The 56,665-nt window shown below is 73.4% G+C and carries 50 protein-coding genes and 1 riboswitch (2 of these 51 cut by a window edge); of the genes, 26 read left to right on the top strand and 24 right to left on the bottom strand.

All coding sequences use genetic code 11. The features are described 5' to 3' along the window. Nucleotides 1-354 carry the start of a hypothetical protein gene (locus ACFWV2_RS27160; RefSeq protein WP_384408689.1) on the bottom strand. The gene continues 1,314 nt to the left of window position 1, outside the view, so 354 of the gene's 1,668 nt are visible here — the first part of the coding sequence; its start codon is at nt 352-354; its stop codon lies off the left edge, out of view. A 1-nt stretch (nt 355) separates the two neighbouring features. After that, a complete protein-coding gene (locus ACFWV2_RS27155) occupies nt 356-6,490 on the bottom strand; it encodes a hypothetical protein (RefSeq protein ID WP_384408687.1) in 6,135 nt (2,044 codons plus the stop codon). A 200-nt stretch (nt 6,491-6,690) separates the two neighbouring features. Here ACFWV2_RS27155 and ACFWV2_RS27150 point away from each other — a divergent pair, with 200 nt between their 5' ends. From ACFWV2_RS27150 to tyrS, 3 genes are all read left to right on the top strand, one after another. Further along, complete coding sequence (locus ACFWV2_RS27150; RefSeq protein WP_384408685.1) at nt 6,691-8,214, top strand: TldD/PmbA family protein; 1,524 nt, start codon at nt 6,691-6,693, stop codon at nt 8,212-8,214. An 82-nt stretch (nt 8,215-8,296) separates the two neighbouring features. Further along, nucleotides 8,297-9,688 (top strand): metallopeptidase TldD-related protein, encoded by a 1,392-nt coding sequence (locus tag ACFWV2_RS27145; protein ID WP_384408683.1) that lies wholly within the window; start codon nt 8,297-8,299, stop codon nt 9,686-9,688. Between the two features lie 54 nt (nt 9,689-9,742). Beyond that, a complete protein-coding gene (tyrS, locus tag ACFWV2_RS27140; protein WP_384408681.1) occupies nt 9,743-11,017 on the top strand; it encodes a tyrosine--tRNA ligase in 1,275 nt (424 codons plus the stop codon). 70 nt (nt 11,018-11,087) lie between these two features. Here the strand turns inward: tyrS and ACFWV2_RS27135 are convergent, their stop codons facing one another. Beyond that, nucleotides 11,088-11,363, bottom strand: a complete 276-nt coding sequence (locus tag ACFWV2_RS27135) for a GlsB/YeaQ/YmgE family stress response membrane protein (RefSeq protein ID WP_384408679.1) — start codon at nt 11,361-11,363, stop codon at nt 11,088-11,090. Between the two features lie 171 nt (nt 11,364-11,534). On the opposite strand from ACFWV2_RS27135, the gene ACFWV2_RS27130 reads away from it, so the two are divergent. Both ACFWV2_RS27130 and ACFWV2_RS27125 read left to right on the top strand, forming a co-directional pair. Further along, on the top strand, nt 11,535-11,861 hold the full coding sequence (locus tag ACFWV2_RS27130; RefSeq protein WP_384408677.1) for a DUF3099 domain-containing protein: 327 nt from the start codon (nt 11,535-11,537) through the stop codon (nt 11,859-11,861). Nucleotides 11,862-12,010: 149 nt separating this feature from the next. Continuing rightward, the gene (locus tag ACFWV2_RS27125; protein ID WP_384408675.1) at nt 12,011-12,226 is read left to right on the top strand and encodes a hypothetical protein; all 216 of its coding nucleotides are present in this window, start codon (nt 12,011-12,013) and stop codon (nt 12,224-12,226) included. A 17-nt stretch (nt 12,227-12,243) separates the two neighbouring features. On the opposite strand, the gene moaA is transcribed toward ACFWV2_RS27125, so the two are convergent. From moaA to ACFWV2_RS27110, 3 genes are all read right to left on the bottom strand, one after another. After that, the gene (moaA, locus tag ACFWV2_RS27120) at nt 12,244-13,233 is read right to left on the bottom strand and encodes a GTP 3',8-cyclase MoaA (protein WP_384408673.1); all 990 of its coding nucleotides are present in this window, start codon (nt 13,231-13,233) and stop codon (nt 12,244-12,246) included. A 163-nt stretch (nt 13,234-13,396) separates the two neighbouring features. Continuing rightward, a complete protein-coding gene (locus ACFWV2_RS27115; protein ID WP_384408671.1) occupies nt 13,397-15,037 on the bottom strand; it encodes a cation acetate symporter in 1,641 nt (546 codons plus the stop codon). Continuing rightward, nucleotides 15,034-15,408, bottom strand: coding sequence for a DUF485 domain-containing protein (locus ACFWV2_RS27110; RefSeq protein WP_360782527.1), 375 nt, complete (start codon nt 15,406-15,408; stop codon nt 15,034-15,036). The genes ACFWV2_RS27115 and ACFWV2_RS27110 overlap by 4 nt, the downstream gene beginning before the upstream one ends. Nucleotides 15,409-15,681: 273 nt before the next feature. Here ACFWV2_RS27110 and ACFWV2_RS27105 point away from each other — a divergent pair, with 273 nt between their 5' ends. Then, nucleotides 15,682-17,220 (top strand): S8 family serine peptidase, encoded by a 1,539-nt coding sequence (locus ACFWV2_RS27105; RefSeq protein WP_384408669.1) that lies wholly within the window; start codon nt 15,682-15,684, stop codon nt 17,218-17,220. Nucleotides 17,221-17,328: 108 nt separating this feature from the next. Next, nucleotides 17,329-18,630: a CoA transferase gene (locus ACFWV2_RS27100; protein ID WP_384408667.1), complete on the top strand. Its 1,302-nt coding sequence runs from the start codon at nt 17,329-17,331 to the stop codon at nt 18,628-18,630. Nucleotides 18,631-18,643: 13 nt separating this feature from the next. On the opposite strand, the gene ACFWV2_RS27095 is transcribed toward ACFWV2_RS27100, so the two are convergent. The 3 genes from ACFWV2_RS27095 to ACFWV2_RS27085 are packed head-to-tail and all read right to left on the bottom strand — an operon-like array spanning nt 18,644 to nt 21,297. Next, nucleotides 18,644-19,687: a zinc-dependent alcohol dehydrogenase family protein gene (locus ACFWV2_RS27095; RefSeq protein WP_384408665.1), complete on the bottom strand. Its 1,044-nt coding sequence runs from the start codon at nt 19,685-19,687 to the stop codon at nt 18,644-18,646. Nucleotides 19,688-19,705: 18 nt separating this feature from the next. After that, entirely contained in the window at nt 19,706-20,383 is a 678-nt protein-coding gene (locus ACFWV2_RS27090) for a lysoplasmalogenase (protein WP_384408712.1), read from the bottom strand. Nucleotides 20,384-20,400: 17 nt separating this feature from the next. Next, nucleotides 20,401-21,297 carry a sterol desaturase family protein gene (locus ACFWV2_RS27085; protein WP_384408663.1) on the bottom strand — a complete coding sequence of 299 codons (897 nt, stop codon included), beginning with the start codon at nt 21,295-21,297 and terminating at the stop codon, nt 20,401-20,403. A gap of 229 nt (nt 21,298-21,526) precedes the next feature. On the opposite strand from ACFWV2_RS27085, the gene ACFWV2_RS27080 reads away from it, so the two are divergent. From ACFWV2_RS27080 to ACFWV2_RS27060, 5 genes are all read left to right on the top strand, one after another. Beyond that, on the top strand, nt 21,527-22,510 hold the full coding sequence (locus tag ACFWV2_RS27080; protein ID WP_360782544.1) for a DEDDh family exonuclease: 984 nt from the start codon (nt 21,527-21,529) through the stop codon (nt 22,508-22,510). Nucleotides 22,511-22,574: 64 nt separating this feature from the next. Continuing rightward, on the top strand, nt 22,575-22,808 hold the full coding sequence (locus ACFWV2_RS27075; protein WP_073806545.1) for a hypothetical protein: 234 nt from the start codon (nt 22,575-22,577) through the stop codon (nt 22,806-22,808). 80 nt (nt 22,809-22,888) lie between these two features. After that, nucleotides 22,889-23,704 carry an SURF1 family protein gene (locus ACFWV2_RS27070; RefSeq protein ID WP_384408661.1) on the top strand — a complete coding sequence of 272 codons (816 nt, stop codon included), beginning with the start codon at nt 22,889-22,891 and terminating at the stop codon, nt 23,702-23,704. A gap of 34 nt (nt 23,705-23,738) precedes the next feature. Beyond that, nucleotides 23,739-25,529: a glycoside hydrolase family 15 protein gene (locus ACFWV2_RS27065; protein ID WP_384408659.1), complete on the top strand. Its 1,791-nt coding sequence runs from the start codon at nt 23,739-23,741 to the stop codon at nt 25,527-25,529. 4 nt (nt 25,530-25,533) lie between these two features. Continuing rightward, on the top strand, nt 25,534-26,289 hold the full coding sequence (locus ACFWV2_RS27060) for an SDR family oxidoreductase (protein WP_384408657.1): 756 nt from the start codon (nt 25,534-25,536) through the stop codon (nt 26,287-26,289). A gap of 22 nt (nt 26,290-26,311) precedes the next feature. On the opposite strand, the gene amaP is transcribed toward ACFWV2_RS27060, so the two are convergent. The 5 genes from amaP to ACFWV2_RS27035 are packed head-to-tail and all read right to left on the bottom strand — an operon-like array spanning nt 26,312 to nt 28,605. Beyond that, the gene (gene amaP, locus ACFWV2_RS27055) at nt 26,312-26,899 is read right to left on the bottom strand and encodes an alkaline shock response membrane anchor protein AmaP (RefSeq protein ID WP_384408655.1); all 588 of its coding nucleotides are present in this window, start codon (nt 26,897-26,899) and stop codon (nt 26,312-26,314) included. Nucleotides 26,900-26,904: 5 nt separating this feature from the next. After that, nucleotides 26,905-27,528, bottom strand: a complete 624-nt coding sequence (locus tag ACFWV2_RS27050) for a DUF6286 domain-containing protein (protein WP_384408652.1) — start codon at nt 27,526-27,528, stop codon at nt 26,905-26,907. Next, entirely contained in the window at nt 27,525-27,881 is a 357-nt protein-coding gene (locus ACFWV2_RS27045; RefSeq protein WP_384408650.1) for a hypothetical protein, read from the bottom strand. Before ACFWV2_RS27045 ends, ACFWV2_RS27050 begins: the two co-directional genes overlap by 4 nt. A gap of 3 nt (nt 27,882-27,884) precedes the next feature. Continuing rightward, entirely contained in the window at nt 27,885-28,076 is a 192-nt protein-coding gene (locus ACFWV2_RS27040; RefSeq protein WP_360782565.1) for a hypothetical protein, read from the bottom strand. Nucleotides 28,077-28,128: 52 nt separating this feature from the next. Next, nucleotides 28,129-28,605 (bottom strand): Asp23/Gls24 family envelope stress response protein, encoded by a 477-nt coding sequence (locus tag ACFWV2_RS27035; protein ID WP_384408648.1) that lies wholly within the window; start codon nt 28,603-28,605, stop codon nt 28,129-28,131. A gap of 93 nt (nt 28,606-28,698) precedes the next feature. On the opposite strand from ACFWV2_RS27035, the gene ACFWV2_RS27030 reads away from it, so the two are divergent. After that, complete coding sequence (locus tag ACFWV2_RS27030; RefSeq protein WP_384408646.1) at nt 28,699-29,352, top strand: hypothetical protein; 654 nt, start codon at nt 28,699-28,701, stop codon at nt 29,350-29,352. A 12-nt stretch (nt 29,353-29,364) separates the two neighbouring features. Here the strand turns inward: ACFWV2_RS27030 and ACFWV2_RS27025 are convergent, their stop codons facing one another. From ACFWV2_RS27025 to ACFWV2_RS27015, 3 genes are all read right to left on the bottom strand, one after another. Next, a complete protein-coding gene (locus tag ACFWV2_RS27025; RefSeq protein WP_384408644.1) occupies nt 29,365-30,165 on the bottom strand; it encodes an enoyl-CoA hydratase/isomerase family protein in 801 nt (266 codons plus the stop codon). Between the two features lie 128 nt (nt 30,166-30,293). Beyond that, nucleotides 30,294-30,515 (bottom strand): helix-turn-helix domain-containing protein, encoded by a 222-nt coding sequence (locus tag ACFWV2_RS27020; protein WP_005477683.1) that lies wholly within the window; start codon nt 30,513-30,515, stop codon nt 30,294-30,296. 344 nt (nt 30,516-30,859) lie between these two features. Further along, entirely contained in the window at nt 30,860-32,458 is a 1,599-nt protein-coding gene (locus tag ACFWV2_RS27015) for an ABC-F family ATP-binding cassette domain-containing protein (protein ID WP_360782578.1), read from the bottom strand. Nucleotides 32,459-32,722: 264 nt separating this feature from the next. Here ACFWV2_RS27015 and ACFWV2_RS27010 point away from each other — a divergent pair, with 264 nt between their 5' ends. Next, complete coding sequence (locus ACFWV2_RS27010; protein ID WP_384408641.1) at nt 32,723-33,613, top strand: neutral zinc metallopeptidase; 891 nt, start codon at nt 32,723-32,725, stop codon at nt 33,611-33,613. Nucleotides 33,614-33,681: 68 nt separating this feature from the next. Continuing rightward, entirely contained in the window at nt 33,682-34,083 is a 402-nt protein-coding gene (locus ACFWV2_RS27005; protein ID WP_384408639.1) for a VOC family protein, read from the top strand. Nucleotides 34,084-34,113: 30 nt separating this feature from the next. Here ACFWV2_RS27005 and ACFWV2_RS27000 read toward each other — a convergent pair whose 3' ends face one another. Next, on the bottom strand, nt 34,114-35,535 hold the full coding sequence (locus ACFWV2_RS27000; RefSeq protein ID WP_384408637.1) for a hypothetical protein: 1,422 nt from the start codon (nt 35,533-35,535) through the stop codon (nt 34,114-34,116). Between the two features lie 149 nt (nt 35,536-35,684). Next, nucleotides 35,685-36,812: an alpha/beta hydrolase gene (locus ACFWV2_RS26995; RefSeq protein ID WP_384408635.1), complete on the bottom strand. Its 1,128-nt coding sequence runs from the start codon at nt 36,810-36,812 to the stop codon at nt 35,685-35,687. A 403-nt stretch (nt 36,813-37,215) separates the two neighbouring features. Between ACFWV2_RS26995 and ACFWV2_RS26990 the strand changes: the two genes are divergently transcribed. The 7 genes from ACFWV2_RS26990 to ACFWV2_RS26960 all read left to right on the top strand — a co-directional run bounded on the left by ACFWV2_RS26990 (nt 37,216) and on the right by ACFWV2_RS26960 (nt 45,819). After that, nucleotides 37,216-38,484: an anion permease gene (locus ACFWV2_RS26990; RefSeq protein ID WP_384408633.1), complete on the top strand. Its 1,269-nt coding sequence runs from the start codon at nt 37,216-37,218 to the stop codon at nt 38,482-38,484. Between the two features lie 12 nt (nt 38,485-38,496). Further along, on the top strand, nt 38,497-38,718 hold the full coding sequence (locus ACFWV2_RS26985; RefSeq protein WP_384408631.1) for a hypothetical protein: 222 nt from the start codon (nt 38,497-38,499) through the stop codon (nt 38,716-38,718). A 121-nt stretch (nt 38,719-38,839) separates the two neighbouring features. Beyond that, nucleotides 38,840-38,972, top strand: a riboswitch (cobalamin riboswitch). Between the two features lie 33 nt (nt 38,973-39,005). After that, a complete protein-coding gene (locus ACFWV2_RS26980) occupies nt 39,006-39,980 on the top strand; it encodes a cobalamin biosynthesis protein (RefSeq protein ID WP_384408629.1) in 975 nt (324 codons plus the stop codon). Further along, nucleotides 39,977-41,509 (top strand): cobyric acid synthase, encoded by a 1,533-nt coding sequence (locus tag ACFWV2_RS26975; RefSeq protein ID WP_384408627.1) that lies wholly within the window; start codon nt 39,977-39,979, stop codon nt 41,507-41,509. Before ACFWV2_RS26980 ends, ACFWV2_RS26975 begins: the two co-directional genes overlap by 4 nt. Nucleotides 41,510-41,705: 196 nt before the next feature. Continuing rightward, nucleotides 41,706-43,799 (top strand): putative cobaltochelatase, encoded by a 2,094-nt coding sequence (locus tag ACFWV2_RS26970; protein ID WP_384408625.1) that lies wholly within the window; start codon nt 41,706-41,708, stop codon nt 43,797-43,799. Then, nucleotides 43,799-44,407: a cob(I)yrinic acid a,c-diamide adenosyltransferase gene (cobO, locus tag ACFWV2_RS26965; protein WP_384408623.1), complete on the top strand. Its 609-nt coding sequence runs from the start codon at nt 43,799-43,801 to the stop codon at nt 44,405-44,407. The genes ACFWV2_RS26970 and cobO overlap by 1 nt, the downstream gene beginning before the upstream one ends. Continuing rightward, the gene (locus ACFWV2_RS26960) at nt 44,401-45,819 is read left to right on the top strand and encodes a cobyrinate a,c-diamide synthase (RefSeq protein ID WP_384408621.1); all 1,419 of its coding nucleotides are present in this window, start codon (nt 44,401-44,403) and stop codon (nt 45,817-45,819) included. The genes cobO and ACFWV2_RS26960 overlap by 7 nt, the downstream gene beginning before the upstream one ends. Before the next feature lie 2 nt (nt 45,820-45,821). On the opposite strand, the gene ACFWV2_RS26955 is transcribed toward ACFWV2_RS26960, so the two are convergent. Beyond that, a complete protein-coding gene (locus ACFWV2_RS26955; RefSeq protein ID WP_384408619.1) occupies nt 45,822-46,550 on the bottom strand; it encodes a ZIP family metal transporter in 729 nt (242 codons plus the stop codon). Between the two features lie 6 nt (nt 46,551-46,556). Here ACFWV2_RS26955 and cobC point away from each other — a divergent pair, with 6 nt between their 5' ends. Then, nucleotides 46,557-48,296, top strand: a complete 1,740-nt coding sequence (gene cobC / locus ACFWV2_RS26950) for an Rv2231c family pyridoxal phosphate-dependent protein CobC (protein WP_384408617.1) — start codon at nt 46,557-46,559, stop codon at nt 48,294-48,296. A gap of 87 nt (nt 48,297-48,383) precedes the next feature. On the opposite strand, the gene ACFWV2_RS26945 is transcribed toward cobC, so the two are convergent. Both ACFWV2_RS26945 and ACFWV2_RS26940 read right to left on the bottom strand, forming a co-directional pair. Next, the gene (locus ACFWV2_RS26945; RefSeq protein WP_384408615.1) at nt 48,384-49,370 is read right to left on the bottom strand and encodes an SCO1860 family LAETG-anchored protein; all 987 of its coding nucleotides are present in this window, start codon (nt 49,368-49,370) and stop codon (nt 48,384-48,386) included. A 299-nt stretch (nt 49,371-49,669) separates the two neighbouring features. Beyond that, nucleotides 49,670-50,389 carry a siderophore-interacting protein gene (locus ACFWV2_RS26940; protein ID WP_384408710.1) on the bottom strand — a complete coding sequence of 240 codons (720 nt, stop codon included), beginning with the start codon at nt 50,387-50,389 and terminating at the stop codon, nt 49,670-49,672. A gap of 67 nt (nt 50,390-50,456) precedes the next feature. Between ACFWV2_RS26940 and ACFWV2_RS26935 the strand changes: the two genes are divergently transcribed. Both ACFWV2_RS26935 and ACFWV2_RS26930 read left to right on the top strand, forming a co-directional pair. Continuing rightward, nucleotides 50,457-52,694 (top strand): penicillin acylase family protein, encoded by a 2,238-nt coding sequence (locus ACFWV2_RS26935; protein ID WP_384408613.1) that lies wholly within the window; start codon nt 50,457-50,459, stop codon nt 52,692-52,694. Next, a complete protein-coding gene (locus tag ACFWV2_RS26930; protein ID WP_384408611.1) occupies nt 52,691-53,254 on the top strand; it encodes a GNAT family N-acetyltransferase in 564 nt (187 codons plus the stop codon). Before ACFWV2_RS26935 ends, ACFWV2_RS26930 begins: the two co-directional genes overlap by 4 nt. Before the next feature lie 10 nt (nt 53,255-53,264). Here ACFWV2_RS26930 and ACFWV2_RS26925 read toward each other — a convergent pair whose 3' ends face one another. Next, nucleotides 53,265-54,350 carry an amidohydrolase family protein gene (locus ACFWV2_RS26925; protein WP_384408609.1) on the bottom strand — a complete coding sequence of 362 codons (1,086 nt, stop codon included), beginning with the start codon at nt 54,348-54,350 and terminating at the stop codon, nt 53,265-53,267. A gap of 134 nt (nt 54,351-54,484) precedes the next feature. On the opposite strand from ACFWV2_RS26925, the gene ACFWV2_RS26920 reads away from it, so the two are divergent. Further along, nucleotides 54,485-55,591 (top strand): pyridoxal-phosphate-dependent aminotransferase family protein, encoded by a 1,107-nt coding sequence (locus tag ACFWV2_RS26920; protein WP_384408607.1) that lies wholly within the window; start codon nt 54,485-54,487, stop codon nt 55,589-55,591. Nucleotides 55,592-55,682: 91 nt separating this feature from the next. Here ACFWV2_RS26920 and ACFWV2_RS26915 read toward each other — a convergent pair whose 3' ends face one another. After that, on the bottom strand, nt 55,683-56,665 hold the 3' portion of the coding sequence (locus ACFWV2_RS26915) for an aminotransferase class V-fold PLP-dependent enzyme (RefSeq protein ID WP_384408605.1). The gene runs 76 nt beyond the window's last position; the window shows 983 of its 1,059 coding nt (coding positions 77-1,059); its start codon lies beyond the right edge, outside the window; the stop codon is at nt 55,683-55,685.

Raw genomic sequence — 56,665 nt, 5'->3', positions numbered from 1 at the left:
GAGGTCGAAGCCGTCGTCGGGGACGTCGAGATAGGGCAGCTCGTCGCTGTCCGCCCACCAGTCCCCCTCCCCCGCCCTGTCCTCCGCGAGCGACTCCGGCCCCGCCCCCGGCTCCGCTTCGCGCGCGCGTGCGGACGCCGGGGCCGGCACGTCCACGCGTACCGGGCTGCCGAACAGCGCCCCCCGGTACAGGTCGTCCGCGAGCCCCGACTCCACCATCGCGTCGGTGACGAGCCAGAGGCAGTTGAGACCGGCCGCGAGGTCGGCCGCGACCCCGCGCAACTGCCCCCGCACACCCGGGAGATCGTTGGCACTCACGGCACGCGCGGCCGTACGCCCCTCCGCCTGCGTCACCTCACTTCTCCCCGGCGGCCGCCCGGGACCGCACCGCGCGGTACGTCACCGGTTCCACCGCGAAGCCCTCGGGCGTCTCGTCGAGGACACCGAGCCGGCCCAGGTGCTGCAGCCAGGCGTCGGTGTCCGCGTCGGAGAGCTCCACCGCGGCCGCCACGTCGTCGCGCGGCACGCCCTGCCCCTCCCCCACGTAGCCCGTCCAGGCCGCCAGGAGGTCCAGGTCCCGGGAGTCGAGACCGGAGAGGCGCAGGTGTTCGTCGATGTTGCGGGGGTTCGCGATGAGGGCGCGTATCCGCTCGACGGCGTTGTCGAGGGTCGCCCCGTGCACGGACACGTCCGTCACGGCGGCCTCCATCCAGCGGGGCCAGCCGCCGGTCGCGGCGACGAGCCGGTCACGGTCCTCGCGGGAGACGAAGGGGCATTCGGACCAGGCGCGCAGGGCGTCCGCCGTCCACCTCTCGGGGCGCACCCACCGTACGGACAGCTCCTCGTGCCCGTCGTCGGCGGCGAGTTCGGCGAGGCCGGCCGCGTCGGCGAGGACGACGACGGAGCGGTTCTCGTTGCCGCCGCTGCGCCGCTCGGTCTGCCGGACGAGGCGGTCGGCGGCGGGACCGGCGTGGACGAGCAGGGAGCGGACGGTCTCGCGCAGCTCGGCGGTGGCGGCGCCGCGCAGGTCAGCGATGATCACATGGGCCTTGCGGCGGCGGCTCTTGAGGAGGGTGGCGAGGTCCTCGCCGTGGGTGTAGGGGACGACGTCGACACCCCGGTTCACGGCGAAGGCGGTGACCGCCTGGCGGACGAGCTCGGGCCGGTGGAGCGTGGTGGTGCCGATGAGGCTGACGCCGGACTGCGCGGTCTCGTGGAGCTGTTCCTCGGTGAGCGGGCTGTACGTCTGCACGTGCCGGGCGTCGCGGCCGAGGATGCGCCGGGCCGCGTGCGGGTTGTAGTCGTAGGGCAGGCCGAACTCGGTCTCGCGGAGTTCGAGTTCGAGCTCCTCGCGGGTGCCGAGCATGTTGACGACGTTGGGGCTGCGGACGGCGAAGCGGGAGCGGTCGCCGAGCTGGATGAGCAGGCCGAGGCCGACCATCTCGGTGAGGAAGATCTGCGCCTGCTTGGCGGTGAGCATCTCGAAGCCCTCCGGCCACGCCTCCCGGGCCTCCTGGAGGAGTTCGCCGGCGGAGTAGTCGCCGCGGTAGCTGTCCTTGAGGCTGCGCAGGGCGATGACGAGGGCGAGGACCCGGTAGCGGTCCTCCAGGTTGATGGTGAAGCGGAGCCGCTCGGCGATCTGGCGGCGTACGGTCTCCGAGGCGGCGACCTTCTGGACGTCGTCCTCGGTGATCCGGACCGGGCTGCCGGTCGAGGTGTACGGGCGGTCGTGGAGGACGCGGACGAGTTCGCGGCAGAAGATCTGCACCAGGTTGGCCTGGTAGTTGGTGATGGCGAGGATCCGCCAGACCAGCTCGGGGCGCTCGAAGAAGTAGCCGAGGGCGGCCATGGGTTCGGTGACGAGCCGGACGGCGGCCTGCGTGCCGAGCGGGCCGACGAGGACGTCGGGCCCGCCGTGCACGGTGGAGACGTTGGAGAGGTGGCCGAAGCGCTGGACCTGGTGGAGACCCGCGAAGACGATCTTGAAGCGTCGTTCGGTCTGCTCCATCAGGCGCTGGAAGTGCATGACGTTGGGGAACGTGGACTCGCTGCCGACGCGGAAGGCGCGGCGCGAGTCGGTGTTGAGGAAGGCGTCCGCCTCGTCCGCGAGGACCAGGATCCGCCGGGTGTCGTCATCGTCCAGCCACGCCTGGATGTTGCGGACGACGACGTCCGGGTTGGCCTGTTCGGACATCTTGTGGTTGAAGACGCCCTTGCGCTTGAGGTCCTCGACCAGCCGGCTCCAGATCCGGTCGGGGGCCTCCGCGTGCCCGATCTCCGCCTTCAGCAGGTCGAGGTAGACGGCGACGTGGGCGTCGGCGCGGCTCGGGAAGATCTCCGCGACGCGGCGCAGCAGCGCGGACTTGCCGAGCTGGCGGCCCCCGTAGAGGAACATGCCGCCCTCGCGGCCCATGACCTCCCGCATCTCCTCGTCGCGGCCGTAGAACACCTCGGGCGGTACGAGGCCGGCGACGAACGGCGTGTACGGGTTGTACGCGGCCCACGGCAGGGTCACGCGCTGGAGCGAGCGGAAGGAGCCGGGGGCGCGGGCGGCCATCCAGCCCATCACGGCGGAGTCGACGACCAGCGCCTGCTGGGCGAAGGACCGGGCGGACTCGGCGAGGCCGCGGCGCCCCTCGAGGCCGAGCGGGTGGAGGTAGAGCACGATGTTGGCGCCGACGTCGGCGTCCTCCAGGTGGGCGAGCGGCCCGTCGGCGGGCTGCTCCTCCCAGATGAGCAGGACGGTGTACGAGGAGGCCCGGGAGCCGAGCGCGGCGACGTACCCGGCGCGTTCGGCGACCCGCGCCCGGACCTTGAAGCGGCGCATGCCCTGGCCGAGGGCGGCCCGCTCGGCGGACACCTGGCCCGGGGAGACGTCGAGGCCGAGGACCCGCAGCAGCCGGGAGAGGTGTTGTGGCAGTTCGCCGCGGCGGCCCTGGGGGCTGCAGAGGGCCGTCCAGGCCTCCAGGCCGTTGCCCGCCGCGGGGGTGAGCGAGGCGTCCGGGTCGCCGTAGTGGTCGGCCCACCAGTCGGCGTCGACGCCCTCGCCGCCGGCCTTCGGCGCGGCGGGGGCGGTGACGCCGCCGAGGAACGCCGCCAGTTCGGAGCCGTCGTCGGCGGGCCGTGCCGGCAGCGGCTTGTGGCTCGTCGCGAGGGCGAGGAACTCCTGTGCCGTGACCGTGTCCCCCTCCTCGATGAGGCGGGCGATCCGGTCGTGGTCCGCCGCGGACAGCGGCCGGTCGGGGCGGGAGCGCAGCACGGCGAGGTTCTCGCGGAGCTGCCGCTTGTAGTCCTCGACGAGGGTGACGAGCTCCGCCTCCAGGGTGCGCAGCGAGTCCACGGCGAACCGGTGGCGGCCCGAGTCCTCACCGTCGACGAACTCCTGGAGGCGGCCCACGAACTCCCGCTCCTCGTTCTCCGCCAGCTGGTTGAGCGTCCGCATCTGGGCGAGCAGTCCGGCCGCCGCGCGGTGGCGTTCGGCGACCTCGCGCCGCCAGTCCTCGTGGCTCTGGGCGAGCCTCCGGGCCGCCGACTCGCCCCATTCGGGATCGGTGCAGCCGTACTCCTCGGGCTCGCTCTCGACGGCGGCGATCAGCGCCCTCGCGAGGTGCAGATCGCCGTCGCCGAGGTAGCGCACGAGGGCGTACTCGGCGTCGGGGGGCGTGAGCAGGGCGGCGATCCGGCGGGCCGCCCTGGGGTCGTCGAGGTCGGGGTCGCCCAGGGAGTCCCGGGGCAGGTCGGGCAGCCGGAGGAGGGAGTCGGAGGGCGGGACGGGGCCGCCGTTCTCCCGGAGCCGGTCGGCCGCCGTGTCCTCGGCCCGCGTGTGCTCGCCGGTGAGCCAGGACCGCAGCAGCGCGAGCGCCGCGCCTCCCGTGCCGGCCGGGGCGGGCTCGTCGGCGACGTCCCGGAGGACGGAGGCCAGTTCGGGGATGCCGCGGTCGCTCACGCCCTGGTGCGGCCGGGCTGCGGCGTGGGCGGCCTCGGCGCGCATGAGGAGCTCGCCGACGGACCGGCAGGCGGTGTGCAGTTGGCGCAGGGCGCCGGCGGTGATCGGCTCCTTGGCCTGCTTCGACGTACGGAACAGGGCGTCGGTGTCCTCGATGAGCCGGTCGATGTCCTCCGCCCGCCACAGCTCCTCGCCCAGGGCGCGGAAGCCGGGCGTGCCGGCGTACTGCGCGGGGCTCTGGCCGGACCACTCGATGACCTCGTTCAACGCGTGGCGCACCGGGCCCGAGGGGCCGACGAGGTACTGGAGCACCTGAGACGCCCGCTGGTACTTCATCTTGCGCCGCGGCAGGTCGTCGAGCAGCTGCCGGGCGGTGAGGCCGATCTCCTCGCGAGTGGCGGCTTCCTGGCCCTCGGCGCTGCCCTGGAGCATGCCGGGCTCGAAGGCGCGGCCGTCCCTGACGGCGGCGACGAGCACGGTGAGCAGTTGCTGCCAGGGCGCGGTGAGTCCGGACGGCATGACGAAACCGCTGATCAGGCCGTGCGGCCACCGTGCGGTGAGTCCGGTGCGCAGGGCGGCGGCGAGGGCGACGAGGTGGGCCTCGCGGTCCTGCGCGGCGAGGGCGGGGTCGAGCTCGTGCGCCATCTGGACGGGGGTGGCCTCGCTGTCCGAGACACAGCTGAACGCGGCGGCGGCGAAGGCGAGGGCCCGCGCCCGGACGTCACCCTCGCGGGAGGCCACGGTCATCCAGTACGCCTCGGCGACCCGCCCGTCCCGCAGCAGGGTGCCGACGGGCGGCTCGCTGCCGGTCTCCCAGGGCGCGTACGGGTCCCAGTCGGGCGCGTCGAGCCCGGGCGGCCAGGGCTCGTCCTCGACGGGGAGGGTCAGGGGGGCGGGGGCGGACGGCTGAGCGGGTACGGGGGTGGGGGCGAGGGTCTGAACCGGGAGGGGCGCGGGGGGCGCGGCCGAGGGCGGGGTCTGGACCGGTACGGGGGTGGGGCCGTGGTCCGGAATCGGGGCGGGTGCTGCCGTCGGGGCCGGCGCGGGGGCCGGAGTCGGGGCGGGTGCTGCCGTCGGGGCCGGCGCGGGGGCCGGAGTCGGGGCGGGTGCTGCCGTCGGCGCGGTCAGGAGAGCCGGGGGCGGCGGTTCGACCGCGCGGCGGACGGCCTCGATGGCGGAGGCGCCCACCCGGACCCGGCCCGTCATCGTGGTGGCGTCACCGGTGCCGTGCTCGGTCCGCCCCGCCGGGAGTTCCCCGACGGAGTCAGGGTCCGGGGCGAGGTCCTGGTCCTCGCCGTCCGGCTCCGCCGGCCGTGCCGACTCGGGCGGGGCAGCAGGCTCGCCCACCGGGATGCCGAGTTCGCGCAGTTGCGTCTCGGTGCGTTCGAGGTGACGGCGGAGGTCGGCGGCCTCCTCCTCGTCGTCGGCCCACTCCAGGAGTTCGGCGTACCGGCTCGCTTTGCGGCGCAGGGCGTCGGCCTGTTCCGCCCGCGCCTCCCGCAGCCGTGTCAGTTCGGCGCCAGCGTCGCCGTATCCGAGGCCCGGCCCCCAGGTGACCCCCTCGGCGGCGAGGGCGGCGGCGATCCGCTCGCGCTCCTCCGTCCAGGCGGCGAGCCCGACGGCGGGGGCGCCCTCGGGGAGGAGCCCGGCTTCGACGGCGTCCGCCGCACCGCGCAGGACGACGGCCAGCCGCTCGCCCGACCGCTTCAGGAGGTCGAGCGATGCGGGGAGGACGACCGGGGGCGGGGATCCGGACACGAGAACGTCATCCTCACACTGGGGGTTCGTCGTGGAAGAGCCGGAGGCGCAACCGGCAGCGGAGGCGGAACGGGGCGACAGGCCGGGCCCGGGCGACAGGCCGGGTTCGGCACCGGCGCCGGTCTCCACGGAGGCGCGTCCATCGACATCGGCGTCGGCGCCCGCGTCAGCACGGGCGTCGTGATCCCCGACCGCATCGGCATCGGCTTCCCCATCCGCACCCGCACCCGCACCGGCACCGGCACCGGCACCGGCACCGAGCAGGTCGGACTCGTGCGAGCCCTCGTCCTGATCCTTTGACGCCGCCTCGAACCGAGGGCCTATCTCGTGCGCGTCCGGCGGCGGGCTGCTGTCCGCGGCCGTCTGTAACGCCGCCTCGTGACGCGTCGCCAGCGGTCCCACCGGGAGCCGGCCCGTGCTGGGCATGAGCATCCCGTAGAGGGCGCAGCGGGCGAGCGGCGGGTCGAGCACCCGGAGCATGGCGAGGAGTTCGTCGAGGGTGGGGTCCGTCAGGGCGCGCTGCGAGAACCCGTACTCCGTGTGGAGCGCCTTCACCGCCCAGACGAGCCCGCAGGCGGCGATGCTCGTCAGCTGGCCCTGCTGCGCCTTGGCGAGCCGGACCCGGGCCGCGTGCAGTTCCCGTCGCGAGGGTGGGGACGGCGGCCGGTCCGAGGTGTGGGCGTGCTTGTCGCCCCGTAAGCAGTGGTGTCGGGTCAGCAGGGACCTGAGCGCGTCCTCGTCCAGCGACGACAGCCAGGACCTGACTCCGTTCACCCACCCGTGCATGGCGTCGATCATCTCATCCCATCGGCGCGGGTGCTATGCCCGTGCTCTATTCCGATGCCTCAAGACGCTGGCGGTGAAGGCGGGTTGGCGCGGGTTACGCCGCGGGCGCACGCCAATGCGCCGACTCCGCGGCCAGTCCCGTGATTGACTTCCGGGACAGTTCGACCCCCGCCTTCCGATCGCCGAGAGCGAGGCCGCTCGTGGTCCATCAGATCGACCCTTCGTTCGTCGCGCTGCCCCTACGGGCGCTCGCCGACGCGGCGCTCGCCCGAGCGCGCGCGCTCGGTGCCGAGCACGCGGACTTCCGTCTGGAGCGGGTGCGCAGCGCCTCGTGGCGGCTGCGTGACGCCAAACCGTCCGGATCCTCGGACACCACCGACCTCGGGTACGCGGTGCGGGTGGTGCACGGCGGGGCCTGGGGGTTCGCGTCCGGGGTCGATCTGACCATGGACGGGGCCGCGCGGGTCGCCTCGCAGGCCGTGGCCATGGCCAAGCTGTCGGCGAAGGTGATCGCGGCGGCCGGTTCCGACGAGAGGGTGGAGCTGGCGGAGGAGCCGGTGCACGAGGAGCGCACCTGGGTCTCCTCGTACGAGATCGACCCCTTCTCCATCCCCGGCGAGGAGAAGAGCGCGCTGCTCGCCGACTGGAGCGGGCGACTGCTGCGGGCGGACGGCGTGGCCCATGTGGACGCCTCGCTGCTCACCGTCCACGAGAACAAGTTCTACGCGGACACGGCGGGCACGGTCACCACGCAGCAGCGGGTCCGGCTGCACCCGCAGCTGACGGCGGTGGCCGTCGACGAGACGACCGGCGAGTTCGACTCGATGCGGACGATCGCGCCGCCGGCCGGGCGGGGCTGGGAGTACCTGACGGGTACAGGCTGGGACTGGGACAAGGAGCTGGACGAGATCCCGGGGCTGCTCGCCGAGAAGATGCGGGCGCCGAGCGTGGAGGCGGGACGGTACGACCTGGTCGTGGACCCGTCGAACCTCTGGCTGACGATCCACGAGTCCATCGGGCACGCCACCGAGCTGGACCGGGCCCTGGGCTACGAGGCGGCGTACGCGGGCACCTCCTTCGCCACCTTCGACCAGTTGGGGAAGCTGGCGTACGGCTCCTCGATCATGAACGTGACGGGCGACAGGACCGCCGAGCACGGGCTCGCGACGGTCGGGTTCGACGACGAGGGCGTAGAGGCGCAGAGCTGGGACCTGGTGAAGGACGGCACGCTCGTCGGCTACCAGCTGGACCGGCGGATCGCGAAGCTCACGGGTCTCGGCCGGTCGAACGGCTGCGCCTTCGCCGACTCCCCCGCCCACGTGCCGGTGCAGCGGATGGCGAACGTCTCGCTCCAGCCGGATCCGGGCGGTCTGTCGACCGAGGACCTGATCGGGGGTGTGGAGCGGGGCATCTACGTGGTCGGTGACCGGTCCTGGTCGATCGACATGCAGCGCTACAACTTCCAGTTCACCGGGCAGCGGTTCTTCCGCATCGAGAACGGGCGGCTCGCCGGGCAGCTGCGGGACGTGGCGTACCAGGCGACGACCACCGAGTTCTGGGGCTCGATGGAGCAGGTCGGCGGACCGCAGACGTACGTCCTCGGAGGCGCCTTCAACTGCGGGAAGGCCCAGCCGGGCCAGGTCGCCGCGGTCTCCCACGGCTGCCCGTCCGCCCTCTTCCGGGGCGTCAACATCCTGAACACCACGCAGGAGGCCGGTCGATGAACGCTCGCGACCAGATCTGCCGGGGGTCCGGGGGTCGTCCCCCGGGCAAGCACAGTCTGAACACCACGCAGGAGGCCGGTCGATGAGCCGCGTCAGCAAGCCGTACGAGATCGTCGAGCGGGCCCTCGATCTGTCCCGCGCCGACGGGTGTGTCGTCATCGCGGACGAGGAGTCCTCGGCCAACCTGCGCTGGGCGGGCAACGCGCTCACCACCAACGGCGTCACCCGCGGCCGTACGCTCACGGTGATCGCGACCGTCGACGGCGCGCAGGGCACCGCCTCCGGTGTCGTCTCCCGGTCCGCCGTGACCGTCGACGACCTGGAGCCCCTGGTCCGGGCCGCCGAGGCCGCCGCGCGTGCCGCGGGGCCCGCCGAGGACGCCCAGCGGCTGGTGGCGGACGTGCCCTCGTCGCCCGATTTCACGGACGCGCCGGTGGAGACCTCGTCCGCCGTCTTCGGCGACTTCGCCCCGGCGCTCGGCGAGGCCTTCGCCCGTGCCCGGTCCGGCGGCCGTGAGCTGTACGGCTTCGCCAACCACGAGCTGACCTCGACCTACCTGGGCACGTCCACGGGCCTGCGGCTGCGCCACGACCAGCCCAACGGGACCCTGGAGCTGAACGCCAAGTCCCCCGACCGCTCGCGCTCCGCCTGGGCCGGACGCTCGACCCGGGACTTCAAGGACGTCGACCCGGCGGCGCTCGACGCCGAGCTGGCGACCCGTCTCGGCTGGGCGGAGCGGCGGATCGAGCTGCCCGCCGGGCGGTACGAGACGCTGCTGCCGCCGACCGCCGTGGCCGACCTGCTGATCTACCAGCTGTGGTCGTCGACGGCCCGGGACGCGGTGGAGGGCCGTACGGTCTTCTCCAAGCCAGGCGGCGGCACCCGGCTGGGCGAGAACCTCTCCCCGCTGCCGCTGACCCTGCGCAGCGACCCGAACGAGCCGGGTCTGGAGTCCGCGCCGTTCGTGATCGCGCACTCCTCGGGCGACGACTCCTCCGTCTTCGACAACGGTCTGCCGATCGCGCCGACGGACTGGATGCGGGACGGCAGGCTGGAGCGCCTGATCACCACCCGGCACACGGCGGAGCTCACCCGGCTGCCCGTGGCGCCCGGGGCGGGGAACCTGATCCTGGACGGCGGCGGCGAGCGTTCCCTCGAGGAGATGGTCGCCTCGACGGAGCGCGGTCTGCTCCTCACCTGCCTCTGGTACATCCGCGAGGTCGACCCGGCGACGCTGCTGCTCACCGGTCTGACCCGGGACGGCGTCTACCTCGTGGAGAACGGCGAGGTGGTCGGCGAGGTGAACAACTTCCGGTTCAACGAGTCGCCGGTGGACCTGCTGTCGCGGGCCTCGGAGGCGGGCCGGACCGAGAAGACGCTGCCGCGCGAGTGGAGCGACTGGTTCACCCGGGCCGCGATGCCCGCCCTGCGGGTGCCCGACTTCAACATGAGCTCGGTCAGCAAGGGAGTCTGACCCACCTAGACTGGGCGACGGCACCACCGCAATCGATCAAGGAGACGGACGACCGTGACGGACATCGTCGACGAGCTGAAGTGGCGTGGGCTCTTCGCCCAGTCCACCGATGAGGACGCACTGCGCAAGGCTCTCGCGGACGGTCCCGTCACCTTCTATTGCGGTTTCGACCCGACCGCGGCCAGTCTTCACGTCGGCCACCTGGTCCAGGTCCTCACCGTCCGCCGGCTCCAGCGGGCCGGGCACCGGCCGCTGGCGCTGGTCGGCGGGGCCACCGGCCAGATCGGTGACCCGCGGCCGACGGCCGAGCGCACCCTGAACGACCCCGAGACGGTCGCGAACTGGGTGAACCGGCTGCGGACGCAGATCGAGCCGTTCCTCTCCTTCGAGGGGGAGAACGCGGCGGTCATGGTGAACAACCTGGACTGGACCGCCGGCATGTCGGCGATCGAGTTCCTGCGGGACATCGGCAAGCACTTCCGGGTGAACAAGATGCTGACCAAGGACTCCGTCGCCCGGCGCCTGGAGTCCGAGCAGGGCATCAGCTACACCGAGTTCAGCTACCAGCTGCTCCAGGCCATGGACTTCCGGGAGCTGTACCGGCGCTACGGGTGCACGCTCCAGCAGGGCGGCTCGGACCAGTGGGGCAACCTGGTGGCCGGTCTCGACCTGATCCACCGCCTGGAGCCGGGCGCCGAGGTGCACGCGCTCGCGACCCCGCTGATGGTCAAGGCGGACGGCACCAAGTTCGGCAAGACCGAGAGCGGGGCCGTCTGGCTCGACCCGGAGATGACGACGCCGTACGCGTTCTACCAGTTCTGGCTGAACGTGGACGACCGGGACATCTCGACGTACATGCGGATCCTGTCCTTCAAGTCCCGCGAGGAGCTGGAGGAGCTGGAGCAGCAGACCGCGGAGCGGCCGCAGGCGCGTGCCGCGCAGCGGGCGCTCGCCGAGGAGCTCACCACCCTGGTGCACGGCGCCGAGCAGTGCGCGGCCGTCATCGACGCCTCCAAGGCGCTGTTCGGGCAGGGCGACCTGGCCGAGCTGGACGAGGCGACGCTGGCCGCCGCCCTGTCGGAGCTGCCGCACGCCCGGGTGACCGCGCTCGGCCAGGTCGTGGACCTGTTCACCGAGGTCGGTCTCGCGCCGAGCAAGTCGGGCGCGCGCCGCACGGTGAAGGAGGGCGGTGCCTACGTGAACAACGTGAAGGTGACCGCCGAGGACGCCGAGGTGTCGGCGGACGAGCTGCTGCACGGCCGCTGGCTGGTGCTGCGGCGCGGCAAGAAGAACCTGGCGGCGATCGAGTTCGCCGGCGCGGAGGGCTGAGTTCCGCCCCGTGACGCGACGAGGGAGGCCCGGTACGGCGTGTGCCGTACCGGGCCTCCCTCGTTCCGGATCACGCCCGTCTGCGGTTGCCCTTCATCGAGGCCCACAGCATGTCGCCCACTCCGACCACGGCGACCGCGCCGATCAGCTGGAGCAGGTGGCGGGTCCAGTCGATGCCCTTGGTGTCGTTGACCCCGATCCAGGTCGCCACGGCGTTGCCGAGCACGCTGCCGAGAATGCCGAACACGACCGTCAGCCACAGCGGGATCTGCTGCTTACCCGGCAGGATCGCCTTCGCGATCAGACCGAGGACCAGTCCCACGATGATCGCCCACAACCAACCCATCGTCGCCTCCTTGTCCGCATGTGGGCCCAGTCTCGCCCTCCCGGCCATACGTCGCATGTCGGACAGCGCCATCCGTGCCCCCCGGCCTCGTCCGCGCCGGGTGGCGGGCGTACCGTGGAGTGGAGGTCCGGACCGGGTGCGTCCGGCGCGACCGGTGGGTGGTGAACGGCGATGGCGAAGCGTGACGGAACCGAGGTCTTCCGGATCACGGGGGCCCGGCAGGGGCTCGCCGACGACGTGCGCGGGCGGCAGCGGCGCTACGTCATCTCGATGACGGTCCGGACGCTGTCCGTGATCGCCGCCGCGGTGCTGTGGAACGTCGAGCGGCACGTGGCGATCGTGGCCCTCGCCCTGGGCATCCTGCTCCCCTATGTCGCCGTGGTCATCGCGAACGCGGGGCGGGAGTCCGCTCCGTCCCTTCCCTCCACGTTCGTCCCCCCTCCGACGCGTCCCGCGCTGGACCCCGGAAACCTCAGGAACAGCTCAGATCAATCATGAAGTTCCAGTGCACCGCACCCCATGTGCCGTGACATACTTCCTACGCGCTCCGCATCCCCCGTCGGAGCGACGGACCGATGCCGGGCAGCTCCCCCCGTGGCTGCTCGGCATCGCTGTTGCTGGACAATGATCAGGTGATCAATGATCCGGTGAGCGAAGTGAAGCCGATCTGCTCCGCCAAGGGGTGCCGCGCCGACGCCGTCTGGGTGCTCGCGTGGAACAATCCCGCGCTGCACACGCCCGAGCGCCGCAAGACCTGGCTCGCGTGCGAGGAGCACCGCGAACACCTCTCCCAGTTCCTGGGGGTACGGGGTTTCCTCAAGGACGTCGTGCCGCTGGCGGACTGGGTGTCCGCCGACACCTGAGGCGCCTCGCCCAGCGCTCAGCCGCCGATCGCCGACATCGGGCGGTCGGGCTGGAGGAAGCCCGGGTCGTCGAGGCCGGAGCCGGCCTTCTTGCCCCACATGGCCCGCTTCCAGAGCGCCGCGACCTCGGCGTCCGGCGCGTCCGAGCGGAGTGTGGCCCGCAGGTCCGTCTCCTCGGTGGCGAACAGACAGGTGCGCACCTGGCCGTCGGCGGTGAGCCGGGTGCGGTCGCAGGCCCGGCAGAACGGGCGGGTGACGGAGGCGATGACGCCGACCGTGTGCGGTCCGCCGTCGACGACCCAGCGCTCGGCGGGCGCCGAACCGCGCTCGTCCGCGCCTTCGGGCGTCAGGGTGAAGCGGGTGCGCAGGGACTCCAGGATGTCCCCGGCGGTGATCATGCCGTCGCGCTTCCAGCCGTGCTGGGCGTCGAGGGGCATCTGCTCGATGAAGCGGAGCTCGTACTCCTGCTCCACCGCCCAGGCGAGGAGGTCGGGGGCCTCGTCGGCATTGAGCCCGGGCATCAGGACGGCGTTGACCTTGACCGGGGTGAGGCCGGCGTCCCGGGCGGCGGCCATGCCGTCGAGGACGTCCTGGTGGCGGTCGCGCCGGGTGAGGGTCTTGAAGACCTCGGGGCGCAGGGTGTCGAGGGAGACGTTGACCCGGTCGAGGCCGGCGGCCTTGAGGGCGGCGGCCGTGCGCTTCAGCCCGATGCCGTTGGTGGTGAGGGACATCCGGGGGCGGGGCTCCAGGGCCGCGCAGCGCTCGACGATGCCGACGAGCCCGGGGCGGAGCAGCGGCTCGCCGCCGGTGAAGCGGACCTCGGTGACGCCGAGGTCGGTGACCGCGATACGGATCAGCCGGACGATCTCGTCGTCGGTGAGCAGGTCCGGCTTCGCGAGCCACTGCAGTCCCTCTTCGGGCATGCAGTACGTGCAGCGCAGGTTGCACCGGTCCGTGAGCGAGACGCGCAGGTCGGTTGCCACCCGGCCATAGGTGTCGATGAGCACTTGGGCCCCCTCCCCGTCTTGCGGTTGCGTGTGGTTCGAGCCTACGTGAGGACACGGACAACGAGCAGGGCAGATTGTCACGAGGACCGAAGAGGCCGCGTCGTAGAACCCTACGACGCGGCCGTCCGGGATCGCGGAACGTGTGCGGACCGTTGCGCTCCGGTCAGTGCTTGACCGCGGCGGCGACCCCGACCCCGGTGAGGGACTTGACCTCCAGCTCCGCGTACTTGCCGGCGTCCGGCTCCTCCTTGGAGAGGATCGATCCGAGCCAGCCGAGGAGGAAGCCGAGCGGGATCGAGACGAGGCCGGGGTTCTCCAGCGGGAACCAGTGGAAGTCCACGCCCTTGAACATCGAGGCCGGCCCGCCGGAGACGACGGGCGAGAAGAGGACGAGGACGACGGAGGAGACGAGGCCGCCGTAGATCGACCAGAGCGCGCCCTGGGTGGTGAAGCGCTTCCAGAAGAGCGAGTAGAGGATCGTCGGCAGGTTGGCCGAGGCGGCGACCGCGAAGGCGAGGGCGACGAGGCCGGCGACGTTGAGGTCGCGGGCGAGGGCGCCGAGCGCGATCGACACGATGCCGATGAGGACCGTGGACCAGCGGGCGGCCCGCATCTCCTCCTTCTCGGTGGCCTTTCCTCGCCTGATCACGTTCGCGTAGATGTCGTGCGCGAAGGACGAGGAGGAGGCCAGGGTCAGACCGGCGACCACGGCGAGGATGGTGGCGAAGGCGACGGCCGAGATGACGGCGAGGAGGATCGCGCCGCCGGTGGAGTCGGCGCCGCCGCCGACTTCGAGGGCGGTCAGGGGGGCCGCCGTGTTGCCCGCCTTGTTGGACGCCTTGATGGTGTCGCCGCTGAGGAGTGCGGCGGCGCCGAAGCCGAGGACGATCGTCATCAGGTAGAAGGCGCCGATGATGCCGATGGCCCAGTTGACCGACTTACGGGCGGCCTTTGCGGTCGGCACCGTGTAGAAGCGGATGAGGATGTGGGGCAGTCCGGCGGTGCCGAGGACGAGGGCGATGCCGAGGGAGATGAAGTCCAGCTTCGAGACGGAGCTGAGTCCGTACTTGAGGCCGGGCTCCAGGAAGGCGTCGCCCTTGCCGCTGTTGGTGGCGGCGGCGCCGAGCAGCTGCGAGAGGTTGAAGTCGAACTTCAGCAGGATGAGGAAGGTGATGAGGAGCGTGCCCGCGATGAGCAGGACGGCCTTCACCATCTGCACCCAGGTGGTGCCCTTCATGCCGCCGATCGTCACGTAGACGATCATCAGGACGCCGACGAGGGCCACGATCGCGACCTTGCCGCCGTCGCTGGTGATGCCGAGGAGCAGCGAGACGAGGACGCCGGCGCCCGCCATCTGGGCGAGCAGGTAGAAGATCGAGACGACGATGGTGGACGTGCCGGCGGCGGTGCGGACGGGCCGCTGGCGCATCCGGTAGGCGAGGACGTCGCCCATGGTGAACCGGCCGGAGTTGCGCAGCGGTTCGGCGACCAGGAGCAGGGCGACGAGCCAGGCGACGAGGAAGCCGATCGAGTACAGGAAGCCGTCGTAGCCGTAGAGGGCGATGGCGCCGCTGATGCCGAGGAAGGACGCGGCGGACATGTAGTCGCCGGAGATCGCGAGGCCGTTCTGGAAGCCGGTGAACTGGCCTCCGCCCGCGTAGAAGTCGGCGGCGCTGCGGGTCTGGCGGCCGGCCCAGACGGTGATGATCAGGGTTCCGATGACGAAGGCGCCGAAGAGGGCGATGATCAGCGGCCGGTGCTCGCTGGTGGCGCTGTCCGCCGCGAGCAGGACGGTGGTGCTCATGCGTCGCCCTCCATACGGTTCCTGATGGCCTCGGCCTTGGGGTCGAGCCGGTTCGCCGCGTGCCGCGAGTAGAGCCAGGCGATGAGGAAGGTGGTGGCGAACTGGCCGAGGCCGAGGACGAGCGCCATGTTGATGTTGCCGAAGACCTTGGTCCCCATGAAGCCGCCCGCGTAGTTGGAGAGCAGCACGTACAGCAGGTACCAGGCGATGAAGGCGAGGGTCAGGGGGAAGGCGAAGGAGCGGTACGTACGGCGCAGTTCGCCGAACTCCTCGCCCTGCTGCACCTCGACGAACTGTTCCGTCGTGGGTGCGACGGGGGCGGATGCGGCCTCCGTCCCGTCTCTGGGCGGCGGCGGTGCTTCGGTAGCCACGGAATCTCCTCGTGACGCGGGGACGGACGGCATGGTCAAGGGGGCCTCACCAGGGGTGCGGGAGCCGGGGTTCCGAACGGAGCCCCTCCCCTGCACAACGGCACGGAGCGGGATGCGACGCGGTTCACGCGGAGGATTTATTCGTACAGATCTTCATGAAGTCCTCTCAACTCATTGAAGCGCCGGGAAGATCAGCGATAGCTTCACTCGTCATGCACCTGTCCGCGCGCAAACCCGTGTGCGGGCAGTACATACGGATGATGTGGAGAACCCATGGCTCATCTGGGATCGAGGCGCGGCCGAGCTCTTGCTCTGCCGGTTGGTCTCGCGCTCACGGCCTCGCTCGGCTTCCTTCCCTCCGGCGCCGCCTCCGCCGCGGAACTGAGTGACGCACCGACGTCCGCCGTGGCGACGAACGGGCCGAAGCTGACGTACGTCGTCAACGTCGCGGGAGGCCGCTGGACCGCCTCCTCGGTGAAGAAGGCGATAGCCGCCGCGGGCGGCGAGGTGGTCGTCTCGTACGACCGCATAGGCGTGATAGTCGTCCACTCGCAGAACCCCGAGTTCGCGAAGACGATCCGCACGGCGCGTGGTGTGGTGTCGGCCGGTGCGACCCGTACCGCCCCGCTGTCCGCGCAGACGGACACCTCCGTCGACGAGGGTGCCCAGACGCTGTCCGCGGCCGAGGCCAAGGCCGCGGCGGCCACGGCGTCGGACGAGCAGGACCCGCTGGAGCCCCTGCAGTGGGACCTGCCGGCCATCAAGGCGGACAAGGCCCACCAGAAGACGCTCGGCAGCAAGCGCGTCACCGTCGCCGTCATCGACACGGGTGTCGACGACACCCACCCGGACCTGGCGCCGAACTTCGACGTCAAGGCCTCCGCGAACTGCGTGACCGGCAAGCCGGACACCACCCCCGGTTCGTGGCGCCCCAACCCGGGCGAGAGCGACCACGGCACCCACGTCGCCGGCACGATCGCCGCCGCCAAGAACGGCATCGGCGTCACCGGTGTCGCCCCGGGCGTCAAGGTCTCCGGCATCAAGGTGTCCACCCCGGACGGCTTCTTCTACACCGAGGCCGTCGTCTGCGGCTTCATGTGGGCGGCCGAGCAGGGTGTCGAGGTCACGAACAACAGCTACTACACCGACCCGTGGATGTTCGCCTGCAAGAACGACGAGGACCAGAAGGCCCTCATCGAGGCGGTCACCCGCGCGACCCGTTACGCGGAGCGCAAGGGCACGGTCAACGTGGCGGCGGCGGGCAACTCGAAGTTCGACCTGGCGGCCGACACGATCGTCGACAACAGCAGCCCGAACGACAGCACGCCGGGCGGCCGGGTCATCGACCCGAAGGAGTGCCTCGACTACCCGGGCATGCTGCCGGGCATCGTCACCGTCTCCGCGACCGGGGCCAAGGACCTGAAGGCGTCCTACTCCAACTACGGTCTCGGTGTCATCGACGTCGCCGCCCCCGGCGGTGACCGCACCGAGTACCAGACCCCGGACGCCCCGGCGGTCAACGGCCGCATCCTGTCGACCACGGTCAACGGCGGCTACAACTACAAGGCCGGCACGTCGATGGCGGCGCCGCACGCGGCGGGCGTCCTCGCGCTCATCAAGTCGACGCACCCCCACGCGAGCCCGGCGGCCCTGAAGGCGCTGCTGTACGCGCAGGCCGACGACCGCGCCTGCACCAACCCGTACGACATCGAGGGCGACGGCAAGATCGACGCCGTCTGCGAGGGCGGCAAGAACAAGAACGGCTTCTACGGAGCCGGTCTGATCGACGCGCTGGACGCCGTCCGCCGCTAGTCGCGGAGGTCCGGTGAGGAGGGTCCCCGTGGGTGTGCCGCACGGGGACCCTTTCGCGTGCTCCGCACGGGGACCCCTTCATGTGGCACGGAGTGCCACACTGCCGTCATGGACAACACGGTGCGTACGGGTACGGAGTCGCTGTGGTCGGCCCTCGGCGGCGATCCCTCCCTGGTCGACCGGGTGGCGTTCACCGGGCCCTCCGGGCTGCTGGCGGCCCGGCTGCCGGTGATGGACCTGGCACGGGCGACGGTGGCGGCCTGTTCGCTCGCCGCCGTCGAGCGGGCGGGGCTGCCGGGGCCGGTGCGGGTGGACGACGGGGCTGTCGCCACCGCCTTCGTGAGCGAGCGTCATCTGCGGGTCGACGGCCGGGCCCCGGTGAACTTCGCGCCGCTCTCCCGGTTCTGGCGGGCGGCCGACGGGTGGGTCCGTACCCATGCCAACTATCCGCATCACCGGACGGCGCTGCTCGCCGCTCTGGACGTGCGGGAGGAGTCGGTGGAGGCCGTCGCGGCGGCGATCGGCGGGCGGCGGGCCGTCGAGGCCGAGGCGGCGGTGTACGCGGCCGGGGGCCTCGCCGTCGCCCTGCGCACCCCCCGGGAGTGGGCGGCGCACGAGCAGGGCCGGGCGGTGGCGGCGCGGCCACTGCTGACCCGGGAGCGGCTCGACGGGGCCCCGCCCCGGCGCCGTGCCGGCCGGCTGCGGGTCCTGGACCTGACCCGGGTGATCGCCGGGCCCGTCGCGACCCGGACGCTCGCGCTGCTCGGCGCGGACGTGCTGCGGATCGACCCGCCCGGCAACCCCGAACTGCCCGACCAGCACGCGGAGACGGACGTCGGGAAGCGGACCGCCGCGCTCGATCTGGACCGGCCGTCCGACCGGCGGACCTTCGACGCGCTCCTGGACTCCGCCGACGTCCTGGTCACCGGCTACCGGCCGGGCGCCCTCGACCGCTTCGACCCGCACCGGCCGGGGCTCGTCACCGCCCGGCTCTCCGCATGGGGGGACTACGGGCCGTGGGGCGGGCGGCGCGGCTTCGACTCCCTGGTCCAGGTGGCGACAGGGATCGGCGTGACCGAGGGGTCGGCGGAGGAGCCGGGCGCGCTGCCCGCGCAGGCCCTCGACCACGGCACGGGCTACCTCCTCGCGGCCGCCGTGCTCCGGTCGCTGACCGAGCAGGACCGGGACGGCGGCACGCGGCTCGTCCGGCTGGCGCTCGCGCAGACGGGCCACTGGCTGACGCACACGCTGCCCCGGTACGAGACCGACCGGTACCTCACCGAGTCGGACGGTCCGCTCGGGCGGCTGCGGCACGCGCTGTCGCCGGTGGCGTACGAGGGCGGCCCGGCGGGCTGGTCGCGGCCGCCGGGCGTCGCGGGCGCGGACGCGCCCGCGTGGCTCACCCGGTGAACCACGGTCCCTGTCACGGCGTGACGAGGACCTTCAGGGCCGTGCGCTCGTCCATCGCCCTGTAGCCGCCGGGGACGCCGTCGAGGCCGACGGTCAGGTCGAAGACCGGCGAGGGGTCGATGGTGCCGTCGAGGACGTCCTGGAGCAGTTCCGGGATGTACGCGCGCACGGGGGCGACGCCGCCGCGCAGCGCGATGTTCCGGTCGAACATGACGGACAGGTCGAGTCCGGTGCCGCTGCCGTGGGGGACGCCGACGTAGCCGATGGAGCCGCCGTCGCGGGCGATGGCGACGGCGGTCCGCATGGACTGCTCGGTGCCGACGGCCTCGATGACACCGTGGGCGCCCTGGCCGCCGGTGAGTTCGCGGACCGCCGCCTCCGCGGCCTCGCCGCGTTCGGCGACGACGTCCGTGGCGCCGAAGAGGCGGGCGATGTCGGTGCGGGCGGTGTGCCGGCCGAGCGCGATGATCCGCTCGGCGCCGAGCCGCCTGGCCGCGAGGACACCGCAGAGGCCGACGGCGCCGTCGCCGACGACCGCGACGGTGGAGCCGGCCCTGACGCCGGCGCCGAGGGCCGCGTGGTGGCCGGTGCCCATGACGTCGGAGAGGGCGAGCAGTGCGGTCAGGAGCCGGTCGTCGGAGGCGGCGTCGGCGGGGAGCTTGACGAGGGTGCCGTCGGCGAAGGGGACGCGGACGGCCTCGCCCTGGCCGCCGTCCGAGCCGACCGAGCCCCAGAAGCCGCCGCGCGGGCAGGAGGTCTGGAGCCCCTCGGCGCAGTGGTCGCAGGTGCCGTCGGACCAGACGAAGGGGGCGACGACGAGGTCTCCGGTGGTGAAGCCGGTGACCTCGGCGCCCGCCGCCTCCACGACGCCGAGGAACTCGTGGCCGATGCGCTGGCCGGGCTGCCGGGCGGACTCGCCGCGGTAGGCCCACAGGTCGCTGCCGCAGACGCAGGCGCGCAGGACGCGGACGACGACGTCGGTGGGGTCCCGCACCACCGGGTCGGGCACGTCCTCCACCCGCATGTCGAAGGGAGCGTGGATGGTGGTGGCGCGCATGGCGGACGGTCCTTGCTGTCAGACGGTTGTACGACGTTCACCGTACATCGCGCGGAGCGCTCCCGCCGTCAGCAGGTACTGCGCCCCGATATAGGTCAGCATGACCCAGAAGTCCGGCGCCGGCAGCTGGGGCCAGTGGGCGACCCCGGTGGCGATGAGGGTGTCGGACAGCAGGAACAGCCCGCCGCCGAGCCCGGCCAGGAGCCCGAGGGAACCGGCGCGGTAGGCCATGGCGGTCAGGAGCAGCGAGTAGCCGGCGACCGGGATCCGCAGGTCGGCGGGGAGGTCGGGCCACAGGAGCACGACGGTGCCGACGAGGACGGCGGTGTACGCGGCCGCCAGGGGTACGGACGTACGGCGCCGCCCGAAGAGGACGAGGTAGCAGACGTGTCCCGCGGCGAAGGACCCCATGCCGACGAGGAAGGCCCAGTCGGCGTCCGAGAGGAGGAAGACGTCGCCGCCCCAGCCGAAGAGGAGCGCGACGGTCAGCGGCTTCGGGGCGCCCCGGGTGACCGCGTACGCGGCGAGCAGCGGCATCAGGAGCGGTTTGGCGAGCTGGTGGCCGAGTTCGGCGCCGGCGAGCAGGGAGATCAGGTCGACGGCGGCCGCGAACCCGAAGGCGGCGAGGAGCGCGCGGGAGGCGAGCGGACGGGAGGCGGTCGGGACGGCGCGGGCGGGTGCGGGGCCGGCGCTCATCCGGCGGGCTCCGGCGCTCACGCGGCGGGCTCCGGCGCGGGCTCCGGGAGGGTTCCGGCGCCCTTCGGCACGTCGGCGGTCGGCGGGCCGGGTTGCCAGCCGGGGCCTCGGAAGACCCGGCCGGCCCGTTCGCGCCAGTCGCGCGCGGCCCGGAGGTCGCGGGCGATGGCGGCGTACTCGTGGGTGGCGACCCGGAGCGGGTTGTACGTCTCGATGTTCTTGGTGAGCCCGTAGACGGGCCGGTCGGTCTCACCGACCCAGGAGCCGAACACCCGGTCCCAGACGATGAGGATGCCGCCGAAGTTCCGGTCCAGGTAGCCGCCCTGGGAGGCGTGGTGGACGCGGTGGTGCGAGGGCGTGTTGAGGACGTACTCGAAGGGCCGGGGCAGCTTCCCGACGCGCTCGGTGTGGATCCAGAACTGGTAGACGAGATTGACCGAGTAGCAGAAGGCGACGGCGGCCGGGTGGACGCCGAGGGCGATCATCGGCAGGTAGAACGGCCAGGAGGTCACGCTGGTCCACGGCTGGCGCAGGGCGGTGGTGAGGTTGAATCTGCGGCTGCTGTGGTGGACGACGTGGCAGGCCCAGAGGACGCGGATGACGTGGTGTCCGCGGTGCTGCCAGTAGTAGAGGAAGTCCTGTGCGAGCAGCATGAGCGGGATCGTCCACCACAGGACGGGGACGCGGAGCGGGGTCAGCTCGTGGACCGCGGTGTAGATCGCGACCACGGGGATCTTCCACAGCGCGTCGAAGGCCAGGCTCCCGAGACCCATGCCGATGCTGGTGGCGGCGTCCTTGGTCTCGTAACCGGCGGCGTCCTCGTCGGGGTGGATCCGGTGGCTGACCATCTCCAGGACGGTGAGCAGGACGAACGCCGGTATGGACCAGAGCACGACATCGGGCAGGTTCGGCATGCCGTCGACGGTAGGGGCGGGGGGCGGGGCAGGGCTAGACGTTGTTACCAACAAGTATGCGAGACGCCTTGTCAGCAAGCTTTGGCACCTTCTGACAAGGCGCCCACCGCCCAGGCGGCCTCCGACTGAGCCCCGAAGGACAAGGGGGCCCGCGTGCCGGGGAGTTGGGGAAACCGAGGGCATCCGGGGACACCCGGGACGGAGTTGTCGGTCGCGGGCCGTATTCTCAGTGACCGTGCTTGACGACCGTACGACAGCAGCGACATGGCCGGCCGCCTACCCGCAGGGGTACGCGGTCGTCGACGTGGAGACCACCGGACTCGCCCGCGACGACCGGATAGTGTCGGCTGCCGTCTACCGGCTGGACGCCCAGGGGAACGTCGAGGACCACTGGTACACCCTCGTCAACCCCGAGCGCGATCCGGGCCCGGTCTGGATCCACGGACTGACCACGGACGTCCTGGAGGGCGCGCCGCTCTTCCCCGAGATCGCGGCGGAGTTCGCGGCCCGGCTCGACGGACGGGTCCTCGTCGCGCACAACGCGATGTTCGACTGGCAGATGATCGCCCGGGAGTACGCGCGCGCCGAGTCGGCCGCGCCGGTGCGGCAGCGGCTGTGCACGATCGCGCTCGCCAAGGAGCTGTCGCTGCCGCTGCCCAACCACAAGCTGGAGTCCCTGGCCGCGCACTTCGGCGTCGTGCAGCGGCGCGCGCACAACGCGCTGGACGACGCGCGGGTGCTCGCCGAGGCGTTCCGGCCGAGCCTGCACGCGGCGGCCGAGCGTGCCGTACGGCTGCCGCTCCTGGAGTGCCGGCCGCTGACGGAGTGGGCCTCGTCCCCGGAGCGGCCCCGGATCGGCCATCAGGCCGGTCCGTCCTCGTACCGGACGAACAGCTGGCGTCCCTCGCGGAAGCGTCCGCCGTGCCCGTATCCCAACCCCGGCCGCTACGAGACGGACAGACCTCTCAAACAGGGCATGCGGGTGGCCTTCTCCGGGGACACCTCGGTCGACCGCGAACTCCTCGAGGACCGCACGGTCGACGCCGGTCTCCATGTCGCCGGCAGCGTCTCGCGGCTGACCAGCCTCCTCGTCACCAACGACCCGGACGCCGCCACCTCCAAGACGCTCAAGGCCAGGTCCTTCGGCACGCCGATCGTCGACGAGGCCGCCTACACCCAGCTGCTGCGGGACGTGGCCCCGGCAGACGGGTGACACCCCGGGCCCTGCGGGCGTGCCGAGCTGCGCACGCCCGCCGGGAGCCCTCACCCTGTGGCGCATGGCACGTTGTGAGGTCTGCGGAAACGATTACGGCATGTCCTTCGAAGTCCACGCGCAGGGCGCGGTCCACGTCTTCGATTGCTTCGCCTGCGCCATCCACCGCATGGCGCCCATCTGCGAGCACTGCCGGGTCCAGATCATCGGACAGGGCGTCGAGGTCGACGGCAGCTGGTACTGCGGCGGCCACTGCGCCCGCGCGGAGGGAAAGGTGGGGATCGTCGACAGGGTGTGAGGAAACGATCCTGGGCCCGGCCCCCGAGCAAGCCGAACCCCGGCGCGTGCACCCCATGGACCGAGTTGTACGGTCATGGGGTGTACCGCTTCCTGTTGTCCCGGCAGTGGGTGATCCTCACCCTCGTCGCCCTCGTCCTCGTCCCGACGATGATCGAGCTGGGCTTCTGGCAGTTCCACCGGCACGAACGCCGGGTCGCCCAGAACGCCCTGATCGCGGACAGCGTCGCGGCGAAGCCGGTCCCGGTCGAGGAGCTCACCTCCCCCGGCCACACCGTCCCGCGCTCCGACTACTGGCGGCCCGCCACGGCGACCGGCACCTTCGACGCCGCCCACGAGGTCGTCGTCCGCCGCCGCACCAACTCCGACGACCGGGTCGGCGTACACGTCCTGACCCCGCTGCTCCTCCGGGACGGCCGGATCGTCCTGGTCAACCGCGGCTGGGTGCCGGCCGCCGCCGACCAGCACTCCTTCCCCGCGGTCCCGCCCGCCCCGAAGGGCGAGGTCACGATCACCGGGCGGCTCAAGGCCGACGAGACGACCGGCGCCAGCGGCATCAAGGACCTGAAGGGTCTGCCGGACCGCCAGGTCATGCTGATCAACAGCACGCAGCAGGCCCAGCTCATCGGCCGCGAGGTGCTCGGCGGCTACCTCGAACAGATCACCCCCGAGCCGGCCGGGAACACCCTCGAACTCATCCCCGAGCCCGACCACGACTCGATCGGCGCGCACATGGCGTACGCGGTGCAGTGGTGGCTGTTCGCCGCCGGGGTCCCCGTCGGCTGGGTGATCCTGGTCCGCCGGGAGAGGCGCGACCGGATGGCGGCGGCCTCCCCGGGCGCCCCCGGAACCCCCGAGCGGGACGCGGAAGCGATCCAGGCCACCCCGTCCCGCTGATTGACCACCCCCGCGGGCGGGAACAGCCCAGAGCGTGACGCAAAGTATCGACGACTACGCCCTCATCGGCGATCTGCAGACCGCCGCGCTCGTCGGCCGTGACGGATCGGTCGACTGGCTGTGCCTGCCCCGCTTCGACTCGGCCGCCTGCTTCGCCTCGATCCTCGGCGACGAGAACAACGGCCACTGGCGGATCGCCCCCAAGGGTTCCACGACCTGCGCCACGCGCCGGTACGCCGAGGACTCCCTCGTCCTGGAGACCTACTGGGAGACCCGCACCGGCACCGTCAAGGTCGTCGACTTCATGCCGCAGCGGGACAAGGCCCCGGATCTGATGCGGATCGTGGAGGGCGTCAGCGGCAGCGTCGAGATGAGCTCCGTCGTGCGGCTCCGCTTCGACTACGGCTCGGTGGTGCCCTGGATGCGGCGCACCGACGGCCACCGGGTCGCGGTCGCCGGCCCGGACGCGGTGTGGCTGCGCAGCGAACCGCCGGTGAAGACCTGGGGCCAGCAGTTCTCCACCTGCTCCTCCTTCACCGTCGGCGCCGGCGAGAAGGTGGCCTTCGTCATGACCTGGCACCCCTCGCACGAGCCCCGCCCCGCACTCATCGACCCCTACGAGGCACTGGAGCACTCCCTCGCGGACTGGCGGGAGTGGGCGTCGCTCTGCACCTACCGGGGCCCCTACCGGGAGGCGGTGCTGCGCTCCCTGATCACCCTGAAGGCGCTCACCTACGCCCCGACCGGCGGGATCGTGGCCGCCCCCACCACCTCCCTGCCGGAGGAGCTCGGCGGCGTACGGAACTGGGACTACCGGGCCTGCTGGCTGCGCGACTCCTCCCTCACCCTCGGCGCGCTGCTCTCCGCCGGGTACGTCGAGGAGGCGGCCGCCTGGCGGGACTGGCTCCTCCGCTCGGTCGCGGGCGACCCGGCCGACCTGCAGATCATGTACGGGCCCGCGGGGGAGCGCCGGCTCCCCGAGACGACCCTCCCGTGGCTGCGGGGCTACGCCGACTCGGCACCGGTCCGGACCGGGAACGCGGCGGTGGACCAGTTCCAGCTCGATGTGTACGGCGAGGTCATGGACTCGCTCTACCGCGCGCGCGAGGCCGGGATCCCGGCGCAGCGGCACGCCTGGAACCTCCAGCTCAGCCTGCTCGGCTTCCTGGAGTCGACCTGGCGCGAGCCCGACGAGGGCCTGTGGGAGGTGCGGGGGCCGCGCCGCCACTTCACCCACTCGAAGGTGATGGCCTGGGTGGCCGCCGACCGGGCGGTCCGCACCCTGGAGGCGGACCCGTCGCTGCCGGGGGACGCGGCCCGGTGGCGGGCGATGCGGGACGACATCCACGCGCAGGTGTGCGCCAGGTCCTACGACCCCGTCCGGAACACCTTCACCCAGTCGTACGGCTCACTCGAACTCGACGCGGCGACCCTCCTCATCCCCCAGGTCGGCTTCCTGCCGCCGGACGACCCACGGGTGGTGGGCACCGTGGAGGCGGTACGGGCGGAGCTGCTGCACGAGGGCTACGTCCGCCGGTACAGCACCGACTCGGGGGCGATCGACGGCCTGCCGGGCGGGGAGGGCACCTTCCTGGTGTGCTCGTTCTGGCTGGCGGACGCGCTCCTGCTGACCGGCAGGAAGGACGAGGCCCGCGAGCTGTTCGAGCGGCTCCTGACCCTCTGCAACGACGTCGGTCTCCTCGCGGAGGAGTACGACCCGGTGACGGGCCGCCAGCTGGGCAACTTCCCCCAGGCCTTCAGCCACATCGGACTCGTGGGCACGGCACTCGCGCTGGCCGGGGAGGATCACGACCCGGCAGGATAGGTCCATGGATCTTGGACTGAGGGACCGTGTGTACGTGGTGACCGGGGGGACGCGGGGGCTCGGGCGGGCCTCCGCGGAGGCGCTGCTCGCCGAGGGCGCGAAGGTGCTGGTCACCGGGCGGGAGGAGAAGACCGTCGCCGAGGCGGCGGCCGAGCTGGGGCCCGGCGCGGCCGGCGTCGCCGCCGACAACGGCGACCCGGAGACCCCGGCGCGGCTCGTCGCCGAGGCGCGGGCGCGGTTCGGCGGCTTCGACGGCATCCTGATCAGCGTGGGCGGTCCGGCGCCCGGCTTCGCGGCGGACAACACCGACGAGCAGTGGGCGGCGGCCTTCGACACCGTCTTCCTCGGGGCGGTACGGCTGGCCCGCGCGGCCGCCTGCGCCCTCACCGACGGCGGGGTCATCGGCTTCGTCCTGTCCGCGTCGGTCCACGAGCCGATCGAAGGTCTGACCATCTCCAACGGCCTGCGCCCGGGTCTCGCCGGCTTCGCGAAGTCCCTCGCCAACGACCTGGGCCCGCGCGGAGTGCGGGTCGTCGGACTGCTGCCGAGCCGGATCGACACGGACCGGGTGCGGTCCCTCGACGCGCTCTCCGGCGACGCGGACGCGGCCCGCGCGGCCAACGAGGCCGCCATTCCGCTGCGCCGCTACGGCACCCCGGAGGAGTTCGGGCGGACGGCGGCCTTCGTGCTGTCCCCGGCTGCCTCGTACCTGACCGGTCTGATGCTCCCGGTCGACGGCGGGGCCCGCAGCGGCTTCTGAGGGCCCGCCCCCCGGCCCGTCGTCAGGTCACCCGCCTGGCCCGGTGCTTCACCGCCCGCAGGCGCGCCTCGGTGGGCAGGGCGGCCAGGCCCGTGGACGTACGGGCGTGGGCGAGGGCCCGGGTACTGAGGGTGGTCAGGGCGTCCCCCGGGGAGGCGTACGGCTCCAGGAGGAGCGCTACCCGGGTGCGGGGGGCGTCCCGGCGTCCGGTGAGGGCGATCCTGGCCCTGGCCACGCCCTCCTGGGCGGCGGCGTCCGCCTCGATCACGCCTTCGAGGGCCCGGCCGCGCAGGACGGCCTCCTCGCCGTCGCCGCTGTCGACGGCGACCTCGGCGAGCCGGGCCCGGCGGAACTGGACCAGCAGCCACCACAGGGCGAGCAGGACGACGAGCCCGAGGACGGCGATGACGACCGGCCACCACCAGCCCTCGTCCCGCCAGCGCTGCCGGTCGGCGGTGGAGAGCAGGACGTCCGAGGGACCCGACCAGGGCCACCAGGACGGCACGGACAGGTCGAGGGCCGCGGCGAGGACTCCCCCGCCGACGAGGAGCAGAAGGAGCCCGGCGAGGCCGAGCAGGGCGCGGTTGACGCGCCGGAGGACGACCGTCACCGCGCTCACCCCTTCCTGGGCGGCCGGGCCACCCGTACGTCGAGAGACGGCGGGTGGGCGAGGGCCAGTTCGTCGACGCCCGCGGCGAGGGCCGTCTCCAGGTCGGCGCGGACCTCGTCGAGCGCCCGGAAGTGCGAGACCGCCCGGACGGCCGCCTTGGAGCGGCCGACGCGTACCTTCGCGGACTGCACCCCGGAGACCTCCATGGCCCGGTCGCGCAGGGCGAGGGCGGCGGCCTCGCGGTCGAGCCCGGCCCGTACGTCGGCGTGGGCGCGGCGCATCGGGAGGACGGCGCGCAGGCCCGGGGTCGCCGCCAGGACCAGGAGCCAGAGGCCGAGGAGGACCGCGAGGACGGCTCCGCCGATGATCGGGGCGTCGTCGAGCGGCCGGGTGGCGAGGCCGTCGGCGAGTTCGCGCCGCCAGGCCATGGCGGTGCGGTCGGCGCGTACGGCCGCGATGTCGTAGAGGAGCAGCCCCGTCCCGGCGAGGACGAGGGCCGCGAGCAGGGCGGCGGGGATACGGCGTACGGCCCAGAAGCGCCGGACGGGGGATGCGGGGACGTCCTCCAGGACGGGGACGTCGTCGCGGCCGGGGTCCGGGGCGGGGGTCAGATCGGTTGCGGTCGTCATGACAGGCGCTCCCTCCGCGTGGCCTGCCGGGTGAGCGGGGAGTGGAGGCGCTCCACGTGGACGGTGACCTCGTGGACCTCCATGCCCACGAGTTCCTCCACGCGCGCGCGCACCCGGCCCCGGACGGCGCCGCACCGGCGGCCGACGTCGGAGGGATAGTCGAGTTCGAGGCTCACCGAGACCCGGGCGACGTCCCGGTGGACGACGACCGAGGCGTGGGGGCGCGAGCCGCCCTCGGGGACGGCGTCGAGCGCCTCCCCGGCGGCCTGGGCGGCGATCTTCGCGACGACCCGGTCGGCGATCGTGGTCGCTCCCCGGCCCCGTACGGGGTCCGGGGCCGATTCCGCTGCCATCCGTCACCGCCGCCGGTCGCCGCGTTCGCGACCCCGGAACAGGTCGCCCGGTTCGAGGTCGCCGTCGAGGAACCGCCCTGCCACGAAGCCGATGGCTCCCAATGCCGCGACCAGCACGAACGCCCCGAAGCCGCCGAAGTATCCGGCGAAGCCGAGCGCCATGCCGGCCAACAGGCCGACCACAGCCATGCTCATTCCTGACCCCTTCCTGAGGATCTTCCGGCCCCCTGTGCCCAGCCGTCAGCGGCTACTGGAGCCGCTGCTCCGGCTCCTCCTCCTCCTCGTCGGGCAGCTTGACGTCGCTGACCGCGATGTTGACCTCGACGACTTCGAGGCCCGTCATGCGTTCGACGGCGTTGATGACGTTCTCCCGGACGTCGCCGGCGACGTCCGCGATGGAGACGCCGTAGACGACCACGATCTCCAGGTCGAGTGCCGTCTGTACCTCGCCGACCTCGGCCTTCACCCCTCGGGTGGCGTTCGACTTGGCGCCGCCCCCGCCGGGTACCCGGTCGCGTACGGCGCCGAAGGTGCGGGAGAGGCCGCTGCCCATGGCGTGGACGCCGTCGACGTCCCGGGCGGCCAGGCCGGCGATCTTCTCGACGACTCCGTCGGCGATGGTGGTGCGGCCCCGGGATGCCGGGTCGCCGCCGCCGCGCTTGGTGACCGAGGTACGGCGCGGTTCGTCGCCGGAGGTGGCGCCGAAGTTACTGGTGTCCGTCATTGCGTTTCGCCCCTTCTGGGTTATTTCGGGGTTCTTCGCCCACACTAAGGGCGGTTACCCGCTCTCGCCCCAGGGATACGGCAGGCTGGGGTAATGACGACGAGTGACGGTTGGGCCGCGGCGGTACGTGACCGCCTCGCCCCGGGCAGGCTGTTGCCGCTCGGGACGGCGGCGGACGGGGCATGGATCACCGAACGGGCGGCGCGTGAGGTCATGGGCCGCGCCGCCTCGGCCGTACGGGGGGTGGTGCCGGGCGAGCTGCGGATCGGCCCGGACCGTGAGGCGGATCCGGAGTCCGGGTCCGGGGAAGCGGGCCTGCGGGTCTCCGCCTCGTTCGGCGCGGTGGCCGGGCAGCCGCTGCCGGGCCTCACCGAGGCGCTCCGGGCGGCCCTGCTCACGGCGGCCGAGGACGGACTCGGGCTCGTGACCGCGGCCGTGGACCTCCGGGTGACGGAGCTCCTCGACGCGGCGCCCCCGGAGACGGAACCGGCCGCGCCGCCGCCCGGCCGGGCCTCTCCGGCGACGGACGACCCGGTGGCCCTCGCGGCGCTCGGGGTGCCGGGCGTCGCGGCGATGACGGACGCGATCGGGCCGGCGGTGCGCCGGGGCCCCGACGGGGTCCGGGTCGAACTGGCCGTGACGGCAGGCGCCCGCCCCCTGGACGTGGCCCGCGCCGTACGCACGGCCGTGACCGCCGCCGTCCCGGAGGAGGCCGCGGTCACGGTCGTGGTGTCGGAACTGCGCTAGAGCGGGCGGGCGTCAGTCGCCGAGGCCCGCGAGGTCGCGCAGGCGGCGGGCCTGGGCGGCGCGCTCGGCGGTGCGCTGCTCCTCGTACGAGCGGCCGGCGGCACCCTGGAGGAGCGCCTTGGTCTCGATGACCGCGTCGCGCGGCGCCGCGAGCAGGGCGGCGCCGAGGTCCCGTACCGCCGCGTCGAGTTCGTCGGCGGGGACGGACAGATTGGCGAGACCGATGCGCTCGGCCTCCTCCGCGTGGACGAAGCGACCGGTGGCGCAGATCTCCAGCGCGCGGGCGTAGCCGACGAGCGAGACGAGCGGGTGCGTCCCGGTCAGGTCCGGGACAAGACCCAGGCTGGTCTCGCGCATGGCGAACTGCACGTCCTCGGCGACGACCCGCAGGTCACAGGCGAGGGCGAGCTGGAAGCCCGCGCCGATGGCATGGCCCTGGACGGCCGCGATCGACACGAGGTCACCACGGCGCCACCAGGTGAAAGCCTCCTGGTACTCGGCGATCACCGCGTCGAGGTTCTCGTCGGAACCGCGCGCGAGATCGAGGAAGGACGGCTCTCCGTCGAAGCCCTCGGGCGTGAACGCCTGCCGGTCGAGGCCGGCGGAGAAGGACTTGCCCTCGCCGCGCAGCACGACGACCCGCACGCTGCCGGGCAACGACCGTCCGGCTTCTGTCAACGCCCGCCACAGAGCGGGAGACTGAGCGTTGCGCTTCGCCGGATTGGTCAGGGTCACCGTGGCAACGGCGTCCTCGACGGTGAGCCGTACACCGTCCTTGTCGAATACGAGCTCAGAGTCGTCGAGCGTAGTCATGGGGCGCCTCCGGTTCCGGTGCAGCACTGCATCCGATGCTAAGTGACTGCACAGTAACCACCTGGCCTGCCATGGGACCGACCGGGTGGCCACCGAGAGACCCGGTGGCCGGTCGAGCCGCCCCGATGTCAGGCCGAGGCTGTCTTCTTGCCCCGTGTCGCTCCGCCGCGTCCGCGCAGCGTGACTCCGGACTCGCTGAGCATCCGGTGGACGAATCCGTAGGAGCGGCCCGTTTCCTCGGCCAGCGCCCGGATGCTCGCACCGGAGTCGTACTTCTTCTTCAGGTCTGCCGCGAGCTTGTCGCGCGCGGCGCCGGTCACCCGGCTGCCCTTCTTCAGAGTCTCGGCCACCCGTGCCTCCTCATGGGAAGTGCGCTCTGGACTTCTCATGATCACCCCTCCCGTCCGTCCTGGCCACCCATTCGACAAGGTCCATGCCGCCGGGTTCGCGGATGAGTGCGGCACCGTCACAACCGGAAGCTCGAATTCCGGTGGCTTCGAAGCGCGGCTCCGGGTCGGTCGGCGAGGGAAGTGCCAGGTCAGCGACGCAGCCGGTGCACACGTACGGCGCGGGTCTGCCGGAAGGATTCGGCAGAGCACCGCGCCGGGGGGTACGAGACGCCCTCACTCAGATGAAGGATCACGCATGAGCCGAATGATTCAGCCCGGCATGATCACTCCAGGGGTTCTCCGGGTCAGGCGAGCGCGACCAGGTCCGCGTAGTCCGGGCCCCACAGGTCCTCGACGCCGTCGGGGAGCAGGATGATCCGCTCCGGTTCGAGCGCGTCGACCGCGCCCTCGTCGTGGGTGACCAGGACGACGGCGCCCTTGTAGGTGCGCAGGGCCCCGAGGATCTCCTCGCGGCTCGCCGGGTCCAGGTTGTTGGTCGGCTCGTCCAGGAGCAGCACGTTCGCCGAGGAGACGACCAGGGTGGCCAGGGCGAGCCGGGTCTTCTCGCCGCCGGAGAGGACCCCGGCCGGCTTGTCGACGTCGTCGCCGGAGAAAAGGAAGGAGCCGAGCGTCTTGCGGACCTGGACGAGGTCCAGGTCGGGCGCGGCCGAGCGCATGTTCTCCAGGACGCTGCGCTCGGGGTCGAGCGTCTCGTGCTCCTGGGCGTAGTAGCCGAGCTTGAGGCCGTGGCCCGGGGTCACCTCGCCGGTGTCGGGCTTCTCCGCCCCGGCGAGCAGCCGCAGCAGCGTGGTCTTGCCCGCGCCGTTGAGGCCGAGGATGACGACGCGGGAGCCCTTGTCGATGGCGAGGTCCACATCGGTGAAGATCTCCAGCGAACCGTAGGACTTGGAGAGTCCCTCGGCGGTCAGCGGGGTCTTTCCGCAGGGCGCCGGGTCGGGGAAGCGGAGCTTGGCGACCTTGTCGGAGGCGCGCACCGCCTCGAGACCGGAGAGCAGCCGCTCGGCGCGCTTGGCCATGTTCTGCGCGGCGACGGTCTTCGTGGCCTTGGCGCGCATCTTGTCGGCCTGCGTGTTGAGGGCGGCGGCCTTCTTCTCGGCGTTCTGGCGCTCGCGCTTGCGGCGCTTCTCGTCGGCCTCGCGCTGCTGCTGGTAGAGCTTCCAGCCCATGTTGTAGACGTCGATCGTGGAGCGGTTGGCGTCCAGGTAGAAGACCTTGTTCACCACGGTCTCGACGAGGTCGACGTCGTGGGAGATGACGATGAAGCCGCCGCGGTAGGACTTCAGGTAGTCGCGCAGCCAGACGATGGAGTCGGCGTCGAGGTGGTTCGTCGGTTCGTCGAGGAGGAGCGTGTCGGCGTCCGAGAACAGGATCCGGGCGAGCTCGACCCGGCGGCGCTGGCCGCCGGAGAGAGTGTGCAGCGGCTGGCCGAGGACCCGGTCGGGCAGGCCGAGGGCGGCGGCGATGGTGGAGGCCTCGGCCTCGGCCGCGTATCCGCCCTTGGTCAGGAACTCGGTCTCCTGGCGCTCGTACTGCTTCATCGCCTTGTCGCGGGTGCCACCGGAGCCGGTGGCGATGCGCTCCTCGTTCATCCGCATCTTCTTGAGGAGGACGTCGAGGCCGCGGGCGGAGAGGATGCGGTCGCGGGCCAGGACGTCGAGGTCGCCGGTGCGCGGGTCCTGCGGGAGGTAGCCGACCTCGCCGGAGCGCGTGATGGTGCCGCCGGCGGGGACGCCCTCGCCCGCGAGGCACTTGGTGAGGGTGGTCTTGCCCGCTCCGTTGCGACCGACGAGGCCGATGCGGTCGCCCTTGGCGACGCGGAAGGAAGCGGACTCGATGAGGACACGGGCGCCGGCGCGCAGCTCGATGCCGGAAGCGGTGATCACGGACAGACTCCAGGGCGGTGGGAAACGGCGGAAGGACGGCTGGTGAAGGCTTCGACGCCGCTAATGCACGGGGAGAATGGCCATACGGCCAGTCTAACGGGCCCCTGCAACTGCTTTTCGGCCACGCGGGGCACGGGGACACGGTGGGAGATCTCTCACCTTCCCGCCGATGCCCCACAAAAGGGGCGATCGGTGGGAGAGGGTTCGATACTCGGCACAGAGCGGCGGTCTCTGCCGCGGCGGTGACGCGGAGGGTGGTGGACCGTGCAGTTCGACGACGACGCCGATCTGGACACCTCGGAGGTACGGGACGTCCGCGGCAGCCGCATCCCGGGCGGCAGGGCCACCGTCGGCGGCGGCGTCATCGGCCTCATCGCGCTGGTCCTCGGCGTGCTCTTCGGGGTGGGGCCCGATCAGCTCGGGCTCTCCGACGGCGGCGACGAGCCCGTCGCGACCTCGTCCTCCGCGGCCCAGGTGAACCAGAGCTGCAGGAAGGGCTCCGACGCCAACACCCGCGACGACTGCCGGATCGTCGCCGTCGTCAACAGCCTCCAGGACTTCTGGCGGACCGAGTACGCGCGCCGTGGCGGCACCTACGGGAACGCCGCCACCGTGATGTTCAGCCAGCGGGTCGGGACCGCGTGCGGCACCGCGACCTCGGCCGTGGGGCCCTTCTACTGCCCCGGGGACCGGCAGGTCTATCTGGATCTGGGCTTCTTCGAGGAGCTGCGGACGACCTTCGGCTCGACCGGCGGGCCCTTCGCGCAGGCGTACGTGGTGGCGCACGAGTACGGCCATCACGTGCAGAACCTGATGGGGACCCTGAGCCGCGCCCAGGACGGGCGGACCGGCGCGGACTCCAACGCCGTGCGGGTCGAGCTCCAGGCCGACTGCTACGCGGGCGTGTGGGCCCGGCACGCCACCACCACCCCCGACGACCGGACGGGCCGGCCGCTGCTGACCACGCTGACGGACGCGGACATCAGGGACGGCCTGGACGCGGCGGCCGCCGTGGGCGACGACCGGATCCAGGAACGGTTCCAGGGCCGGGTGACGCCGGAGAACTGGACGCACGGCTCGGCGGCCCAGCGGCAGCAGTGGTTCCACGAGGGCTACCGGACCGGTGACATGGCCCGGTGCGACACCTTCCGCTGACTTGTCGGCGGGGACTGCCAGACTGAGACCCAGGTCACCTACGGATGCATCGAAGGGAAGTGATCGGGATGGCCGAGGCCCCCCACATCTGTCCGACGCTGACGTACGAGGACGCGAAGGCGGCGATCACCCTGCTCACGGAGGGCTTCGGCTTCGCCGCGACCGCCGTGTACGAGGCCGAGGACGGGCGGATCGCACACGCCGAGCTGTCGTACGGGAACGGCATGGTGATGCTCGGCAGCAAGGGCACCGGCAGCGAGTTCGACAAGCTGATGGCGGGCGCCGGCCCGGTGGGCGTCTTCGTCCACGTCGACGACGTGGACGAGCACCACGAACGGGCGGTCGCCCACGGCGTCGAGATCGTGATGCCGCCCACGGACCAGGAGTACGGCTCCCGGGACTACATGGCCCGGGACGCCGAGGGCAACATCTGGAGCTTCGGGACCTACACCCCCGGCGCCGCGGAGTAACCGGGCGCCGGGCGGGGGCGCGCCCCGGGGTCACGCTCCTCCGGTGTGGACCTGGAAGGCCGCCCGGCGGACCGCCTTGGCCAGGGCCGGGTCCGGGTGGGCGGCGGCGAGGGCGACCAGGACCTGGACGGTACGGGGGTGACCGACCGCCCGGACCTCGTCGAGCAGGGCCGGGACGGTGCCCTGCACGGCGGAGTCGAGGTGCCGGACGAGGAGTTCGCTCTCGCCGTGGTCGGCGACGGCCGCCGCCGTGTCCACCCAGAGCCAGGTCGACTCCTCGCGGGTGAGGACCTCCTGGGCGTCGTCGGGGTCGGCGCCCTCGTACTCCGCGAGCCAGAGCAGCGCGTACGGCCGCAGGGAGGGTTCGGCGACGGTGGCCCGCACCTCGGCCTCCGCGGGGGCCCCGACGACCCGGAGCGCCTCGAAGGCGAGGCCGCGCAGCAGGGCGTCCTCGCCCCGGGCGACGGCGAGGAGTTCGCTCACGGCGCTGGAGAGGGTGCGGGCCGCGAGCCAGGCGCGGTACTCGGCGCGGGCCGGGCCGGGGGTGAGCCGGGCGCAGCCGCGGAGCATGTCCCCCGCGGACTGCTCGATGTTGCCGGCGGGGCTCTGCGCGGCGACGCAGATCTGCTCCAGCTTGACCCAGACCGCCCAGTTGCCGAGCGGGGTCAGGGTCGCGTGTCGCCCCTCCGCACCGGCGTCGAGGGTGAGCGCGCCGACGGCCGCCAGGCCTTCGAGCGCCCAGTCGAGGAGGGCCGGAAGCCCCTCGGTGCCGTGGTCGGCGGCGGGGGCGCCGGCGGCCTCGGGGGCCGGGCCGGCGGCCGGGACCTCGCAGCGCTCCTCGCGGAGCTCCTCGACGCGCTGGCCGAGCAGGTCGAGGAGGGCGGGGACGAGGACCGGGCCCTGGGAGAGCTGGAGCAGCGACAGCACCTGCGGGACGGCCTCGACGACCTCGGCGACGGCGCTGGGCTCGACGCCCTCGGGGGCCGGGTGGACCAGGGACCAGGCGTCGAAGAGGGCGACCCAGCCGCGCAGTACGGCGGAGTCGTCGCGGTCCCAGGCGTGCAGCCGCCAGCCGGGGCGGGCGGTGTCGCCGTGGAGCTCGACGAGCCCGGCGAGCCGGGCGCGGTCCCAGCCGGCCCGGATCTGGCCGGGCGTCAGGTCCAGCGCGGCCGCGGCCCGTTCCTGGGCGGTGACGGGCCCGGAGCCGGTGCGGGGGGTCGCGTCGACGCCGCGCTCGACGGCGGCCCAGCGGGCGATCCGTACGGCGTCGGCGAGGACCTGCCGGGCCTGGCGGGCGAGTTCCGCGCGGGGCGGAGTGCCCTCGGGCGGCCGCGGCGCCGGGCGGGTGCGCCGGGTCGTCACGGCCCGTCGGGCGGTGGCGAGGGCCCGTGGGCGGACGAGTCGGAGTCTGGAGTTGCGCGCCAATGGTTCATCGGGCTTTCGAGACGTCACGGGGGCAGTCTTCCCGCTGACGGCCCGAAAACCCAATCGGAATGGACCGGCCCGCCGGAGCGGGCGTGGGGAGGGGGCCTCGGGCAGGTCCTGGTGGCGGCGCCGGCGGGAGGTTCCGGAACGGTTCCGGGCGAGGTGCCGGGGCGGTTCTAGAGGAGCGGGGTGAGGAAGCGGCGCAGGTACTCCTCGTAGCGCACCGGGTCCGCGTTCCACATGGCCGCGTGCGGGGCGTGCCGGACGGTCTGCGACGAGACCAGGTCGGGGCGCCGGGCGGCGAGTTCGAGGGACGGTTCCCAGGGGGCGATGGTGTCGTCGGGGCCGTGCAGGAGGAGGACCGGGACGCGCAGGGCGTCGGGCGCCGAGGCGGCCCTGAGCAGATCGCCGTGCGGGCCGGTCCTGCCCTGGGCGGCGCGGACGGCGAGCGGGAGCAGCGGGGCCGGGACGTGGCGGGCCGCGGCGAGGTTGCGGACGGTGGCCTCCCAGTCCAGGACCGGGGAGTCCAGGACGAGGCCGGCGATCCGGTCGCGCACCCCCGACTCGGCGGCGGCGCGCAGGGCCATGGAGGCGCCGGTCCCCCACCCGTGCAGGACGACGGAGTCCGCGCCCCGGCGGACGGCGTAGCGGATGGCCGCGTCGACGTCGCGCCACTCGGAGTCGCCGAACCGGGCCAGGCCGTCCCGGACGGCGGGCGCCCCTTCGTCGCCGCGGTAGGCGGGGAGGAGGACGGGGACCCTGCGGCGCGCGTAGAAGGGGACGACGTTCAGCGGGTGCTCGCGGGTGGTGCCGAGGCCGTGGAGGGCGATCACCCAGGTCGGGCGGGGGCCGGGCACCAGCCAGGCGGGGAGGGGGCCGAGCTCGCCGGGGATCTCGACGTCCTCGTGGGCGAGCCCGAGGGCGCCGAGCGGGGTGCCGCGGTGCAGCTGGGGGGTGAACCGGACGCGGGCGCCGGGGCCGAGCGCCCCGAGTTCGACCCGTTCCAGCCGCCGGACGACGGTGTCGGCGGTGTGCGGGACCCGGTCGAGGACGGGGCCGACGACGGCGTGGAGGCGGGGGCCTTCGAGGCCGTACGTACCGGGGCGCAGCGAGGCCAGGCTGCGGGTGAGGGTGATCCGCTCGGGGCCGACGGTGTGCACGGTGAGTCGTGGGTCCCCGGGCAGGGGAGGTCCGGACGGCGCCTTGAGGGCGACGTCGCTGGCGTACCGGCCGGCCGCGACCGCGGCCGCGCCGACACCGAGCAGGGTGGTGACGGCCGCTGCCGTCGCTGTAGCCGGGCGCACGCCCCCAGTCTCGGCAGGGAGGCCGCGAGGTGCCACCGGACGGACCCGTGTGGGGGGAGGCGGGGTTCATTTCCGGCCACTGCGCTGAGTGACGCGACCCCTCCGGGCCACTCCGGGGAGTGACATGGGTCTCCTTCGCGGGGTCGCCCGGTCGGGTGGCGCGGTCCAGGGAGCGGAACCGGGTGGCGGGGGAGGAACCGGGGCAGGTCGCCTATGCCTGGTGAAAGCCGGGATTACCCGGGGTTGCGGGTGCCCGCATCGTGGACGGTTCGCGCGCCCGGACCGTAAGCGGAATCCCTTGACACCGGATCGGGACACCACAACGCCTGACCCAGTTCACCTTCCGTTCACTCAGGTTGCCTACGTTCGGCTAGCCACTGACGTCAAACGATTGCCTGGGTAAATGGAACACATCACGCTGCTGCTCGCCATTGTGGTCGTGACAGCTCTCGTGTTCGATTTCACGAACGGTTTCCACGACACCGCGAACGCGATGGCCACGACCATCTCGACCGGTGCTCTCAAACCGAAGACGGCGGTGGCCATGTCCGCCGTGCTGAACCTCGTCGGCGCGTTCCTGTCCGTGGAGGTCGCCAAGACGATCTCCGGCGGGATCATCAACGAAGAGGGCATTCGTACAGAAGTGATCTTCGCGGCGCTCGTGGGCGCCATCCTGTGGAACCTGCTGACCTGGCTCCTCGGCCTGCCGTCCAGCTCCTCCCACGCGCTCTTCGGCGGCCTCATCGGCGCCGCGGTCATGTCGGCCGGCTGGTCCGCGGTCAACGGCCCGACCATCGTCACCAAGGTCCTCATCCCGGCCATCGCCGCGCCGCTCGTCGCCGGTCTCGCCGCGATGCTGGCCACCCGGCTGACGTACAAGATCGGCGCCAAGACCGACGAGAAGCACACCGCCAAGGGCTACCGGGTCGGCCAGATCGCCTCCGCGGGTCTCGTCTCCCTCGCCCACGGCACCAACGACGCCCAGAAGACGATGGGCATCATCACCCTGGCCCTGGTCACCCAGGGCGTCGTCGCCCCCGGCTCCAACCCGCCCCTCTGGGTCATCGTCTCCGCCGGCGTCGCGATCGCCCTCGGCACCTACCTCGGCGGCTGGCGCATCATCCGCACCATGGGCAAGGGCCTCACCGACCTCCAGCCGCAGCAGGGCTTCGCCGCCCAGACCAGCGCCGCCACGGTCATCCTGGCCTCCTCGCACCTCGGCTTCTCCCTCTCCACCACCCAGTCCTGCTCGGGTGCCGTGATGGGCGCCGGTCTCGGCCGCAAGGGCGGGGTCGTCCGCTGGTCGACCGCGACCCGGATGTTCGTCGCCTGGGGTCTGACCCTGCCCGCCGCGGGCCTGGTCGGCGCCGGTGCCGAGTTCCTCACCAAGCAGGGCCCCTGGGGCATCGCCGCCGTCGCGGTCCTGCTGGTGGGCGGATCGGCCGTCATCTGGTCGCTGTCCCGCCGCAAGCCGGTCGACCACCACAACGTCACCGCCGACGACCTCGACGCCGAGCCCGCGGGTGTGGTGACCACCGCCATGGCGGCCGTCACCCCGCCGCCGCCGGCCGGTTCCGTCGCCGCCGTCGCGGACGAGGACCTCAAGACCACCATCCCCGCGCCGGCTCCCACCGACCCGGCCGCTCCCCCGGCCCCCGCCGCAACGGTCTAAGGAACGAACGACATGAAGATCGACTGGGCAGCCCTCGGCTCCGTCTTCGGAGTCAGCCTCGCGGCGACCGTCGCCCTCGTGGGCCTCTTCACCCTCGGCATCATCGGCCTCTCCAAGCAGGAGCAGGCCGCCGCCCAGGGAGGCTCCGCCGCCCTGGCCCGCACCGGCGCCTACGCCTGCTTCGCCCTGTGCCTCACGGCCGTCGCGTACGGCATCTACCTCATCGTCGTCTGACGGTCTCGCAGGACACCGGCCGGGCGGTCCGTACCTTCGGGTACGGGCCGCCCTGCCGTCGTGTCTGTGGCGCTTCGCACAGTGACGCGGTGCAGGTCAAGGTGAGTTGACGGCTGTTCTCGGGGCGTGGTGGACTGCCGAGGCCATTACGGCGGCAGCAGAGGAAGTCCGGTGCGAATCCGGCGCGGTCCCGCCACTGTGACCGGATCCGAGGGGTCCGGGAGTCAGGAACTCTCGCCGCCGGTCACGTCGATCCAGGGCGCGGACCCTGAGTGAGGACACGCGCCATGCCCGGCCGCAGAAGAACCAGCCGCCTCTCCCCGGACCGATTCGCCTACGGAGCGGCCGCCGGTCTCGCCGTCGACCTGCTCGTCGGAGACCCCCGCCGTGGGCACCCCGTCGCCGCGTTCGGCCGGGCGGCCGCCGCGGTCGAGCAGCGCCTCCACCACGACCACCGGGGCTGGGGCGCCCTGCACACCGCCGTCTGCGTCGGCTCCACCGCCGCCCTGGGCGCGCTCGCCGCACGGGCCGTACGCAACCGGCCGGCCGCCGCCGTGGCGCTGACCGCCGCCTCCGTCTGGGCCGTCGTCGGCGGTACGACCCTGGGGCGGGAGGCCCGCGCGATCGGCGGGGCGCTCGCCGCGGGGGACCTGGAGGTGGCCCGGGAACGGCTGCCGCACCTGTGCGGACGCGACCCGCAGTCCCTCGACGGACCGGCGATGGCCCGCGCGGTCGTCGAATCGGTCGCCGAGAACACCTCCGACGCCGTGGTCGGCGCCCTCTTCTGGGGCGCGGTCGCGGGCGTGCCCGGCCTGCTCGGCTTCCGGGCCGTCAACACCCTGGACGCGATGGTCGGCCACAAGTCCCCCCGCCACCGCCGCTTCGGCTGGGCCTCGGCCCGGCTCGACGACGTCGCCGGCTGGCCCGGGGCCCGGCTGACGGCCGCGCTCACCGCCGTCGCCGGCGGGAACCCGCGCGGGGCCGTCCGGGCCTGGCGGGCGGACGCCTCGCAGCACCCCAGCCCCAACGCCGGTCCCGTGGAGGCGTCCTTCGCGGGCGCGCTCGGCGTACGGCTCGGGGGGACCCTCTCGTACGCCGGCCGGGTCGAACACCGGCCGGTGCTCAACGGGGACGGGCGGCCCGTCGAGGTCGCCGACATCGACCGGGCGGTCCGGCTGTCCCGCCGGGTCACCGCACTGACCCTGGCCGCCTGCGCGGGCGGCCGGCTGATCGTGAGCGCGCTGAAGCGGAGGAACGCATGAGGGGTGGGGGGCTGCTCGTCGCCGGGACCACGTCCGACGCCGGCAAGAGCGTCGTGACGGCCGGCATCTGCCGCTGGCTGGTCCGCGAGGGCCTGAAGGTGGCGCCGTTCAAGGGACAGAACATGTCCCTCAACTCCTTCGTGACCCGTGAGGGCGCCGAGATCGGGCGGGCCCAGGCCATGCAGGCGCAGGCCGCCCGCGTCGAGCCGACCGCGCTGATGAACCCGGTGCTGCTCAAGCCCGGCAGCGACCGGTCCAGCCAGGTCGTCCTGATGGGCAAACCGGTGGGGGAACTGAGCGCGAAGGGCTACCACGGGGGACGGCAGAAGGAACTGTTCGAGCCGGTGATGGCGTGCCTGGAGGAACTCCGGGGCATGTACGACGCCGTGATCTGCGAGGGCGCGGGCAGCCCGGCCGAGATCAACCTGCGGCGCACGGACATCGTCAACATGGGCATCGCGCGAGCCGCGCGGCTGCCCGTGGTCGTGGTCGGGGACATCGACAGGGGCGGCGTCTTCGCCCAGTTCTTCGGCACGACGGCGCTGCTGAGCCCCGAGGACCAGTCGCTCGTCGCCGGGTACCTCGTGAACAAGTTCCGGGGTGACGTGACCCTGCTCGAACCGGGGCTCGACATGCTGCACGGGCTGACCGGGCGCCGGACCTTCGGCGTCCTGCCGTACGCGCACGGGCTCGGCATCGACGAGGAGGACGGCCTCCGGGTGTCGCTGCGCGGCACCGTCCGCGAGTCCGTCGTGGCGCCGCCGGTCGGCGCGGACGTCCTGCGGGTCGCCGTCTGCGCCGTACCGCTGATGTCCAACTTCACGGACGTCGACGCGCTGGCGGCCGAGCCCGGCGTGGTCGTCCGGTTCGTCGACCGGCCCGAGGAACTCGTCGACGCGGACCTCGTCGTCGTGCCCGGCACGCGCGGCACGGTCAAGGCGCTGGCGTGGCTGCGGGAGCGGGGCCTGGCGGACGAGCTGGCCCGCCGCGCGGCCGCGGGGCTGCCGGTGCTCGGGATCTGCGGCGGCTTCCAGATCCTCGGCGAGCACATCGAGGACGAGGTCGAATCGCGGGCGGGCGCCGTCGACGGGCTCGGACTGCTGCCCGTACGGGTCCGGTTCGCGCCAGGGAAGACCCTCGCCCGGCCGGTCGGGGTGGCGCTCGGGGAGCGGGCCGAGGGATACGAGATCCACCACGGGGTCGCCTCGGTGGAGGGCGGGGAGCCGTTCTTCTCCGATGACACGGGACGCGCTCTCGACGGCTGCCGGGTCGGCTCCGTCCGGGGGACCCACTGGCACGGCTCCCTGGAGAGCGACGGGTTCCGGCGGGCGTTCCTGCGCGAGGTCGCGGCGGCGGCCGGGCGGCGGTTCGTGCCGGCGCCGGACACGTCGTTCGGGGCGCTGCGCGAGGAACAGCTCGACCGGCTCGGCGACCTGATCGAGGAGCACGCGGACACGGACGCGCTGCTGCGGCTGATCGAGGAGGGGGCCCCGGCGGGCCTGCCGTTCGTGCCGCCGGGGGCGCCGTGAGCGCGGGGGCGGGCCGGGCCGGAGGCCCGGCCGCGGGCCGCCGGTGGTGCGCACGGCCTCCGGCCGCCGGGATCCCCACCCGCACCACCCGAACCACGTGTCGAGAACAGTGGGGTGGCCCCTGTGGGCTGCCGCCCACCGGCGGCGGCCGCGGGCCGTCGTGCGAACCTCAGCGATCCGAAGGAGTGACCACCCGATGAGCACCCGGTATCCGTTCACCGCCGTCGTCGGCATGGACGACCTGCGGCTCGCGCTGCTCCTGAACGCCGTCAGCCCCGCCGTGGGCGGTGTCCTCGTGCGGGGGGAGAAGGGGACCGCGAAGTCCACCGCCGTCCGGGCGCTCGCCGGTCTGCTGCCGGCCGTGCCGGTCGTGCCGGGCTGCCGGTTCAGCTGCGACCCGGGCTCGCCCGACCCCGGCTGCCCCGACGGGCCGCACGACGACGCCTCCGGGGCCGAACGGGCCGCGCGGATGGTCGAGCTGCCCGTCGGCGCGTCCGAGGACCGGCTCGTCGGTGCGCTCGACATCGAGCGGGCGCTCGCCGACGGTGTGAAGGCCTTCGAGCCGGGGCTCCTCGCGGACGCCCACCGGGGCATCCTGTACGTCGACGAGGTCAACCTGCTCCACGACCACCTCGTCGACCTCCTGCTCGACGCCGCCGCCATGGGCTCCTCGTACGTCGAACGCGAAGGCGTCTCCGTACGGCATGCCGCCCGGTTCCTGCTCGTCGGGACCATGAACCCCGAAGAGGGCGAGCTGCGGCCGCAGTTGCTCGACCGGTTCGGGCTCACGGTGGAGGTCGCCGCGTCGCGCGAGCCCGAGCAGCGGGTCGAGGTCGTCCGGCGACGGCTCTCCTTCGAGGACGACCCGGCCGTGTTCGCCGCGCGCTGGGCGGGCGAGGAGGCCGAGCTGCGCGACCGGATCGCCGCCGCCCGCGCGCTGCTGCCGCGGGTGACGCTCGGGGACGCCGTCCTGCTCCAGATCGCCGCGACCTGCGCCGCGTTCGAGGTGGACGGGATGCGCGCCGACATCGTCATGGCCCGCACCGCGACCGCGCTCGCCGCGTGGGCGGGACGCACCGACGTCACGTCCGACGACGTTCGGCAGGCCGCGCTGCTCGCCCTCCCCCACCGGCGGCGGCGCTCGCCCTTCGACGCGCCCGGCCTCGACGAGGAGAAGCTCGACGAGACCCTGGAGCGGTTCAAGGGCGAGGAGCCCGACCAGGACCCGGAGCCGGACGGCCCGGGTGACGGCGGTCCCGGGGACGGTGGGGACGGCGGTGACGGCGGGCCCGGCGGGGGCGTTCCGCCGCAGGGCGAGAGCCCCGCGCCCGAGGACGTACCGGCTCCCGAGGACGTACCCGCTCCCCAGGAGTCCCCGGAGCCGGCGCCCGCCCCGCAGGGCTCGCCCTCCGGTGCGGGCGAGCGCGCCGCCGTCAAGGCCGCCGAACCCTTCCGTACGAAGGTGCTGAGCGTGCCCGGTCTCGGCGAGGGCGCGGCCGGGCGCCGCTCCCGGGCCCGCACCGAGCACGGCCGTACGACCGGATCCGTACGCCCGCGCGGGGCGCTGACCAGGCTCCACCTGGCCGCGACCGTGCAGGCCGCCGCCCCGCACCAGAAGGCCCGCGGCCGGACCGGTCCCGGGCTCGTGGTGCGGCGCGACGACCTGCGGCAGGCGACCCGGGAGGGACGGGAGGGGAACCTGGTGCTGTTCGCCGTGGACGCCTCCGGTTCGATGGCGGCCCGGCAGCGGATGAGCGCCGTCAAGGGCGCCGTCCTCTCGCTGCTGCTCGACGCCTACCAGCGGCGCGACAAGGTCGGTCTGATCACCTTCCGGGGCCGGGACGCCGAGGTCGCCCTGCCGCCGACCTCGTCCGTGGACGCGGCCGCCGCGCGACTGGAGAAGCTCCCGACCGGCGGCCGTACGCCGCTCTCGGCCGGGCTCCTCAAGGCCCATGACGTCCTGCGGGTCGAGCGGCTCAGGGACCCCTCGCGCCGCCCGCTGCTCGTCGTCGTGACCGACGGGCGGGCCACCGGCGGCGGCGCCGACCCGGTGGCGCTCGCCTGCCGCGCGGCGCGGCTGCACGCGTCCGAGGGCACGGCGTCCGTCGTCGTGGACTGCGAGACCGGACCGGTGCGGCTCGGGCTCGCCGGCGAACTCGCCCGTGAACTCGGCGGCACCGCCGTCACCCTGGACGAACTGCGGGCCGACTCGATCGCCGGCCTCGTCAGGGACGTCCAGGGAAACCGGAAGACCACTGCCGGGAAGACCACTGCCAGGAGGGCCGCTTGATGCCGCAGGGACAGCCGACCGTCGTACCCGACGACGGTCTCACCACCCGCCAGCGCCGCAACCGCGCCCTGGTGATGGTGCACACGGGCGTCGGCAAGGGGAAGTCGACCGCCGCGTTCGGCATGGCGCTGCGCGCCTGGAACCAGGGCTGGCCGATCGGGGTGTTCCAGTTCGTCAAGTCCGCCAAGTGGAAGGTCGGCGAGGAGAACGCCCTCAAGGCGCTCGGCGAGACCGGCAAGGGCGGCACCGTCACCTGGAACAAGATGGGTGAGGGCTGGTCCTGGATCCAGCGCGAGGTCGCCGAGGGCGAGCAGTCGCACGAGGACAAGGCCCGTGAGGGCTGGGAGCAGGTCAAGCGGGACCTCGCGGAGGAGAAGTACCGATTCTACGTCCTCGACGAGTTCGCCTACCTGCTGCACTGGGGCTGGATCGACGTCGAGGAGGTCGTGGAGGTCCTGCGCGACCGTCCCGGGCAGCAGCATGTCGTCATCACCGGCCGCAACGCGCCGCAGGAGCTCGTCGACTTCGCCGACCTCGTCACCGACATGTCCAAGGTCAAGCACCCGATGGACGCCGGTCAGAAGGGCCAGCGGGGCATCGAGTGGTAGCACGTCTCGTCATCGCCGCGCCGTCGTCGGGCGCGGGCAAGACCACGGTCGCGACCGGCCTGATGGCCGCCTTCGCCGGCCGTGGTCTGGCCGTCTCCCCGCACAAGGTCGGCCCGGACTACATCGACCCCGGCTACCACGCCCTGGCGACCGGCCGCCCCGGCCGCAACCTCGACGCCTACATGTGCGGTACGGGGCTGATCGCGCCGCTCTTCGCACACGGGGCCCGCGGCTGCGACCTGGCCGTGGTCGAGGGGGTCATGGGCCTGTACGACGGGGCCGCCGACCAGGGCGAACTCGCCTCCACCGCGCAGGTGTCGAAGCTGCTCAGGGCGCCGGTGGTCCTGGTCGTCGACGCGTCCTCGCAGTCGCGGTCGGTGGCCGCGCTCGTGCACGGCTTCGCGTCCTGGGACCCGGAGGTGCGGATCGGGGGCGTGATCCTCAACAAGGTCGCCACCGACCGGCACGAGCATCTGTTGCGGGAGGCGCTCGGGGAGTCCGGGGTGCCGGTCCTCGGGGTGCTGCGGAGGGCGCCCGCCGTGGCGACTCCGTCGCGGCACCTGGGGCTCGTGCCGGTGGCCGAGCGGCAGGCCGCTGCGGTCTCCGCCGTCGCGGCGCAGGCGGAGCAGGTGCGGGCCGGATGCGACCTGGAGGCGCTGCTCGCGCTCGCGCGGTCGGCGCCCGAGCTGCACACCGAGCCGTGGGTGCCCGAGGTCGCGGGGGCGCGCGCCGGAGGTCCCGGTGAGCCCGTCCTCGCGCGGACCGCGTCCGGGGGGATTCCGGTCACCGGACGCGCGCCCGCTCCGAGGGTCGCGGTCGCCGGCGGCGCCGCCTTCACGTTCTCGTACGCCGAGCACGCCGAACTGCTCACCGCCGCCGGGGCGGAGGTCGTGACCTTCGATCCGCTGCGGGACGCGTCGCTTCCCGAGGGGACGAGCGGGCTCGTCGTAGGCGGCGGCTTCCCCGAGGTGTACGGGGCCGAGCTGTCGGCCAACGAGCCCTTGCGGAAGGCCGTCGCCGAACTCGCCCGCGCGGGGGCGCCGATCGCCGCCGAGTGCGCCGGACTGCTGTATCTGGCACGGTCGCTCGACGGACGGCCGATGTGCGGGGTCCTCGACGCCGACGCGCGGATGTCGGAGCGGTTGACGCTCGGGTACCGGGACGCCGTCGCCGTGAGCGACAGCGTGCTCGCTCCGACCGGGGCCCGCGTGCGGGGGCACGAGTTCCACCGGACGGTGATCGAGCCGGGCGCCGGGGCGCAGGCCGCCTGGGGGCTGCGGCAGCCGGAGCGGCGCGTCGAGGGCTTCGTCCAGGGAGGCGTGCACGCCAGTTACGTGCACACCCACTGGGCGGGGGCCCCCGAGGTGGCCGCGCGGTTCGTCGAGCGGTGCGCGGGCGGTCCGGTCGCGTGAGGTCAGCCGCCGGAGACGCCCACCACGAGCCAGATGAAGGCCACGCCCGCCACCGTGCACAGCAGGGTGGAGCGGGCCGGGTGTTCGTGGTGGGCCTCCGGCAGGATCTCGGCGGCCGCCAGATAGAGCAGGGCGCCTCCGAAGAAGCCGAGATAGCTGCCGAGAAGTTCCTCCGGAAGGGTGAACAGCAGGGCGGACGCGGCGCCGACGACGGGGGCGAGGGCGTCCGCGAGGAGCATGCCGACGGCCCTGCGGCGCGCGTTCCCGTAGAGGCTCGTGATCGTGTACGTGTTGAAGCCGTCGGCGAAGTCGTGGGTGATGACGGCGACGGCGACGGTCGCTCCCATGCCGCCGCCGATCTGGAACGCGGCGCCGAGGGCGATGCCGTCCATGAGGCTGTGCAGGACCATCGCGGCGGCCGCGGTGAGGCCGACCTGCGGGACCCGCTCGGCGGCTCCGACCCCGTGTGCCGCACGGCGGACGGCGAGGAGGCGTTCCACGACGTGGGCGAAGAGGAAGCCGCCGACGAAGAGCAGCAGGGCCTCCGGGACGCCGAAGACCTCGGAGCCCGCGGCCTCCAGTGCCTCCGGCAGGAGGTCGAGTCCGACGACGCCGAGCATGAGTCCGCCGGCGAGACCGAGGACGAGGTGGCGCCGGTCGGTGACCCGCCCGGCGACCCAGCCGCCGAAGAGCGTCATGAGGAACGCGCCGAGCGCGACGACCACAGCCATGGGCCTTTGGTACCGGATCGGGGGGCGTCCGCGCACCTCGGCGTCGGGGCCCGGCCGGGGGCCCCGGTGGACGAGGTGCTGGCCCTGGTGGACGCGGTCCTGCGGGAGGCGGGCCTGACGCGCGCGGACGTCCGGTCGCTCGCCACGCTCGACGCGAGGGCGGCGGAACCGGGTATCGCGGGCGCGGCGGCGCTTCTCGGCGTACCGGTGCGGGGGTTCGCGGCGCGGGAGCTGGCGGCCGTGTCCGTACCGCATCCGTCGACGCGGCCGCTCGCGGCGACGGGCACGGCATCGGTGGCGGAGGCGGCGGCGCTGCTGGCGGCGGGAGCGGTGAGGGGCACGGCGGAGGCCTCAGCGGAGGCGACGGCGCGGGGGACAGCGACGGGCGGGGACACGCGGGCGCGTACGGGCGGCGAAGCCGAGCCGGGGACGGGGACGGATACGCGCGGGCGTGGCGCAGCCGAGCCGGGGACAGGTACGGGTTCGGGTACGCGCGGGCGTGGCGGGGCCGTCCTTCTCGTGCCGAAGCGGAAAACCCGGCGCGTAACGTGCGCCCTCGCCGCTTCCGTCCCGTTTCGTCCGAACGAAGACGCCTCAGGCGTACGGTTGTTGCCCCTGGCGCACGGGTACATCGCAGGCGAGCCCGGCTCACCCCCCACCATCCCCACCCCCCACACGACGGCGGCCATGGACATGCATACGCATACCGACGCCCACGACCTGCGCCACCACGGTGACGCGGAGGTCCGGGACGACAAACTCATCGATCTGGCGGTCAACGTCAGGACGAACACCCCACCCGACTGGCTGCGGGAGCGCATCGCCGCCTCCCTGACCGGACTCGCCGCCTATCCCGACGGCCGGGCCGCGCGGGCGGCGGTCGCCGAGCGGCACGACGTGCCGTCGAACCGGGTCCTGCTCACGGCCGGTGCGGCGGAGGCCTTCGTGCTGCTCGCGCGGGCGCTGCCGGCGCGGCGTCCCGTGGTGGTGCATCCGCAGTTCACGGAGCCGGAGGCGGCGCTGCGGGACGCGGGCCACGAGGTGGGCCGGGTGCTGCTGCGCGAGGAGGACGGTTTCCGGCTGGATCCGGCGGCGGTCCCCGAGGACGCCGACCTGGTGGTGATCGGGAACCCCACGAACCCGACGTCCGTGCTGCACCCCGCCGAGTCGATCACCGCGCTCGCCCGCCCGGGGCGGGTCCTGGTGGTGGACGAGGCCTTCATGGACGCGGTGCCGGGCGAGCGCGAGTCGCTGGCCGGGCGGACCGACGTGCCGGGGCTCGTCGTGCTGCGCAGCCTCACCAAGACCTGGGGGCTCGCGGGGCTGCGGATCGGGTACGCGCTGGCCGAGCCGGACACGATCGCGGCCCTGGAGCGGGCGCAGCCGCTGTGGCCGGTGTCGACGCCGGCGCTGGTGGCGGCGGAGGCGTGCATGTCGCGGGTGGCGCTCGCGGAGGCCGAGCACGCGGCGCACCGGATCGGGGTCGAGCGGGCCCATCTGCTCGCCGGGCTGGCGGAGTTCGACGAGGTGCGGACGGTGGAGGAGTCGGAGGGGCCGTTCGTGCTGCTCCGGATCGACGGGGCTGACGTGGTGCGGGAGCGGCTGCGGTCGCTGGGCTTCGCGGCGCGCCGGGGCGACACGTTCCCGGGCCTCGACCGGAACTGGCTGCGGCTCGCGGTGCGGGACCGGGCGACGACGAACCGCTTCCTGCAGGCCCTCGACCAGGCGCTGCTGATGGGCGGCTGACGGCGCACGCGGACGCGGGTCCGGGGAGGGCGACGTCGTCACCGTCGCCCTCCCCGGACCCGTCCCCTTTTCGTCCCCCTCGGACCGTCAGCCTCGGGAGCGGGCGCGTGAGCGGGTCAGCGCGAGGGCGCCGCCACCGGCCACGACGAGGGCGAGTGCTCCGGCCGCGATGTACGGGGTGGTGGAGCTGCCGCCGGTCTCGGCGAGGTTCTCCACGGGCGTGACGCCGCCGTTGTCGGTGTCGATGCCGCCTGGGTCGCTGGGCGTGGCGGAGGGCTGCTGCGTGGGCTGCTCGCTGGGTTCCTGGGTGGGCCGCTCGGTCGGCTTCTCGGCGGGCTTCTCGGTCGGGGCCGGACCCTTGGGCGTCTCGCAGGTCGCCTCGGCGAGCGTGACGGTGCCGTTGACCTCGGCGACACCGAGCTTCAGCGGGTCGACCGCCACCTTGAGTTCCAGGGCCGTCGCCGCGGCGGTGCGGGAGGTGGTCGAGGTACGGGAGAGGTCCAGGGTGACCTGCCCGACGCCCGGGACGGTGACCTGGGTCCGGCCGCCCGTGGAGAGGGTGGTCTTCTTGCCGAAGACCGTCACATGGCCGAGGACGGCGGACTCGGCCACCGGCCGCTCGCCCACCTCGCACAGCGCCTTGGACGTGACCTTCTCGACCTCGACGAGCGAGAGCAGCGGGATGCCCGGGACGTGCACCTGCGCCTTGACGAGGTTGACGTACCCCTCGGCCTTCCTCTCGTCCACGGTGGCCTTCGAGGTGGCCACGTCGGCTGCGAGGATGTCGATCGGCTTGCCGTCCTCGGCTCCCTGCACCTTCACGGTGAGCGCGGTCTCGCTCTCGGTCTCCGGCGCCTCGACCTCGTTGAGCGAGGTGCGCAGCGGCACCTGGACCGCCTTGCCGAGGAGGGAGACGTCGAGGCCGGTCCGCAGGACGACGGCGGTGGCGCGCCCTTCGTCACCCGTGGCGTGCGCCGCCGGCGCCGCGAGGAGCACGGGGCCGACGGTCAGGGCGGCGACGGTCGCGGCTGCGGCGGTGCGGCGTGCGGGCACGCGGAAGGTGTTGCTGTTCACGGTGGTGGAACCCCCACAAGAGACATGGCGTCGCCGGCCGCTCACCACGGGGACGGTGGGTCGGCGCGGCCTCGGCGACTTGAGACACCGGAATCTTTACGCACGGAGAGTGAACCGGCAGTCGCCTGACGTGAGTTCACTCCAAAGGGGGGTTTCCGTGTTCATATTCGATTTTTTTCGGCACAACCGTTCACGCGTGCCTCGCGTCTTTCGTACGAGTGGACGGGAGCAGGGGCGCGCGGCGGAAGTGAGAACGATCCGCACCTCACCGAGGTAACGGATCGTCAACCGGCATGGGTTCAGTCGGCGCGCCAGTACCCGAGCGCGTGGACACGCTCCTTGGGCAGGGCGAGTTCCTTGCGGGCGTACGCGGCGAGGGTGCGGGTGGTCACGGTGTCGCAGGCGATCCAGACGTACGAGGCGGGGTCGGCGAGCGCCGGAAGCTCGGCCTTCACCCGGGCGACGAGGTCGGCGCCGGCGTCCCGGCGCGGTACCCGGCGCAGCTCGTGCCACCTCGGGTCGAGCCGGACCGGCAGATCCTCGTCCGACGCGTGCTGGGTCTCGAACCAGAGGGTGGCCGGCACGCCGGGAAGCGCGTCGAGCAAGGAGTTGATCGCGGGCAGGGAGGCCGGGTCGCCGACCACGAGCAGCCGCCCGGGGGCCGGGACGGGGGCCTCGAAGCCGGTGCCCTGGAGAGTCGCGTCCACGGTGTCGCCGGGGACGCAGGCGCGGGCCCAGCGATTGGCGACACCCTCATGGAGGGCGAACTCCAGGCTGAACGTGCCCGCCTCCACGTCCGGGTCGACCAGGGTGTAGGCGCGCTGGTGGGGCTTGCCCGCGTGGTCGAACCAGACGCGTACCCACATCGTCGGGTGGACCCCGGCGGCGGCGAGCAGGCCGCCGTCCGTGAAGTGCACCCGGCGGTAGTCCTCCGTGACCTGTTCGGCGCCCGTCACGGTGAACGTGAAGTCCTTGCCGCGCATCAGCTTGAGAACGGCACCCTGCCAACCGTGACCCACCGCGATCCCCACCCCTGAAATCCTGTAGATTAATTTAGGTCAGCCTAACCTAAGAAACTCAGCAGACATGGACGGGATCGGGGTCTCCGTGAGCATCGAGGTCTACCGGGACGCCTGGGGCGTCCCCCATCTGCGGGCCGCGGACCCGGACGAACTCGCCTTCGCCCAGGGGCAGGTCACCGCCCGCGACCGGGCCTGGCAGCTGGAGGTCGAGCGCCACCGCGCCCAGGGCACCACGGCCGCCTTCCTCGGCGCCGCCGAACTCGGCTGGGACACCTTCGCCCGCCGCTCCCGGCTCGCCGACACCGCCCGCCGCTGCTTCTCCCGGCTCGAACAGGCCGACGCGCGAACGGCCGCGTGGGTACGCGCGTACGTGGACGGCGTCAACGACGGTCTGGCGGAAGGGGCCCGGCGCGCCCCCGAGTTCGCGGAGACCGGACTCACGCCCGGACGGTGGGAGCCGTGGACCCCGCTCGCCGTCTGGCTCTCGACCCACATCCTGTTCGCCGGCTTCCCCACCAAGCTGTGGCGCGAGGAGGTCGCCGGCCGTCTCGGCGAGGAGTGGACCGAGCTCTTCGCGACCGACGGGCCCGGCACCTCCGGCTCCAACGGCTGGGTGGTCGCGGGCGGGCGGACCGCGAGCGGGGCGGCCCTGGTGGCCGGCGACCCCCACCGGTTCATCGAGGCGCCCGGCGTCTACCAGCAGATCAGGCTCGCCTGCGACGCGTACGACGTCGTGGGCATCGCCGTCCCCGGCGTCCCCGGGCTCGCCCACTTCGGCCACACCGGTCCGGTGGCGTGGGCGATCACCAACGCCATGGCGGACTACCAGGACCTCTACCGGGAGCGGCTGCGGCGCCTCCCGGACGGCGGGGTGGAGGCGTACGGCCCCGAGGGTTGGCGCCGGGCGGCGGCGCACACCGAGACGATCGGCGTGGCGGGCGGGGAGCCGGTCGTCGTCGAGGTGGTCGAGACGGACCGGGGCCCGGTGATCATCGGAGTGGACGACGAGCCCGAGGGCGGCTCCGCCGCGTGGGAGGCCGTCAGCCTGCGGTACCCGCCCCGTGTCACCGGTGAGCTCGGCTTCGGCGTGCTCACCGCGCTGCTGCGCGCCCGGACCGTCGCCGACGTGGACGCGGCCCTCGACGGCTGGGTCGAGCCCGTGAACGTCGTCCTCGCCGCCGACACCGGAGGCGGTCTGCTGCACCGGGTCGCCGGCCACGTACCCGTACGGGACCGGGCCAACTCCCTGCGGGTCGTGCCCGCCTGGGACCCGGCGCACGCCTGGCAGGCGGATCCCGCTCCGCTGCCCCGCGCGGAGGTACGCGGCCACGCCGTGATGGCCAACGCCCGGGGCCTGGCCGCGCCCCTGGGCATCGAGTTCGCCCCGCCGCACCGGGCGGCCCGTATCGACGCGCTGCTCGGCGCCTCGGCGGACTGGACCCCGGAGACCACGACCGCCGTCCACAGGGACACCGACAACGCGTCGGCGGCCCGCCTCCTGGCGGCGGTGGCGCGGGCGGGCGGGGCGGCAGCCGACGGCGGGGACGGCCCCGGCCCCGGGGCGAACGGCACCGGCGCGGACGGCACCGGCGCGAACGGCTTCGGCACGGACGGCACCGGCGCGGCCCGCTCCCGAGCCGGCGCCTCCGGCGGGGGGCGCGGCCTCTCCCCCGCCGCCGCCTCCGTGCGGGACCGGCTGCTCGCCTGGGACCGGCGGATGGACGCGGAGAGCACCGATGCCGGGCTCTACGCCGCCGTGCGCGGCGCCGTGGTGCGCCGGCTCGCCGGTCACGAGGCCTTCGCGGCACTGCGCGACCCCGCGCCGTATCCCGAGGTGTTCCGGCCCTGGCTGGCCCTCGGGCCGCGCGTCGCGTACGCCCTGGAGACCCTGCTCGTGGCCGGGCCCGTGCCCGCGGGGGACGTCGACCGGATCGTGCGGGAGGCGCTCGACGAGGTCGGCGCCGGTGAGCCGCCCGCCGCCTGGGGCGTGACGCACCGGCTCGCACCCTGGCAGGCGCTGCCCGATCCCGACGACGAGCAGTGGCCGGGGCTCGGCGGCGACCACGACTGCGTCCTCTCCACCTCCAGCGTCCCCGGGTGGACCGACCGCAGCGCCCGCGCCTCCGCCGCGCGCTACGTCTGGGACCTCGCCGACCGCGAACGCAGTGGCTGGATCGTGCCGTTCGGCGCGTCCGGCGTCCCGGGCGACCCGCACCACCGCGACCAACTCCCCCTGTGGCTGAGGGGCGAACTCGCCCCCGTCACCACCGACTGGCAGTACCTCACCAAGGAGCAGCGATGACCACCGCCGCATACGTCCACCGCGTCGAGGGCTTCGGCACCGTCACGGTCCGGCCCGTCGAGCCCGAGCGCGACGCCCCGCTCCTGCACGGCTGGGTCAACGAGGAGCGGGCCGCCTTCTGGGGCATGGTCGGGACCACCGTCGAGCAGGTCCGGGACATCTACGCGCACCTCGACTCGCTCACCACCCACCACGGCTTCCTGGTCAGCCTGGACGACGAGCCGGTCGCGCTCTTCCAGACGTACGACCCTGAGGCCGACCGGGTCGGCGAGTGCTACGAGGCGCTGCCGGGGGACATCGGCGTGCACCTGCTGATCGCCCCGGGCACCGCCCCGCAGCCCGGCTGGACGGGCCGCCTGCTCACCGCGCTCGTCGCGTTCGCGCTGCGGGACCGCACGCGGGTCGTGGTCGACCCGGACACGGCCAACGAGAAGGCGATCGCCCGCATGGTGCGGGCCGGGTTCGAGCTGGGCCCGGAGGTCGTCCTGCCCGAGGTGGACCTGCCGGAGGTCTTCATCCCGGAGAAGAAGGCCCGGCTCGCGTTCCTGGCCCGGCGCTGACCGGCTCCCGTCAGCCCACCACCCGACCGTTGACGACGACCCGGCGCGGTGCCGCGAGGACACGGACGTCCGCGCGCGGGTCCTCGCCGTAGACGACGAGGTCCGCCGGGGCGCCCTCCTCCAGGGACGGGCGGCCGAGCCAGGCCCTCGCCCCCCAGGCGGTCGCGGCGAGCGCGTCGATCGGCGGGATGCCGGCCCGGGTCAGCTCCTCGACCTCCTCGGCGACGAGCCCGTGCGCGAGGGAACCGCCCGCGTCGGTGCCCACGAAGACCGGGACGCCCGCGTCGAAGGCGGCGCGCACGGTGTCGTACCGGCGCTCGTGCAGTCGGCGCATATGGGCCGACCAGCGGGGGAACTTCTCCTGGCCGCCGTCGGCGAGGTGCGGGAAGGTCGCGATGTTGACCAGGGTGGGGACGATGGCGACGCCCCGCTCGGCGAACAGCGGGATCGTGTCCTCGGTGAGCCCGGTGGCGTGTTCGACGCAGTCGATCCCGGCCTCGACGAGGTCGCGCAGCGAGTCCTCCGCGAAGCAGTGCGCGGTGACGCGGGCGCCGAGCCGGTGCGCCTCCGCGATGGCCGCCTCGACCTCGGCCCGCGGCCAGCAGGCGGTGAGGTCGCCCACCTCGCGGTCGATCCAGTCGCCGACGAGCTTGACCCAGCCGTCACCGCGCCGGGCCTCGCGGCCGACGTACGCCACGAGGTCGGCGGGCTCGATCTCGTGGGCGTAGTTGCGGATGTAGCGGCGGGTGCGGGCGATGTGCCGGCCCGCGCGGATGATCTTCGGCAGGTCCTCGCGCCCGTCGATCCAGCGGGTGTCGGAGGGCGACCCGGCGTCCCGGATGAGCAGGGTGCCCGCGTCCCGGTCGGTGAGGGCCTGCTTCTCGCTGGTGGCGTCGTCGACGGGGCCGTGCCGGTCGAGGCCGACGTGGCAGTGGGCGTCGACGAGTCCGGGCAGCACCCAGCCCTCGACGGTGACCGCCTCGGCGGCGGGCCGGTCGAAGGTGATCCGCCCGTCGACGCACCACAGTTCGTCCCGTACGTCCTCGGGGCCGACGAGCACCCGCCCCTTCACGTGCAGCACCGCGTGATCGCTCATGCCTGCACTGTACGAGGGCCGGCACCCGGCGGAGAGCCCGGCCCCGGAGGCTTCCGGGCGGCCGCCGCGGGAGGCGCCTCGGTACCCTGAGCGGGAGCTCACCCGCACCGCACCGAGTCGAAGAAGGCACCGCCGTGACCGTCACACATCCGCTCCTGGACCTGGCCCCGCTGACCGCCGCGCACTTCGCGTCGATCGAGCGGCGGGTGGCCGCGCTGCTCTCCACGGAGCAGGACGTGGTGATCGCCCAGGGCGAGGCGCTGCTCCCGCTGGAGGGGTGCATCCGCAGTGGCGCGCGGGCCGGTTCGACCGCGCTGAACGTCGTCACCGGTCCGTACGGGCAGACCTTCGGCAACTGGCTGCGGGACTGCGGCGCGACCGTCGTCGACCTGGAGGTGCCGTTCCACACCGCCGTGACGGCGGAGCAGGTGGAGCGGGCGCTCGCCCAGCACCCGGAGATCGACTTCGTGTCCCTGGTGCACGCCGAGGCGGCGACCGGCAACACCAACCCGGTGGCGGAGATCGGCGAGGTCGTACGGGCGCACGGCGCGCTGTTCTACCTGGACGCGGTGGCGTCGATCGGCGCCGAGCCGGTACTGCCGGACGCGTGGGGCGTGGACATGTGCATCATCGGCGCGCAGAAGGCGATGGGCGGTCCGGCGGGGGTGTCGGCGGTGTCGGTGAGCGCGCGGGCCTGGGAGCGGTTCGCCGCCAACCCGGCCGCGCCGCGCCGCTCGTACCTCTCCCTCCTCGACTGGAAGGAGCGGTGGATCGACGGCGGCCGGAAGACGCTGCTCCACGCGCCCGCGCAGCTGGAGATGCTGGCTCTGGAAGCGTGTGTGGAGCGGATCGAGGCGGAGGGCCTGGACGCCCTGATGGCGCGGCACGCCTCCGCGGCGGCGGCGACCCGGGCGGGCGCGACGGCGCTCGGTGGCGGTCTCGAACCGTACGTGTACGAGGCGAAGGACGCGGCCCCGGTCGCGACGACGCTGCGTACCCCGGCCGGGGTGGACGCCTCGGAGCTGGTGGCGAAGGCGCTGGCCGCCGACCCGTCGCTGCCGCTGATCGCGGGCGGCGGGGCGCTCGCCTCGGAGATGATCCGGGTCAACCACTACGGGGTGGACGCGACGCCGGGTGCCGTGCAGTCCTCGCTCGCCGCCCTGGGCGCGGCGCTCGGCGGGACGGGCCGCGCGGTGGACCTGGAGGGGGCACGCCGGGCGGTCACGGAGGCGTGGGCCTGACCCGCGCTACGGGGAGGGGCGGGGCCCGCCGATGCCCGGGCCCCGCCCCTTCGCGGGCGGGTCCGCTGGGCGGAGCCGCCCCGGGGCGTGCTCAGCCCCCCAGGACGTTCAGGGTCCGGTCCACGTCCGCCGCCGTGTTGTACAGGTGGAAGGACGCGCGCAGGTTGCCCGCGCGGGCGGAGAGCAGGATGCCGGCCCGGCGCAGGGTGTCCGCGCGGTCCCCGAGGCCGGGGACGGCGACGACCGTCGAGTCGTCCATGACCGGCTGGTGGCCCAGGGCGAGGAGCCCGGTGCGGAAGCGGGCCGCGAGCCCCTTGTCGTGGGCCTCGATCCGCTCGATGCCGATCTCCTCGAGCAGGGTGAGGGAGCGGGCCGCCCCGTGGTACGAGAGGAAGGCCGCGGGCTCGTCGAAGCGGCGTGCGGTGCGGGCCAGTTCGCGGACCGGGCCGTAGCTGTTCACCCACAGCTCCTCGCCCGCCACCCAGTTGGCGTGGATGGCGAGGAGCGAGTCCTGTGCCTCCTCGGTGACGGTGAGGAAGGACGCTCCGCGCGGGCAGAGCAGGTACTTGTAGCCGCCGGCGACCGTGTAGTCCCACTCCCCCGCGCGCAGCGGCAGCCATCCCGCCGACTGGGTGGCGTCGAGGAGCGTACGGGCGCCGTGGGCGGCGGCCGCGGCCCGGATCGCCGGGAAGTCGGCCGTCCTGCCGTCCGCCGACTGCACGGCGGAGAAGGCGACGAGCGCGGTCTCGGGGCGGACGGACGCGGCGAGGCGCTCCAGGGGCACGAAGCGGGTCTTGAGGTCGCCGCGGACCGTGAAGGGCGTGATGACGGAGGAGAAGTCGCCCTCGGGGAAGAGGATCTCGGCTCCGGCGGGCATCGACTGCGCGATCAGCCCGCAGTGGACGGCGACCGAACTGCCGACGGCGACGCGCTCGTGCGAGACCCCGGCGAGGCGGGCGAAGGCGGCACGCGCCTCGTCGACCATGCCGAAGTCTCCGGCGCCGTCGGGCCGGCCGTCGGCGGTCTCCTCGGCGAGGAGCGTCACGGCCTCGACGGTCCGGCGGGGCAGCAGCC

Source organism: Streptomyces sp. NPDC058671 (genome assembly GCF_042716475.1).
In the GTDB taxonomy this organism is placed as follows: domain Bacteria; phylum Actinomycetota; class Actinomycetes; order Streptomycetales; family Streptomycetaceae; genus Streptomyces.
The sequence above is the reverse complement of the archived record's forward strand: the minus strand, read 5'-3'. Positions and strand labels throughout refer to the sequence as shown.

Bases quoted from the DNA above. Each gene is read 5' to 3' on its own strand.
- ACFWV2_RS27155 (WP_384408687.1), bottom strand. From the start codon at position 6,490: ATGCACGGGTGGGTGAACGGAGTCAGGTCCTGGCTGTCGTCGCTGGAC.
- ACFWV2_RS27145 (WP_384408683.1), top strand. From the start codon at position 8,297: ATGAGCCGCGTCAGCAAGCCGTACGAGATCGTCGAGCGGGCCCTCGAT.
- ACFWV2_RS27135 (WP_384408679.1), bottom strand. From the start codon at position 11,363: ATGGGTTGGTTGTGGGCGATCATCGTGGGACTGGTCCTCGGTCTGATC.
- ACFWV2_RS27130 (WP_384408677.1), top strand. From the start codon at position 11,535: ATGGCGAAGCGTGACGGAACCGAGGTCTTCCGGATCACGGGGGCCCGG.
- ACFWV2_RS27115 (WP_384408671.1), bottom strand. From the start codon at position 15,037: ATGAGCACCACCGTCCTGCTCGCGGCGGACAGCGCCACCAGCGAGCAC.
- ACFWV2_RS27105 (WP_384408669.1), top strand. From the start codon at position 15,682: ATGGCTCATCTGGGATCGAGGCGCGGCCGAGCTCTTGCTCTGCCGGTT.
- ACFWV2_RS27100 (WP_384408667.1), top strand. From the start codon at position 17,329: ATGGACAACACGGTGCGTACGGGTACGGAGTCGCTGTGGTCGGCCCTC.
- ACFWV2_RS27095 (WP_384408665.1), bottom strand. From the start codon at position 19,687: ATGCGCGCCACCACCATCCACGCTCCCTTCGACATGCGGGTGGAGGAC.
- ACFWV2_RS27090 (WP_384408712.1), bottom strand. From the start codon at position 20,383: ATGAGCGCCGGCCCCGCACCCGCCCGCGCCGTCCCGACCGCCTCCCGT.
- ACFWV2_RS27085 (WP_384408663.1), bottom strand. From the start codon at position 21,297: ATGCCGAACCTGCCCGATGTCGTGCTCTGGTCCATACCGGCGTTCGTC.
- ACFWV2_RS27075 (WP_073806545.1), top strand. From the start codon at position 22,575: ATGGCACGTTGTGAGGTCTGCGGAAACGATTACGGCATGTCCTTCGAA.
- ACFWV2_RS27060 (WP_384408657.1), top strand. From the start codon at position 25,534: ATGGATCTTGGACTGAGGGACCGTGTGTACGTGGTGACCGGGGGGACG.
- ACFWV2_RS27050 (WP_384408652.1), bottom strand. From the start codon at position 27,528: ATGACGACCGCAACCGATCTGACCCCCGCCCCGGACCCCGGCCGCGAC.
- ACFWV2_RS27045 (WP_384408650.1), bottom strand. From the start codon at position 27,881: ATGGCAGCGGAATCGGCCCCGGACCCCGTACGGGGCCGGGGAGCGACC.
- ACFWV2_RS27040 (WP_360782565.1), bottom strand. From the start codon at position 28,076: ATGAGCATGGCTGTGGTCGGCCTGTTGGCCGGCATGGCGCTCGGCTTC.
- ACFWV2_RS27035 (WP_384408648.1), bottom strand. From the start codon at position 28,605: ATGACGGACACCAGTAACTTCGGCGCCACCTCCGGCGACGAACCGCGC.
- ACFWV2_RS27030 (WP_384408646.1), top strand. From the start codon at position 28,699: ATGACGACGAGTGACGGTTGGGCCGCGGCGGTACGTGACCGCCTCGCC.
- ACFWV2_RS27025 (WP_384408644.1), bottom strand. From the start codon at position 30,165: ATGACTACGCTCGACGACTCTGAGCTCGTATTCGACAAGGACGGTGTA.
- ACFWV2_RS27005 (WP_384408639.1), top strand. From the start codon at position 33,682: ATGGCCGAGGCCCCCCACATCTGTCCGACGCTGACGTACGAGGACGCG.
- ACFWV2_RS26990 (WP_384408633.1), top strand. From the start codon at position 37,216: ATGGAACACATCACGCTGCTGCTCGCCATTGTGGTCGTGACAGCTCTC.
- ACFWV2_RS26985 (WP_384408631.1), top strand. From the start codon at position 38,497: ATGAAGATCGACTGGGCAGCCCTCGGCTCCGTCTTCGGAGTCAGCCTC.
- ACFWV2_RS26980 (WP_384408629.1), top strand. From the start codon at position 39,006: ATGCCCGGCCGCAGAAGAACCAGCCGCCTCTCCCCGGACCGATTCGCC.
- ACFWV2_RS26975 (WP_384408627.1), top strand. From the start codon at position 39,977: ATGAGGGGTGGGGGGCTGCTCGTCGCCGGGACCACGTCCGACGCCGGC.
- ACFWV2_RS26970 (WP_384408625.1), top strand. From the start codon at position 41,706: ATGAGCACCCGGTATCCGTTCACCGCCGTCGTCGGCATGGACGACCTG.
- cobO (WP_384408623.1), top strand. From the start codon at position 43,799: ATGCCGCAGGGACAGCCGACCGTCGTACCCGACGACGGTCTCACCACC.
- ACFWV2_RS26955 (WP_384408619.1), bottom strand. From the start codon at position 46,550: ATGGCTGTGGTCGTCGCGCTCGGCGCGTTCCTCATGACGCTCTTCGGC.
- ACFWV2_RS26935 (WP_384408613.1), top strand. From the start codon at position 50,457: ATGGACGGGATCGGGGTCTCCGTGAGCATCGAGGTCTACCGGGACGCC.
- ACFWV2_RS26930 (WP_384408611.1), top strand. From the start codon at position 52,691: ATGACCACCGCCGCATACGTCCACCGCGTCGAGGGCTTCGGCACCGTC.
- ACFWV2_RS26925 (WP_384408609.1), bottom strand. From the start codon at position 54,350: ATGAGCGATCACGCGGTGCTGCACGTGAAGGGGCGGGTGCTCGTCGGC.